Origin of the sequence: Kitasatospora purpeofusca (genome assembly GCF_036010405.1) — a bacterium.
Classification (GTDB): domain Bacteria; phylum Actinomycetota; class Actinomycetes; order Streptomycetales; family Streptomycetaceae; genus Kitasatospora; species Kitasatospora purpeofusca.
Genome location: NZ_CP108561.1, coordinates 9,488,528 through 9,546,198, shown reverse-complemented (window position 1 = coordinate 9,546,198; position 57,671 = coordinate 9,488,528). Strand labels below are relative to the sequence as shown.

Below are 57,671 nucleotides of genomic sequence, written 5' to 3'. Positions count from 1 at the left end.
TCGACCACACCGCACGCCTCGCCGCCCCTACCCCGGAGGGCGGCCGGGACCCGGTCGGCGCCGCCTGGAACTCGCTCGGCCTGGCGGCCCTCTACCTGGGCGTCGCCCGTGCGGCGCAGTCCTGGCTCACCGCCTTCCTGCACGAGCGGACCCCGAGCGCCCTGGGCGCGCCCCTGGCGAGCCTGCCCCGCTTCCAGAGCGAACTCGGCCTGATCGACGTCGAACTCGGCGGCGCCGAGCGGCTGGTGGCCGCCCTGGCCGCAGCCGTCGACGCGGACGAGCCGTCGGCCGTGGACGAGGCGCCCGGGGCGAAGCTGCTCGGCACCCGCGCCGCCGTCGACTCCGTCCAGCGGGCCGTCGCCCTGGTGGGCAACCACGGCCTGACCAGGCACCACCCGCTCCAGCGGCACCTGCGCGACGTGCTGTGCGCCCGGGTGCACACCCCGCAGGACGACACCGTCCTGCTCGCCCGGGGCCGGGCCGCCCTGCACCGCCCGACGGTCGGCTGACCGGCTCCCTCCTCCCCTCCCCTCCCCTCCCCTCCCCTCCCCTCCCCTCCCCTCCCCTCCCCTCCCCTCCCCTCCCCTCCCCTCCCCTCCCCTCCCCTCCTTCCCCGTCCCCTCCCGATCCCCCGTGCCAAGTCCCGCGCCAAGACCCTTGCCAAGAAAGGCAGACCACCATGCCCGTCGAGTTCATCGGCATGATCTCCACCCACGACGTCTCCGAGACCCGCCCCGCCCACGGCCCGGTGGTCGACCCCGACTACACCCGCCGGTTCGCCCGGGCCCACGAGGAGGCCGGCTTCGACCGCATCCTGATCGCCCACTCCTCGGCCAGCCCCGACCCCAACCAGGTCGCCGCGTTCGCCGCCGCGAACACCGAGCGGCTGGGCCTGCTGATCGCGCACCGCCCCGGCTTCATCGCGCCCACCGTCGCCGCCCGCACCTTCGCGACCCTGGACCGGTTCTCCGGCGGCCGGGTCGCCGTCCACATCATCACCGGCGGCCACGACGCCGAGCAGCGCCGCGACGGCGACTACCTCACCAAGGACGAGCGCTACGCCCGCACCGACGACTACCTGACCGTGCTCACCAAGGCCTGGACCGCCGAGGAGCCGTTCGACCACGAGGGCCCGTACTACCGCCTCGCCGACTTCAAGTCCGAGGTGCTGCCGGTCCAGCGACCGCGCATCCCGCTGTTCTTCGGCGGCTCCTCCGAGGCCGCCTACCGCGTCGGCGGAAAGCACGCCGACACCTTCGCGCTGTGGGGCGAGCCACTCGCCGAGACCGCGCAGCAGATCGCCTCCGTCCGCGCCGCCGCCACCGCCGCCGGGCGCACCGACGTCCAGGGCATCAGCGTCTCCTTCCGTCCGATCCTCGGCCGCACCGAGGAGGAGGCGTGGGAGCGCGCCCACCGCATCCTGGCCACCATCAAGGAGCGCAACGACGTCTTCGGCGGGCGTCGCCCGATCCTGCCGACCGGCCCCGGGGCCGCGCCGCAGAACGTCGGCTCCCAGCGCCTGCTGGCCGCCGCCGCCAAGGGCGACCGGCACGACCGCGCGCTGTGGACGGCCCCGGCCGCCGCGACCGGCGCCGCCGGGAACTCGACCGCCCTGGTCGGCACACCGGAGACGGTCGCCCAGGCGCTGCTGGACTACGTCGACCTCGGCGCCACCACGCTGCTGATCCGCGGCTACGACCCGTTGGACGACGCCCTCGACTACGGCAAGGAGCTCATCCCGCTGGTGCGCCAGGAGGTCGCCCACCGCGACGCCCGGGCGGCGCGGGAGGCCGACGCGGCCCGCGCGGTCGAGGCCGAGGCCGCGCGGGCCGAGGCCGCACAGGCCGCCGTCGCGGTGTCCGGTGCCGCCCGATGACCACCACCGCCGCCTCCCCGGTGCCGCTGACCGGCCCGCCCTCCGCCGTCTGGGAGCCCGCCGCCGACGTCACCGTGCGCGGCACCGTCCTGCTACTGCCCGGCCGGGGCGAGCACCCGGGTGTGTACGCCCGCTTCGGCCGGCGGCTGGCCTTCGACGGCTACCGCGTGGTCGTCCCGGCGGTACCCGCCGCAGGCTCCGCCCCGCTGGACCGGGTGGACCTGGCCGGTCCGGTCACCGAGGCCCGCGGGAGCGCCCCGCCAGGCACCCCCGTGGTCCTGGCCGGCTCGGACACCGGCGCCCTGCTCGCGCTGGCCGCCGCCCGGCGGGCCGCCCCAGACGGGCTGCTGCTCGTCGGCCTGCCCACCACGGTCCCCCCGCCCGGCGCCCCGGACACCGCCGACAACTGGACGGACGAGCTCGGCGCCCGGACGTCCTGCCCTGCGCACCGGGGCCTGCTGGCCGCCGACCCGGACTTCCGGCCCGGCGCGCTCGCCGAGGACGTCCCCGCCGACCTCGCCCGGGCGGCCGAGGAGGCGGCCTCCGACGACGTACCGGTCTCCGACATACCGGTCTCCGGGGTGCCGGTCCTGGTGGTGCACGGGTCCGCCGACCCGGTGTCGCCGCCCGCCACCGCGCGGCGGTTCGCCGGACGCCTCGCCGCCGACCTCGTCCTGGTCGCCGACGGCCGGCACGACGCGCTCAACGACGCCGCCCACCGCAGCGTCGCCGCCGCCGTCGTCCAGTGGCTGGAACGCCTGCGGGGCGGCCCGCACCTGCCCGCCCGGATCGTCACCACCGACGCGGGCGGACGCACCCCCGACCCGCGTGCCCTGGAAGGAAACCCGGCATGACCACCCTCGACGAACGACCCGTCCTCACCCAGCCGTCCGCACTCGCCCAGCCGTCCGCGCTCGCCCAGCCGTCCGCGCTCGCCGGAGCCCACGGCGCCGACCTGCTCCGCAGCGCCCTGCGCCGGCACGCGGCCGGCGTCACGGTGATCACCGCGGCCGGACCCGGCGGCCCCGTCGGCTTCACCGCCACCTCCTTCACCTCGGTCAGCCTGGACCCCGCCCTGGTGTCCTTCTACCTGTCGGCCACCGCCTCGTCCGCACCCGCGGTACGGGAGGCCGAGGCCTTCACCGTGCACATCCTGCGCGACGACCAGCGGGAGCTGGCGAACCGCTTCGCCCGCAGCGGGATCGACCGCTTCGCCGGTACCGACTGGCACACCGGCCCGTACGGCACGCCCGTCCTCGCGGGCGCCGCCGCCCGGCTCACGGCCCGCCCGTTCCTGCTCCAGCCGGTCGGCGACCACCTGCTGGTCGTCGGCGAGGTGCTGGCCGTGGACACCACCGACGGCCCGCCGCTGGTCCACCACGACGGCGGCTACGGCGGCTTCGCCCCGGTCCGGGAGGGCTGAGCCGCCATGGCGCTGACCGCCCACTGGTTCCTGCCGACCACCGGGGACAGCCGGCACGTCGTCGGCGGCGGCCACGGCTCGACCCCCGGCACCGCCGGCACCGACCGGCCGCCGAGCATCGCCTACCTCGGCCAGATCGCGCGCAGCGCGGAGCAGCTCGGCTTCACCGGGGCGCTGACGCCGACCGGCGCCTGGTGCGAGGACGCCTGGCTCACCACCGCGATGCTCACCCGGGAGACCGAGCGACTGAAGTACCTGGTGGCCTTCCGGCCCGGTCAGCTCAGCCCGACGCTGGCCGCCCAGATGGCCACCAGCTACCAGAACCAGTCGGGCGGCCGGCTGCTGCTCAACGTCGTCACCGGCGGCGAGTCCGCCGAGCAGCGCGCGTACGGGGACTTCCTCGACAAGGCGGGCCGCTACGCCCGCACCGGCGAGTTCCTGTCCATCACCGGCCGGCTCTGGCGCGGCGAACAGGTCGACCACCGCAGCACCCACCTCCGGGTGGAGGCCGCCCGGCTGACCCGGCTGCCGGAACCGGTGCCCGAGGTGTACTTCGGCGGCTCCTCGCCGGAGGCCGCCGAGGTCGCCGCCCGGCACGCCGACGTCTACCTCACCTGGGGCGAGCCGCCCGCCATGGTCGCCGAGAAGATCCGGCACATCCGCGAACTCGCCGCCCGGCACGGCCGCGCGCCGCGGTTCGGCATCCGGCTGCACGTCATCACCCGCGACACCGCGCGGGCGGCGTGGGCGGAGGCCGACCGACTGCTCGCCGGCATGGACCCGGCGCGGATCGCCGAGACGCAGGCGGCGCTGGCCCGCAGCGAGTCCGAGGGCCAGCGGCGGATGCGCCTGCTGCACGGCGGCTCGACCGACCGGCTGGAGGTCTCGCCCAACCTGTGGGCCGGGATCGGCCTGGTGCGCGGCGGCGCGGGCACCGCCCTCGTCGGCGACCACCGCGAGGTGGCGGACCGGATCGAGGAGTACCACCGGCTGGGCGTGGACGAGTTCATCCTCTCCGGCGCCCCGCACCTGGAGGAGGCGTACTGGGTCGGGGAGAACGTGCTGCCGATCCTGGCCGGGCGGGGGCTCTGGAAGCGCGAGGCCTGACGGGGGCGGCCGGTCGGGCGACGGGGTGCGCCCCCGTCGCCCGACCAGCCCCTCCCCCAGGTCCTCGTCACCCCAGTCGTGCGTCGAACTCCAGCGTCCCGACGAGTTCACCGACGCGGTGCTCCGGCAGGCCCCGGGAGACGAACCAGGCGCCGACGTTGCGCACGTCCCGCTCCAGGAACGCCCGCCCGCGCGGATTCGCTACGACGTCCACGATCTGCGGCACATCGATGATCACCAGCCGCCCCTCGTGGACCAGGATGTTGTACGCCGAGAGGTCCCCGTGCGCGTACCCGTCACCGGCCAGCAGCGACAGGCTGCGGCCGAGCTGGTCCCACAGGTCCTCGACGTCCACCTCCTCCGCCCGCAGCTGCGCGAGCCGGGGCGCGGCGGTGCCGCTCTCGTCGCCGACGAACTCCATCAGGATCTCCGTGCCCAAGATCTGCACCGGGTAGGGGACGGCCACCCCGGCCGACCAGAGCCGGCACAGCGCGGTGAACTCGGCGCCGGCCCACTGCGCGGCGATGGCCTCCTTGCCGAACGCGGTCCGCTTGGCCATCGCCCGGGCGATCCGGGACTCCTTGTGCCGACGCCCCTCCAGGTACCCGGAGTCCCGGTGGAACATCCGGTGCTGGGAGTCGCGGTAGCGCTTGGCCGCCATCAGCGTGCGGCGGTCCGTGCCCGGCACCGCGCGCTCCAGGAGGAAGACGTCCGCCTCCTTGCCGGTCTTCACCAGCCCGAGTTCGGTGTCCACGGCCGCGAGTTCGGTCACCACCCAGGCAGGGCGCGGCTCGGGCCCCTTCTCGGTGGGGGTGGACTGGTCCCAGGTCGACCAGCGGTCGCCCCCGGCCGGGCCGCCGTCGGGGTTGCCGTCGTAGCTGTCGTAGCTGTCAAAACTGTCGTAGCTGTCGTAGCTGTCGTCGTGATTGTCGTGCTCGCCGTCGTGGTGCTCGTGGTCGCCGTGGAAGTCGGCGTACTCGTGACCGTCGACGGCGTAGGCCCCGTGGTCGTCGAACCCGAACACGACCTCGGGCTCGTGATCGTCGAACCGCTCGGACCGGCGGCCACGACGGGGTGCGCCCTTGGCGCGGATACGGGAGAAGGATTCGGTGTCGGTGGTGGAAAAGCGCTCACGCACTGTGGTGGCTCCTGGGGAACAGCCCACCAGTGCGCCAGTTGCGAGGCGTCGTCAGCCGGTGGGCGAAAGACGAGAGGAAGAGGCGTATGGCGCGCACACAAAGGCGCGCCGCGACACGGCGGCGACCATCGAAACGCACCTCCTCTGCTTCTCCACGTCAGTCCCCACGCCACGGCAGCCCTGCGGCGCGAACGAGTCAGAGCTTAGCGACTTCCGGAATCGGCGCAACCGAATTTCCCGCCCGCCCCCGCACCGCCCGCCCCCGCACCACCCGCCCCGGCACGGCCCACCCCGGCACGGCCCGACATGCCACGCCCGGCCCAAGGTCGCCGACCGTTGCGGCGCGGCACGCGACAATGCGGGTCGTCGTACGAGCCCGGAGGGTCGAAGCATGGTCGGTGCCGCGCAGTTCCACGCCTGGAACATCCAGGAGTCCGGTCCCCCCGACGCCCCGCACCGGGTGCTGCTCCTGCCCGGTGGGATGTGCGGCACGACCTTCTTCGCCGACATGACGGCGGCCCCCGCACTCGCCGACGCACCGATCCGCCTGATCGCGGCGACCGTCCCCGGCCACGCCGGCACCATCGCGCCCGTGGACGTGTCGATCGAGAACTATGCGGCGATCACCGGCGCCTTCGCGGCCGAACACGGCTGCACGACCGTGGTCGGCCACAGCATCGGCGCCAACATCGCCCTGGAGATGGTGGCCGGCGGACACTTCTCCGGCCCTGTGGTGCTGCTCTCCCCCACCTTCTCGCGGCCGGACGAGTCCAAGGCGCTCGCGGTCGCCACGGCACTCGGGCGGGTCCCGGGGCTGGGTGCCGTGGTCTGGCCGGTCATGCTGTGGCTGACGCCGAAGGTCCTGGCCGAGGGCTTCCCGGAGCGGCGCCGGGAGGAGCTGGTCGCCGATCTGAAGCGGAACTCCCCGGCGTTCTGCAACCGCGCCATCGCCGAGTACTTCGCCTACCTGGACCGCCACGGCCAACTGGTGCCCCGACTGTGCGAGTCCGGCGCCCGCGCCTGGGTGGTGCGCGGCGACCGGGACGAGGTGGGGCTCACCGACACCGAGCGCGCCGCCCTCGAAGCCTGCCCCTCCGCCACCCTGGTGGAGGTCCCCGACAGCGGGCACATGGTGATGGTGGAGCAGCCCGAGGCGGTGGCCCGCCTGGTCGCCGACGTCGTCCTCGACAGCTGACACCTTTATTTCGGTGCGGACCGAAACCTCGACACCATAGGTTCTCCCGCATGAGCATCTCAGCGGCGGGCGTGGCCCCGAGGGACGGCAAGGCACTGGCGGCGGCCTCGACGACGGTGGTGCTGTGGGCATCCGCGTTCGTGGCCATCCGGAGCGCGAACGAGCACTTCGGGCCCGGTTCCCTGGCCCTCGGCCGCCTGCTGGTGGGCACGGTCGCCCTGCTCGGCCTGCTGGCCCACCGCCGCGAGGGCCTGCCCCCGCGCGCGGCCTGGCCGGGCATCGCCGTCTCGGGCGTGCTCTGGTTCGGCCTCTACATGGTCGCCCTGAACTGGGGCGAGAAGGAGGTCGAGGCAGGCACGGCGGCGATGCTGATCGGCATCGGACCGGTCCTGATCGCCTTGCTGGGCGGCTGGCTGCTGCGCGAGGGCCTCCCGTCCAAGCTGCTCGCCGGGATGGCCGTCTCCCTGACCGGCGTGATCGTGGTGGGCCTCTCCATGTCGGGCAGCGAAGGCAGTTCGGTGACCGGCATCGGCCTGTGCCTGCTCGCGGCCGTGGCCTACGCGACGGGCGTGGTGAGCCAGAAGCCGGCCCTGCGACACGCCACCGCCCTCCAGACGACGACGTTCGGCTGCCTGATCGGCGCGGTCGCCTGCCTGCCCTTCGCCCCGCAGCTGGTGTCCGACCTGGCCGCCGCACCGATGTCCGCGACCCTCAACGTGCTCTACCTCGGCCTCTTCCCCACCGCCCTGGCCTTCACCACCTGGGCCTACGCCCTCTCGCGCACCACCGCCGCCCGCATGGGCGCCACCACCTACTCCGTCCCCGCCCTCGTCGTCGCCATGGCCTGGCTCCTCCTCGGCGAAACCCCCGCCCTGCTGACCCTGGCCGGCGGCGTCCTCTGCCTGGCCGGCGTCGCCGTCACCCGCCGCACCTGACCGGGCGAGGCTTCAGATGGTCGCCCCGGTCTCGACGTCGATCTCGTCCCCCGCCGCGTCGAACGCGCTCATCCGCCCCACGAGACCCGGCGCGTCGGAGCCACTACGCCTCCGGGTCCGGTCTCTTCCTCTTCCTGATCGGGACACTCTCCGCCGTCTGCGCAACGGCAAGGGCATAGCTCACCGTGTCAGCAGTGAACGTCGGCGGCTCGACATCCGTCCAGGACTGGAAAAACGATTCCACGCATCGCCTGAGCAACTCCGGCCGCGGCGGTCCGGCCACCTCGAAGTCGACACCGTCACCCTTCCCGCCCACGACAAAAAGCCGCAAAGGCTTCCCCTCCGCGTCGAACGCTTCCCTGATGTCGCTCAGAAAATCCGGCTCGGAGGCCTGCCGGACCTCATCGCTCCCGGCGCAGGCGATCAACCAGTCGTCATCGTCCAACAGGATGCACGGGTAGATCACCTGCTCGACCTCGGCGCTCCGCTCCGCCATCGACCTACTGATGCACTGCTCCCACAGTGGCACCTCACGGGACAGCGACCGGAACGCCCTCCACTCCTCTCCGTCGATGGTGAACTCCAGCACCTGCTCCCGGAAGATCCACTTCCCAGTGGTACGAACACCGGCCTTCCCCGTCGCGATCAAGAGCACCGCGGATATCGCCGACTCCGCCGGCATCTCCTCGAGCGAGAATCCCCCGCAGAAGAAGCCGTAGTTCGACCAGTCCCCCACAGGTCGCAGGTCGATATCCAGAAGACTCCCGAGACGCACGGTGACCATTGGATCGGCTTCGTCGACATCAATCAGGACCGGCAGGAATCCGGGCATCACCTCGGCGGACGATCCTGCCGCCGCGATCCGCTCGGCCACCTCGTCGATGTCCATGTCAGCCCCTTCCGGAAACACCCGGACCCGTCGACCTTCGAGAATGCCGGTCCGGGATCGGAGCATTGCTCTCCGCGATGAACTCCACCATCGCCCACCACGAGGACGCTACGCCGCGAGCGGGCGCAGCTTGACCTCCCAGGCACGGAACTTCAGCCGCAGCAACGAGGACTGGATCTCGAACACCGGCGGCAGATCGGCGCCGTACTCGTAGTAGGTGATCGAGTCGATCCCGTCCGGATCGGCCTCCGGCTCACCGTACCAACCGTCAGAGCTCACCGCGGTCTGCTGCATGACGAGCTCACCGACATCGTGGAACTCCAGCGCGAACCGTCCACGTTTCGGGTTCCCGAACTCCAGTCGCAGCACCGCCTTCGGGTGGCCGGCCAGTGTGACCCCGAGCAGACCGAAGTCATTGTGGAGATCGAGGAAACCGCCCTCCGGGAGATCGAGGTCGGAGTAGTCGCCCGGAGCCTCCCACGGCCTCACCCCACTGAATCGCGCCTTCATCCCTTGCTCACATCTTCAGGATCCGCGGAACACTCGGCCGCGGATCTCGCTCCCATCGGACGGGGACGGCCGTTGACCAGGCCTGTCGCCCCTCGTCAATATTCTTCCATGCCGGATTCCGGCCCTCGACGAGCCCTGGTCCGCCGGACGCAGAAGGTCCGGGCCCGGGCGCGGGTGTCTCGGCGGTGGGCCGTCCGTGGCCGGCACACCGGTCGCGTGGGCCGGGACCCCCGTACGGTCGGCCGTAGAGGTTCGCCGAGGTCGCGCTCCAGCAGTCGACGTCGATCCCGTCGTGCGACGACGGGAAGAGGTCCGAGGCGACCTTGGCGCTGCTGACGTTGTAGTAGCCGTACACACCGACGCCGTGGGTGGTGCTCAGCCGGATCCCCACCGAGGCGAGGGTGGTCCGCGAGGTGGCGGCGCGCGGAGCCGCTCCCGCCGGGGCGGCGGCCACCGCTCCGCCCGTCGCCATGGCACCGAGCAGCGCCAGGGTCGCGGTCGGCTTCCTGCCGTTGAACACGGTGGTCCCCTCCTGCGGGCCGGGGCGCCGGGCGCCGGACGGTCCCCGGTCTCGCCCACCGTTGTCCCCATCCTCGGCGCCCGCGAACGGGACCTCCATGACGGCAGGTTGACGTTCGCCTGGCGTTCGGCGCGCCGGGTCGGCGGCCGGCCGGCCGGTCGGGCGCGCTGGTAGGTTCGGTGCCCCGACGGAGTGGTCTTGGTGACCTGGTGACGGAGGAGTGCTGATGGCGCTGCAGCCGGTGTTCGTGGTGGGCGGTGCGGACGTTCACTCCCTGGAGGCGGCCGGTTTCGACTCCGAGGACGAGTTCCAGCAGTTGCTGGCACGCCACCCGCGGATCCTGGACTTCGGCTCGCCGGCCGACGGGCGGCCGCTGCGGCTGTCCCTGGTGGCGCGGGAGATGGGCGTGGCCACCGGGGAGGACACCGGGCCGACGTTGTCGCTCGACCATCTGTTCGTGGACGCCGACGCGGTGCCCACGCTGGTGGAGGTGAAGCGGGCGACCGACACCCGGATCCGGCGCGAGGTGGTCGGCCAGATGCTCGACTACGCCGCCAACGGCGCCCGCTACTGGCCCGCCGCCCTGCTGCAGAAGTCGTTCGAGGACACCTGCGCGGTCGACGGCGTCCCGCTGGAGGAGGCGTACGAGGCGCTGTTGGGCGAGCGTACAACTCAGGAGTTCTGGGCGGAGGTCGAGGAGCGGCTGGCCGCCGGCCGCATGCGTCTGCTCTTCGTGGCCGACCGGATCCCGGTCGAGCTGCGGGCCGTCGTGGAGTTCCTCAACCGGCAGCTGCGTCAGACCGACGTCTACGCGGTCGAGCTGGCGCAGTACCGGGGTTCCGGGGCGCTTCGCGTCCTGGTCCCGCGCATCTACGGCGAGACCGCGGCGGTACCCGGGAAGTCCGCCTCGCCCGGCACCCGCCGGGCCGCCTGGGCCCCGAGCGAGATCGAACGGGCCGTCGGTGAGTACCCCGGCGAGCACGAGGCCGTCGCTCGGCGTCTGCTGGAACACGCGGCCGGGCACGGCCGTTGGGAGGGCGGTCGCGGCCAGTACCCCAGCGCCCTGGCCGAGTACACGGCGGGCGGCCGCGGCTTCCGGCTCTGGGCGCTGACCCTGACGCCCCGGAGCGACAAGGCACGGCTCGAATTCAGCCTGGGCACGGTCCGACAGCGCCTCGGCGCGACGGCCGCGGCCGACCTGACCGAGGACCTGCGCAAGCTGGCTCCGCTGGCGGGAAGACTCGCGGACGCGGCGGCCCGCGACTACAACCTGTGGCCCGGTCTGACCATGGACGACCTCACCCGGCCCGGCACGCTCGACACCGTACTGGCGGCCCTGGACCGGCTGCTGGCATCCGCCCGCCAGGACAGGGAGGCCGCGGACCACGCCGGTCCCGCGTGAGACCGCCGACGTCCTCCGCGAGGGACCCGGCCATTGCCCGCCCCGGTCGCGGCGGCACGGCCCTTGTCCCCGGGCGGCCCCACCGCGCACGCTGGATCGGGACCCGCGGGGTGCGAGGGACCGGCGTGCGACGGACGGGGGTGGGAGTGGCGACGGGGGCGGACGGGCGCGGGGTGCCGGCGGTGGGCCGGGCGGTGGTGCGCGGTGCGTCGGCGGTGGGCCTCGGCGCGGTCATGACGGGGGTGGTCGCCGGCCTGGGCTGGCTGTCGATGTGGGTGGTCTACCACTGGGTGTTCCTCCATGTGGTCGAGGTCGTCGTCATGCTCGTGGCTGCCGCGGCGCTGTTTCTCGGGCTGGCCGCCGGCGCGGCCTACCGGCCCGCGTGGTGGAAGGTGTCCGTGGCGTCGTTCGTCGTGTTCGCGGCCGGCTGGCTGGTCTTCGAGGACTACTGCGTGTCGATGGCCGACCAGCAGGCGCTCCACGACCGGGGCACGACCGTCCCCGCGGTGGTCGTCAAGGTGCACAAGGGCGACCAGAACTCCTCCACCACCGTCGAGGTACGCCTCGACGACGGCAGCAGGCACGGGGATGTGGAGCTGGGCGACTGGATGCCGCGGACCGGCGAGCGGACCGGCGTCACCATGGACCCCTCGGGACCGGCCCGGTCCCGCCTCGGCCCGCCTCCCGGGCCGCCCGACGCCACCGCGCGCAACGCCGGACTGGCCGTTGTCGCGGTGGGCTCCCTCGGCCTGGGCGCGCACCTCACCGGCCTGCTCGAAACCGCCCCGCTCCGAAAACCCCGGCCACCCGAGGACGCGACTCCCGCCGGACCTCGCCGACGGCGACGCCCGTGGCAACGCCGGCGGCAAGGGTGACGGCGGGCGCCCGGCGCCGCGAGGCGGAGGCGTCGTTCAGCCGGACGCGGCGAGGCTCTTCTCGAACGCGGCCAGGTAGTTGGGCAGGTGGTGGTCCCTGATGGCGTCCGTCTCGGGAGCCGGCGGGTCGGTGACGAAGCCCTTGGCCCGGTCCTTCAGCCCCGCGACGAGCGGCATGGACTCGTGGAGGCGCCCGTCCACGTCGAAGTAGCGCAGTGCCTCGACGTGGGTGAAGAACGGGCCGGGCGGAAGGTGGGGGACGATGTCGTTGTTGTTGACGAAGCGGTAGCAGCGCTGCCGGAAGGCCGTGTTGTGGGCGGCGGCGAGCAGGCGCTCGCACGTACGGGGCTGCCCGAAGGTGTAGATGCCGTCCGGCAGGAGCTGCGGCTCCTCGAGGTAGAACCTGCTGCCGGCCAGCATCGCGAGCGCGCCGCCGAGGCTGTGCCCGGTGAACCAGATGCTCTGGTTCCCGGTGCGCAACTCCTTCACGGTGTCGCGGATCCCGGGGTAGACGGACTGCAGTGCCTGGTGGAAGCCGTAGTGCACGAAGCCCTTGTTCGCCGGCCCGGGGACCGGCGGGGTGTTCACGTCGGTGAGCCAGTCGTAGATCTTGAGCACCTCGGTGCCGCGGAACCCGACGACGATCATCCGGTCACCGGCCATGACATAGGCCTGGGTGTCCTCGATCGGGAACGGCATGGCGTGCTCGGACTCGAAGTGCCTGACCTCCTGGAAGCCCCACGCCCGCGCCTGTTGGTCGATGGCCCCGCGTTCCAGCGGCGCCAGGCCCGCCGCGCGCGCCATCCAGTAGGCGTGCTGCAGGGAGTAGCGGGTCGTCGAATGGTCCAGCGCGGGAACGGCCATCGGTGTCCTCCGGGAGAGCCTGGGCGGGAGCACCCAGCACCATAGGCCCGTGGGCGAACGATCCGGCCCGGGACGCGCCGGGACGCCCGCCCGGGCTGTCCGGACGAGCCGGACCCCGGCGCCACCACCGGTGAACTGCCCCGCCCGGGACCGGAGCCCGTCGCCGACGGCCTCCACTACTCCGTTCCGGGGGAGGCACCGGGGGGGTCGGAGCGCGTTCCTCCGCCCACGACCCTCCGGTTCGCGCACTGATGGCCACATATCCGAAGGAAAGGACACTCCCGTCCCATGAGAGGAACCAGCTTCGCCGCCACCACCGCGGCCCTCCTCCTGGCCGCCGCCACCGCGACCGCCGTGCCGGCCCAGGCCGCCACCGCCGACTCCTGCGGCGGTTCCGTCAGCGACTACGTCGGGCTGGCCGCCCAACAACGCCACCACATCCCGCGGACCGACAGTCGCCGCAAGACCCGCGAGCACCAGCTCGACCACCCGCCCCGGCCCCTCACCGGCTGGCCCGCCGCGACCTGGCCCCGCCTCCCCGACGTCCTGCACCGGGCCCTCCACCCCGACCCGGCCCTCCGCCACCCCAGCACCGGACACTTCACCACCCACTTGCGCAACGCCCTCGCCCTCACCGGAGCACGCCCATGAGCCTCCCCGCCCGCCGTGCCTTCCTGCTCGCCAGCGCCGCGATCCTGGATCCCCGCGCTCACCGCCACCACCGCGGCGGCAACCACCACCACCGGCACCGGCACGGCTACGGGCACCGGATCCACCCCATCCCAGCACCGAACCAACAGCCACAGCGGCAGCCCCAGCAGCAGCCCCAGGGACAGCCACAGCTAGAGCGCTAGCACCAGCAGGTCCAAGGCGTCCCGAAGCAGCCTCAGCGTGAGCGGAAGCAGCAGTTCCAGCAGGAGCGCGTGAGCGACCAGGGGTGGGCCGCGAGCCACCTCTGCCCGACCCGAGGACGGCCCGCCCCTCCCGGAGGGAGAGATCCGGGAGCGGCCTCCGTCCCGGCCGTGGGCTCCGGCTACTCGCCGCGCTTCTTCGCTTCCTTCATCAGCTTCGTCTGCTTCCTCAGTTCCTTGACGGTCTGCTTGGTGTTCCTGGCGATCCGTTCCTTGTCGCTGCGGAAGTCGACCAGTCCGAGCGTGCCCATCGAGGTGAGCTTGCGGAAGACGCCCATGGCGCTCCTTCGTGTCCGTCGTCAGTGCGTCCGGATGAACCTACCAACCGGGCACGGAACACGGCGGACAGCACGTCGGAGACGCTGGGTCGCGCGGACCGTACGGGCGGGCCGGTCGTTCAGGTGAAGTTCCCGCCCGACGGCCGGGGGCCTCCGGGGGCGGGGGGGAAGCCTCGTGCGTGACGGCCGCTCGTCCCGAGCCGCCGCACCGCGCCGAGGAGAGTCCCCCATGCGTGTACTCCCACGCTCCGCCGCCCTCGCGGCCACCGCCCTGTCCGTGGCCGCCCTGGCCGGCCCCGTTCCCGCTGCCACCGCCACCGCTACCGCTACCACCACCGACGGCGCCACGGCCCCGCCGCCGCCCGCAGGCCGGTACCTGAACCTGCACCAGTGCGTCTACCACGGCCCCTTCCTGCCGACCAGCTTCGACCTGATGACCACCCTGGTCCCCAGCCGGGACGGCCGGTTCAGCGCAGGCACCGACATCTCCGACACCCCCGTCCCCGCAGCCGTCTGCGGCCCTGGCGACGGGACCTACGAGCCCAGCGTCTACACGGCCGCCGAGGGCTACGACCTCACCACCGGGCGCTATCTCAACCTGCACCAGTGCGTCTTCTGGAGCGACTACGACCAGGACCACCTCACCACGGTGGTCGGGACCACCGACGTCAAGTTCGTCGCCGGCACCAACGTCTCCAACACCCGTGACACCGACCCCTTCTGCGGCGGCGGGGGCACGGACCACCCCGTCCCGTTGCTGTCGAGCGCCACACCGCTGGACCTGACCACCGGCCGGTACCTCAACCTGCACCAGTGCATGTACTACTACGAAGGCTTCCGCGACCACTTCACCACGTTCGCCCCGAGCAAGGACGGGCGGTTCAGGGCCGGGACCAATATCTCCAACACCCCCGACACCCAGCCTTCCTGCGGCGCCGGGGACGGCAACTTCCGGCTGATCCCGCTCCTCTCCGGCGTCAAGGCCCTTTCGCTCGGCTGAGCACGACGGCCGCTAATGCTGCTGCTGGTCCGCGGTGGCGGCGCTGGCGACGGCGTCGGCGACGGTGGCCCGGTACAGGCCCAGCTTGGGTGCCCGGACCTTCGCACCGGGGCCGAGCGGGAAGTTCCGCGTCTCGGCGGTCGGCATGTGGTCACCGTCCGCCACCACGTTCAGCTGGTCGACCCCGGCCGAGGCCGCGGTGGATCCGCCGCCGGGGTTGAGGTCGATCACGGCGAACGCCGTGCGCCCGGCGCCGACCGGGTAGGCGGGCGGGCCGCCCAGCCCGCCGGGGACCAGCGGCCTGATGTCCTTGCCGCGGTCGGCGGCGTGCGAGTCGCCCAGGCTGACCAGCGGGAAGTAGCTCAGGCCGCAGGAGTGCGCGCCCTGGTTGCGCACCTCGATCACCCGCTGGCTGGTCGCCTCGGGGCGGGCGGTCACGTGGATCGCGAGGTCCTTGGCGTCACAGGGGTGGGCGTAGGCGTAGGCCTCGTCGACACCTCCGCCGGGCGCGGCCGTCCCACCGGTCGGCGGCGCGGTGGGCGTCGCGGGCGCCGTGGCCTTCGGCGCGGCCGTACCGGGCGCGCCGGTCGCGGCGGTCGCGGCGCCGCTCGGAGCAGCGGCCGGAGTACTCGCCGGAGCGCCCCCCGGTGTTCCGGTCGCGGCCTGCGCCGGTCCCGGGCCACTGGGGTCGTCGGGTCCGCAGCCGCTCACGGCGAGGAGGACGCCGACGAGCGCGGCCGGAACGAGCAGAGTGCGGCAAGCCGACATGGCAGATCCCCCGAGGTCGAAGTACGGACGAGCGGGGCCGCCCGGCACCGCCGTCCGAACCCCGCCGGACAGTACTGCGGCCCGCTCCCCACCCCGGCCCGACGACCCTGCACTCCCGATCCGGCCCGCCGGAGCCGAAGACACCCATACTGACCTGCGAGAACGCTTCCCCTCGACGCCGCCGGACGGGATCTCCCGGAGCCTCCTACCCTCCCTCGCTGCCCCGTCCGCCCCACCGTTCTGCCCCTACCGCGCTCCGGAACTGCCCGTCCGGCACACCGGAGCCACGGACATACGACGCCGCGACGGCCTGCTCCGCTACCGGCACCCGGGCGGAATACCGTTGCCCACAGGCCCGGTGCCCGTGGCACGCTGAGCAGGTGTCGAACACGCTCTACCCCGCAGACCTCACCTGGCACGAGGTCGACCCGGACTGCCACCCCTTCGATCCCGCGTCGGTGGCGCGGGTGGTCCGCTCGCTCGGCCCGGCGCGGAAGGTACCGTCCCGGCCGGACCCCGAGATCGATACGGCCGGGGTCAACTGGGCCCGGGACGTGGCCAAGCCGTGGTCCGATGCCATGACGCACGTACTGGTGGAGCACTACGGCCGGTGGGCGGCGGGGTGGCGCTGGTCGCTCGGCGAAGGGGACCTCGACGGCGGGCCGGTCGGGAGCTGGTGCTGCGCCTCGCACTCGATCACCACCCCGGAGGAGACCGTCGACCGCGTCGTCGCGGCGCTGTGCGAGTGGCGTGGCTGGCTGGAGGACCTCGCGGAGTGGTTCGAGGCCTACCCGCTGGACCCGGAGACCCTGCTCGCGGACCGGATCCGGTGGGAGCGTGCCGCCCGGAACCTGATTCTGCAGGTGGCCGACCGCACGGGCGCCGAAAGCGGCTGGTACGGGCACTGCCTCCAGGTCCTGGGCTGGTTCCTCGGCCGCTGGGGTGTCGCCCCCGAGACGGCCGCGCGGCTGGTGCGGCAGGCGGTCGGCGGCCGGTTCTGCAGCTGGACCGCGCCGGACACCGCCCTGGCGGAGGACATCGCCGAGAAACTTGTCGGCCCGCTGCGCCCGCAGGACACCCGCTGGTCACCGCCGGACCGCGGCCCGCTCCCGGACCACCTGGAGCGCTGGATCGAGGTGCGCGGGAGCGTGCCGTGGCCGGTCGGCGAGGGCAGCGACGACGGTGGACCGGTGACTCCCGCCCGCGACGGGGCGGCGGAGGACTTCCGTTCCTTCGACGCCGCCATCGACCCCGCCCGCGCCGCCGGCCTGCTCACCGCACTGGAGCTGGTGCGGGCGGACGCGGCACGTGGCGCGGTGCTCGACTTCGAGCTTCTGCACCGCTGGCAGCAGCACGTCCTGGGCACTCCCGAACCGCCGCCGCTGCGCACCCGCCCCGCCTTCGCCAAGGGCGGCGACGAGCGCTACGGCATCGGCCCCGACACCCGCGCCCGTCTCGACGCCTGCCTGGCGCAGGCGGACAACGCCCGGCTCTCGCCGGCCGCGAGGGCGGCGAGAGCCCACCTCGATGTCTGCTTCTTCCACCCCTTCGACGACGGCAACGGCCGCGCCGCGCTGCTCACGTTGGTGTTCGTGCTGGCCCGCGCGGGCGTCACGCCCGACTCGGTGGTGCTGATCCGCAGGTTCGGCCGCCGGGCCGACGATCCGCAGGACGCGCTGAACCTGTGCCGTACCGTCGAGTTCTCCATCGGGCAGAGCCGCGCCGCCACCCGGTGACCCGCCGGGCGGCGGGCCCGTCTCAGCGGTCCGGCGTCTGCTGCCTCGCGCGGTAGGCGCGCTTCTTGGCGAGGGCGCCGCAGGTCTTCATCGAGCACCAGCGGCGGGCGCTCGCGCGCGAGGTGTCGACGAAGGGGACCGCGCAGTCGGGGTTTCCGCAGAGGCGGACGTGGGCGCGGTGCTCGGAGGCGCAGAGGGCGATCAGGTCCCGGGCGACCATTGACAGGACCGCCGTGATCCCGTCGCCGTGCCAGCGCACCGTGGTGGCGTCGGGGGCGAGTTCGGGGGTCGACGGCGGTTCGGCGGCGGCGCGGTTGACGAGCGCGATGTCCTCCGGGGCGGGCGGGACGGCGTCCGCCAGGGCCCGGCCGGTCCGGTGGATCGCCTCGCGGAGGTGCCGGGCCCGGTCGAGGTCGGCCCCGGTGCAGGGCGGTGCGACCGCGGTGCAGTCGCTCTCCACCGCCCAGCGGCTCAAGTCCTCGGGCCGGGCCAGCCGTTCGAAGGGCGTTCCGGTGCCCCGGTCGGCCAGCGTGCCGGCGAAGGCGAAGCACAGCCGCGCGTCGTCGAAGCGGAAGTCGGTCTTGGCGCGCTGACGCCCCTCCCGGACGCCGTCCGCGCCATCGGTGCCGTCCGGTGTCGTGTCCTTCAGCTGACCCTTCATGTCCACCACTTTATGCGGTTGACATCGCTCCGAACAAGCGGCTAGCTTCCAGGTCCACCACTTGAACCGGTGGACTTCGCGTGACGGCTCCCCGCTCCACGCGTCTTCACCCCGCAGCACGAGGAGGCCGCGCCATGCGCGCCGCAGTCATCGAGGAACTCCACCGCCCGCTCGTCCTCCAGGACGTGCCCGACCCCGTGTGCCCGCCGGACGGCGCGATCGTGCGGGTCGGGGCGAACGGCATCTGCCGGACCGACTGGGCCCTGTGGGCCGGGCAGTTCTGGACCGGCGGACCTCGGGTCGAGGCCCCGTTCGTGCTCGGCCACGAGTTCGCCGGCACCGTGGTGGAGGTCGGCCGCGACGTCCGGGGGTGGAAGGAGGGGGCCCGCGTCATCTTCCCGATGAATCCCGGAGAGGGCTCCTGCGAGTTCTGCCGCAGCGGCAACCAGCACGTCTGCGAGCACGTGGACTCCCTGGTCCCCGGGGTCTCGTACTGGGGCGCCTTCGCCGAGTACGTCATGGTCCGCTTCGCCGACGTCAACCTGGTGGAGGTGCCCGAGGGCGTCGGCTTCACCGACGTCGCCGCGCTCGCCTGCCGCTACATGACGGCCTTCCACGGGGTCGTCGACCAGGCGCGGGTCCGCGGCGGCGAGTGGGTCGCGGTCTACGGCGCCGGGGGCGGCACGGGGCTCTCGACGGTGGAGATCGCCGCGGCGACGGGCGCCAACGTCATCGCGATCGACATCACCGACGACAAGCTGGACGCCGCCCGCGCGCTCGGCGCGGTCCACACCGTGAACGCCGCCGCGACCGACCCCGTCGAGGCCGTGAAGACCCTGACCGGCGGCGGCGCCCATGTGTCGGTCGACGCCGTGGGCATCGCCGCCGCCTGCCGCAACTCGGTGCTGTCCCTGCGCACCCGCGGCCGCCACCTCCAGCTCGGGCACACCACCGCCGCGGAGCAGGGCGACGTCGCCCTGCCGATCGACGTCATGATGGTCAAGGAGCTGGAATTCGTGAGCGCCTTCGGCATGCAGGGCCAGCGCTTCGGCACCATGCTCAACATGATCGCCGCCGGCCGGCTCAGCCCCGGCCGGATCGTCTCGCGCACCGTCGGCCTCCACGAGGCGAGCGAGGTCCTGGAGTCCCTGGAGACGTACGGGCCCACCGGTGTCGTCGTCATCGACACGTTCAGCGCCTGAACCGTCCTCCCCGCTGATCCCTCCCTCCCGCCCCTCCCCGAAAGCAGGCACCACCATGCCCGAGACCCGCACGCCCGAGATCCGTATTCCTGATTCCCGCAGGCCCGGTACCCGCACGCCCGATTCCCGTCGGCTGATGGACCAGGAGCTGAGCCTGGCCCTCGACGCGGTCCCCATGACCCCCAACGGCGCGTTCGACCTGACCGACCTGGCCACCACGCGCGCGGCCTTCCGCGCCCAGGCCGAATCCGCCGCCGACAGCTCGCCCGCGAACCCGTCGGTCACCGTCGAGGAACACCTCGCGAGGCGAACGGGCCGAGCGGACCGCGCCGACGTCCCGGACGGCCCGGACCGCCTCGACGTCCCGGTGCCGGTCCGCCTGCTGCGTCCCACCACCGCACCGGGACCGCTGCCGGTACTGCTCTGGTTCCACGGCGGCGGCCAGGTGCTCGGCTTCGCCGCCCAGGACGAGCCGTGGCTCAGCGAACTCGCGGCGAGCCTCGGCTGCGCCGTCGCCTCGGTCGACTACCGGCTCGCCCCGGAGACGCCCGCCCCCGGCGCCGCCGAGGACGGCTTCACCGCCTACCAGTGGCTCTGCCGGGAGGCGGAGGCGCTCGGCCTGGACGCCACCCGTATCGGCATCGCCGGCCAGAGCGGCGGCGGCGGGATCGCGGCGGCCACGACCCTCCTGGTCCGCGACCGGGGCGCCGCGGCACCGCTGTTCCAGTCGCTGACGTATCCCATGCTCGACGACCGCAACCGGACCGCGTCGAGCCACGAGATCACCGACATCGGCGTCTGGGACCGCTCGACCAACCTGCTGGCCTGGCAGGCGATCCTGGGCGACCGCGCCGGCACCGAGGACGTCTGCCCGTACGCGGCCCCCGCCCGCGCCGCCGACCTCGCCGAGCTGCCGCCCACGTTCATCACCGTCGGCGACCTCGACTGCTTCCGGGACGAGGACCTCGACTACGCCGCCCGGCTGCGCGCCCAGGGAGTCCCGGTCGAGCTCCACCTCTACCCCGGCGCCTACCACGCGTTCGACCTCATCGCCCCCGGCTCCCGGTTGGCCGCCGCCTTCCACCGGACCTGGTTCGACTACCTCGCCCGCCAGTTCGACGCCGTACCGGTCCCGGCCTGACACCGCGACCGCGCGCCGGGGGCCACCGTGCACGGCCCCCGGCCGGCGGGCCCGGAGAACCGGGTACCGGCGTGGCGATGAGTTTTCCGGTCCCGGCCGGTCTACATCTCGAAGGGACATCCACGCACTCCGGGAGTACAGACATGGGAATCGTCCAGATCGAGCTGTTCGCGACCCTCGACCTCGTCGCGCAGGCACCGGGCGGGCCGGACGAGGACCCGACGGGGTTCCCGTTCGGGGGCTGGCAGGCGCCGCTGCTGAACGAGGTCACCGGGGCGCAGATCATCGCCGCGTACGAGGGCACGGACGCCCTGCTGCTCGGCCGGCGGACGTACGACATCTTCGCCGCGTACTGGCCGCACCAGAAGGACGGCGAGATCGCAGAGCTGTTCAACCGCGTCCCGAAGTACGTGGCCTCCCGGGGCACGCCGGAGCTCCCGTGGGACGGCTCCACGCAGCTCGGCCCGGACCTGGCCGCCGCCGTGCGGGAGATCCGCGAGCGGCACGGGAACGTGAAGGTCGTCGGCAGCCTGGACCTGGTGCAGACCCTGCTGCGGGAGAGGCTCTTCGACCGCCTCGACCTGTGGGTGCACCCGATCGTGCTCGGCGTCGGGAAGAAGGTGTTCGACGGCGGCGCCGTACCCACGAACCTCGCCCTGCTCGAACCGCCGACCGCCGGTCCGGAGGGCACCGTGTACCTGCGCTACGCCCGCACCGACGGCGTCCCCGCGACGGGCGACATGAGCGCGCCCGACCGGGGCCTCGGCCGTGACAGCGACAGCGACGGCCGGTGAGCTGAGATGGCCACCGTCGCCGTCCGCGGCACCGTCCTGGGCATCGAGTCCTTCGGTGACCACGACGCACCGCTCGTCCTGCTCGCCGGCGGGCCCACCATGCTCTCCTGGCCCGACGCGCTCTGCGAGCGCCTCGCCGCCGGCGGGCGCCGGGTGGTGCGCTACGACCTGCGCGACAGCGGGGAGTCGGCGACGGTGGACCCGCAGGCGCCCGCCTACACCCTGCGCGACCTCGCCGCCGACGCCGCCGCCCTCGCCCACGCGCTGGGCGGGGCGCCCGCGCACCTCGCGGGGACCGGCGTCGGCGGGATGGTCGCCCAGGTGGCCGCCCTCGACCACGCCGACGCCTTCTCCGCCCTCACCCTGGCCGGCACCCGCCCGGTCGCCCCCGGCCCGCCCGACGAGGACCTCCCCGACCACGACCGGGCGGTCATGGGCCGATTGTTCGCCCGACCGATGCCCGACTGGAGCGACCGCGAGGCGGTCGCGGAGTTCGCCGCCGACGGCGCGAGCATCCGCGGCGACGACCCCGCCGCCGCGCGCGAACGGGCCGCGCGCATCTGGGACCGCACCCCCGGCACCGCGCCCCCGGTCCAACTGGCCAACCAGCTGGGCACCGTGTTCACCCGGCTCGACTGCGGACCCCGCTGGCGCGAACGCCTGCCCGCGATCGGCCTCCCCGCGCTCGTCGTCCACGGCCGCCACGACCCCCTCTTCCCCCTCGGCAACGGCGAGGCCCTGGCCCGCGAGATCCCCGGCGCACGGCTCCTCGTCCTCGACCACGCCGCCATCGGGATCCCCGACGCCGCGGTGGGCGCGGTCGCGGCGGCGATGCTCGGCCTCGGCACCCCGTCGGACCCCGGACCGGAGGAGCCGCCCACCGATCCGACCTGACGCGCTCCCCCGGGGAAGGACGCGGCGCGGAACCCGCCGGCCGGCCGTGGTGACCGCCGGCACCCCGGAGGCGGAAGAATGGACCGGGTGACCAGCACCCAGCCCCTCCCCCGGGGCCTCACCTCCCTGATCCCCGACGCCCGCACCCGCGCCACCCCCGGCGAGCGCGCCGCCTCCCAGCTCCTCCACCTGCGCGAGGCCACCGTGCCGGTCCCGCTCCTCGCCGCGGCCGCCGAGCTGATCACCCCCCAGCTCACGGACCCCGACCCGGCCACCCAGGAGGCGGCGGCCACCGTTCACGCACTCCTGCTCGCCGCCATCGAGGACGCCTCCCCCGAACGCTAGGACCTGTCCGGCCGATCTGTGACTGCTTGGTGTCCGGGTCGTTGCTGTGGTCATGGGCCGGGGTGATCTGAGTGATGCAGAGTGGGAACGGCTGAGGCCGTTTCTGCCGGTCAGTAATGGGCGTTGTGGCAGGTGGCGGGATCACCGGCAGGTGATCGATGGGATCCTGCACCGGGTGCGGACCGGAGTGCACTGGCGTGATCTGCCCGAGCGGTTCGGGCCGTGGAAGACGGTCTATGAACGGCACCGGCTGTGGTCAGCAGATGGAACCTGGGAGCGTCTGCTCCAGCAGGTCCAGGCTGCGGCCGATGCCGCTGTCGGCAACGGGTGAGATCGACTGGGACATCTCGGTGGACTCCACCATTGTGCGGGCGCATCAGCATGCGGCGGGTGCCCGCGTTGACCCGCCGCCGGAACCTGCCTCAAAAGGGGGACCCTTCAGAAGAACACCAGCACGAGACACGGTGGGAGAGCCTCGTCGCCCGCCTGGTGGAGGTGGCGCTGGGGGTGAGGGCCTGGGCCGCTCGCGCGGTGGGTTCACCACAAAGCTCCACCTGAGTGCGGACGGCCGCTGCCGCCCACTCTCCCTGGTTGTCACGCCGGGGCAGCGGGCGGACTGCACCCAGTTCACGACTGTCCTGGAGAAGATCCGCGTCCCGAAACCCGGGCCGGGCAGGCCCCGCAAGAAGCCCGCCAGCCTCACGGCCGACAAGGCTTACAGCAACGGCCCCTGCCGCCATTACCTGCGACGACGCGGCATCCGGCACACCATCCCGGAGAAAACCGACAGCCACGCCGCCCGCCTGCGCAAAGGCTCACGCGGCGGGCGGCCACCCAGCTTCGACAAAGAGCGGTACAAGAAGCGCAACACCATCGAGCGGGCCATCAATCGGATGAAGCAGCACCGGGCAGTGGCCACCCGCTATGACAAACGCCGCTATGTCTATCTCGGCACCGCCACCGCCGCAGCCCTCATCATCTGGCTCCGCAACTAAGTGACCCGCCGCGCACACCCTGCGGGGGTGAACAGGCGTACAGTGCGCCGGCCGGATTGGTGGCAGCCGACAATCCGAACGGCCTCCTGGACCTCACATCCCACCCGGCGGGCCGTTACGACGGGTCGGGTCAGCCGGAGGAGAGGAGGAACCTGACCGAGCGGAAGTGGAACTTGGCGTCCCGCGTGTCGCCCGGGTGGAGCAGGACCTCCTGACCCTCTTCCCCCGGGTCCTCGCACTTGTCATCGAGGAACATCGCCGCGTCCGCATTGCTGCGGTTCTCGGGCGCGTAGGCATCCACGACGTTTCCGTCCACTTTGGCGACGGTGTAGCACTCATTGAGGTTCGGGAACTGGATCGAATCGGCGGTGGGGTTCTGCGGGTCGCCGTACGTGTAGTCGAGGGATCCGGTAGCCGCCGATGCGGAGTTGGGGAGGGCGACGATGAGTACGGCCGCGCCGATGGCGGCGGTCAGGGCATTGCGAAGACGCATGGTTCAGATCCTTGTGGAACTCGGGAGCCCCGGGATCCTGCCCTTGCCCAGATGCGCAACGACATCGGGGGCCCGGACAAGGATTTCTGACCGCCCCACCGGCGGTCACGCGCACAGAAGACGGACCACTCGATGGGCTGATGGAGAACCGTTCATGCTTAGCCCATCAGGGCAGAGGTCCATCGCCTCCACCCCTGTCGGCAACGGGTGAAACGATTTCAGCCGTTGCCGACACACCCCATGATCCGCCCCAGGAAGCAAGGGCGTCGGCTCATCTCCACTGCACCGAATCCCCCGGCTGGTGGGGCTCACAAGATGCGTGATCGGCCGGACAGGTCCTAGGCGGTCGCCGTCGGCGTCGACGCCCCTCCGGCCCGGACCGTGATCAGCCCGCGTTCGAGGCGTCGGCCCCCTTTGCCGGCTCGGCAGTGACCTGCCTCAGCACAACCGTCGGCGACGGCATGACGGCGTACCAGGTGTTCGCACTCTCGTCGGCGGACGGGGCCCAGGCCGCCACCACGGGAAGTTCGCAGTGGTCGCCGGCCTCCAGCGGAGGCAGCGCCCAGGTCATGCCGTGGTGGCGGCCGAAGTCCACACCCCAGGTGCTGAACGAGCGGTCGTACACCTCGTCCATCAGCGCCGCCCACCGCCCGGGCGCCTCTCCCTTGAGCGCGGCATAGCAGATCGCCTCCTCGTCGTTGCCGCCCACGGTGAGCCGGGTCGTCCCGTCCTCCACCGTGACCGCGGCCAGCGCCTGCCCCCCGTCCCACCCCGCGTCGGCGCCCTCCGGCAGCCGCGCCGGCAGCTCCGCCGAGAACCGCACCCGCCCGATCGGCGCCGTGGCGTCGATCCGCCACACCGCCGCGCGGCAGCCGGACAGCGGCCCCCAGGTATCGGGGTCGAGTTCGGGATCGAACGGGGTCAGCAGCAGCTCGACACTTGCCCCGGGGGTCGTCCAGCGGGCGAGCGTGCGGTCGCCCGGCAGCTGGAACAGCTCATCGGGCAGCGGCGGAAGGACGGTGTTCCCGATCGTCGTGGCGAAGGCCAGCCGGCCGAACGGCGTGTCGACGGACGGTGCAACGGCGGAGCGCAGGCGGACGCGCGGGACGGTGGGGAGCAGCATCGCCCCAGCGTACTGCGGTGCGGCGGGCCCAGATCCGGCAGACAGGACCTGGTCGGCGGCGGTGCCGGTCAGGCCGCGAACCCCAGGCCCAGGGTGACCGCGACGGGGGCGAGGTAGAGGAGCGGGAAGGCCACGGTCTTGTAGGAGCGGGCCCGCAGACAGGTGATCACCGCGCCGAGGAAGTACAGGATCAGGCCGATCGCGGCGGCGACGCCGAGGGCCGGGACCGCCAGGCCGACCAGCAGGCCGGCGGCGCCCGCCAGCTTGGCCAGCGCCAGCGGGCCCCACCACGAGCGCGGCACCCCGTACTCCACCAGCGGCTGGGTCACGAACTCCGCCCGGCGTGCGAGCGAGACACCCGAGAAACCGACCCAGAGCGCACTGACAACGGCGAGAACGACGTAAGCGACAGATATGACGGACACCCCTGATTCGGTCGGGAGGGTGAGGAGGGGCAACGCGGCGGACCGATCCCGGCCCGCCCCGCCGCACCTGCTCGAACACTCCACTGACCCGCCGCCCGCGACAGATGTGACAGCCCCGCAGAAGAATTTTCTCAGGGCCCCTCGCAGTGGCGGCCCGCCGCGGCGAGGGCGCTGCGCCGGATCAGGCCGACTCCCGGGCGGATCAGGAACCAGTACGCCGCGAACCGCCGCCTCGCGCGCGCGTCGGTGCCCTGGATCCGCGTCTCCGTCACCAGCCGTGAGCCGCCGCCGTGTGCGAACACCTCGTGGGAGATCACCGCCTTCGCCCAGCCCGGCTCACCGAACGCCACGAACCCCTCGCCGTCACCCGGTCGCGCCGGCTCGCGCGGCACCGGGTCCCAGAACCGTGCGACCCGGCCCAGCACCAGCAACCGCCCCGGCTCGTCGGCCAGGGTCACCCAGCGGTCGTCCCTGCGGAACAGTTCCGCCAGGGGCACCGACCGGTCCAGGAGGTCGGGGCCCCTGCCGCGCAACCGCGAGGGCAGGGTCCGCAGCGCCAGCAGCAGCCGGGGCAGCGGGAGGTCGGCCAGCGTCACCTTCTGCAGCGCCGCCCAGACCTCCTCCGGCGGCGCCGCCAGAGTGATTCCGTGAACCGTTCGATGCCCGTACTCGGGCAGGAACCGATCCAGCGTCTCGTCCATGGGGAACAGGCCTTTCCGAAGTCCGGAGCCGAGTACGGGGCCCGGCACTCCCGAGCCCGCCGGGCGAGCCGCACACCCGCCGACAGCATGTCGCGCCGCACCCTCAACCACCACTCCCGGCCCGGGAGTTGCCGGAACCGGACACCGGCAGACCCCGCATCCCGGCCCTGCCCACCCGGCCCCGGACACGGCCCCGACCCCGGCGCGGCCGGGTGGGCGGCATGCGAAGGATGGGCGGTTCGGTGTGGTGTGGTGTGGTCGTGCGGGACCCGGGCAGACGCCGGGGGTCCTACCGGCGCGAGGGAAGGGGTTCACCATGGCCGACCCGGCGAAGGGCACGGAGCGAGCGGTACGGCAACCACCACCGGCCGAGGGCCGCCCCGGTGACGGGGTGATCGAGACGGACGTCCCCGCGCGGCTGGACCGGCTGCCGTGGTCCCGCTGGCACTGGCGGATCGTGATCGGACTGGGGACGGTCTGGATCCTCGACGGCCTGGAGGTCACGATCGTCGGCAACATGGCCGCCCGGCTCGCCCAGAGCGGCAGCGGGATCGCCATCTCGACGACCCAGGTCACCACGATCGCGGCCGCCGTGTACGTCGCGGGGGCGTGCAGCGGCGCGTTGTTCTTCGGCTGGCTGACCGACCGGCTGGGCCGCAAGAAGCTCTTCATGGTCACCCTGGCCGTCTACCTGGTGGCCACCGCCGTCACCGCGTTCTCGTGGACCGCCTGGTTCTTCTTCCTCTGCCGCTTCTTCACCGGATTCGGCATCGGCGGCGAGTACGCGGCGATCAACTCCGCGATCGACGAGCTGATCCCGGCCCGGGTGCGCGGCCGGATCGACCTGGTGATCAACGGCAGCTTCTGGATCGGCGCGGCGATCGGTGCCTTCGCCTCCATCGCCCTGCTGAACACCGCCCTGTTCGCGACCGATCTGGGCTGGCGGCTGGCCTTCGGCATCGGCGTGGTCTTCGGCCTGGTCATCCTGCTGGTGCGCCGACACGTCCCGGAGAGTCCGCGCTGGCTGTTCACCCACGGCCGGGCCGAGGAGGCCGAGGAGGTGGTGGCCGAGGCCGAACGGATCGTGCGGGAGGAGTACGGCCGCGAGCTGCCGCCGGTGGAGGGCGAACCGATCCGCATCCGCGAGCGCGGCCCGCTCGGCTTCGGCACCATCGCCCGCACGGTCGTCACCCGCTACCCCCGCCGCACGGTGCTCGGCCTGTCGCTGTTCATCGGGCAGGCCTTCCTCTACAACGCGGTGACCTTCGGCTACGCGGTGATCCTCACCAAGTACTTCGCCGTTCCCGAGGGCGACACCGGCTACTACTTCGCGGTGATCGCGGTCGGCAACTTCCTCGGACCGCTGCTGCTCGGCGGCCTGTTCGACTCCGTCGGGCGAAAGCCGATGATCGCCGGCACCTACATCGGCTCCGGTGTGCTGCTGTTCGGCACCGCGCTGCTCTTCCAGCAGGGCTCGCTGTCCGCCGTCACCATGACCGCCTGCTGGACGGCCGTCCTGTTCCTGGCCTCCGCCGGCGCCAGCTCCGCCTATCTGACGGTCAGCGAGATCTTCCCGCTGGAGACCAGGGCGATGTGCATCGCCTTCTTCTACGCCGTCGGCACCGCCGTCGGCGGCATCAGCGGCCCGCTGCTGTTCAACAGCCTGGTGAGCACCGGGAAGGTCTCCGACACCACCCTGGCGTTCTGCATCGGCGCGACCCTGATGACCCTCGCCGGACTGGTCGAGGCGGCGATCGGCGTCAAGGCGGAACGGCGCAGCCTGGAGTCGCTTGCCGCCCCGCTCGGCGCCGTCGAACCCACCCGGACCACGTAGCGACCCGGTCCACCGGGTGCCGTCGCCGTCCGGGGACGGCTCCGCACGGGTGACGGGCGGTGCGGTGCGGGCCCGATCTCCCGGGCGGCGACTCGGCGCGGTGTCACCATCTGGGGCGTATCCGGCACGATTCGACCGGTTCCCCCTGGAGGATCCCCGTATGAGCCGCCGCACCCACCGCCCCGCCCTCCTCACGGCCCTGGCGCTCGCCGTCGCCCCGCTCGCCGGTTGCGGCGGCGTCGACGCCGGGACCGGCGGGCCCGGCCCGGTGGCCGTCGCGCCCCCGCCGCCCGAGAAGGCCTTCGGCCAGGCCTGCGCGGCGATGCCGGGCGACGGCGCCGGCAGCCTCGACGCGATGGGCCGTCTGCCGGCGCTGGGTGCGATCGACCAGACCAAGGACCTCTCCCAGCTGTCCGCCCTGGTCAAGACGGCCAAGGCGAAGGACATCTTCGACTCGATGGAGAACGTCACCGTCTTCGCCCCGAACGACGCGGCCTTCGCCAAGCTGAGCGAGGACCAGAAGAAGGCCCTCGCCACCCAGCAGGGCGCCGGCGACCTGGTCCGCAAGCTCATCGTCGTCCGCGACCTGCGCAAGGACGACCTCCAGGACAAGCAGTACACCTCGCTCCAGGGCGCCGCGATCAAGGCCACCGGCAGCGGCGAGGACTACCGCGTCGGCGGCGCGCAGGTGCTGTGCGGCAGCATCAGGACGGCCAACGCGAGGCTCGCGATCCTGGACACCGTGCCGGCCTTCGGCTGACGCTCCGCGCGCGGGCACCGGCCCCGGCACGGCGGCCCCGCCCCGTGCCGGGGCCGCTCCGCCCGGGGCCCGTCCACCCTGGGCCGCTCCGCCCGGGCCACTCCACCCGGTTGCGCCGAACGGTGACCGGGATGGGCCGAAAGCGCGGATTCCGGCAGAAAAGACGACTGACACGTCATCAGGTCGTCCCAATGAGCGCTCCTTCTCGGCAATCTCTGATCCCATCTGCGGATATTCGCCTGATTTGTCGTGTTTGTCCGCCCAGCTGTGCCCGTGCGTGCACGGTCGCGAGAGGAGACGCCGGATGGCCCCGGTGAGGTCGTTGCTCGGCGGTCGGTTCCGGACGGCGATGCGCGGTGCGCTCGCGCTCCTGTGCCTGGTCCCCCAGGGCGGACTGGCGCTCGCCGCCGCCCCTCCCGCCTACGGCCCGCAGGGCCTGCCCCGGGAGCAGCGGGCCCTGACCGCCTGCACACCGACCGGCAGCTTCACCAACTGCGCCCGCGTCACCTACAGCGGCGGCGACCAGACCTTCACCGTGCCGGCCGGCGTGACCGCCGTCTACGCCCGGGTGTTCGGCGCCGGCGGCGCGGGCTCCCCGCGCGCCTACTACACCGGCCAGTACGGCGGCGGCGGTGGCGGCTACACCACCGGAACCCTGGCGGTGACGCCCGGTCAGGCACTGACCCTCACCGTCGGCCAGGGCGGCCGGCTGAACAGCACCACCTCCTCGTACGGCGGCGGCGGCGCCGGCGGTCAGGGCTACACGGCCGCCAACGGGTCCAACGCGACCGGTGGCAGCGGCGGCGGCATGAGCGCCGTGTGGAACGGCGCCTCCGGCACCAACCCGCTGGTCGTGGCCGGTGGTGGCGGCGGCTCCTCCCCCGGCGCCGACGCCACCACCCCGGCGGCGGGCGGCGGCGGTGGCAGCAACGGCGGCCAGGACAACCAGCCCGCCGCCTCCGGACGGGGCGGCACCCAGAGCGCCGGCGGCGCCGCCGCCACCCAGACGACGTGCGCGGCCGCCACCGCCGGAGCCCAGTACCAGGGCGGCCGCGGCGCCCCCAGTCCGCAGAACGAGGGCGGCGGCGGCGGTGGCGGCGGCTACTACGGCGGTGGCGGCGGCGCCTGCCAGCGCGGCGGAACACTCGAAGCCAACGGCATGGGCGGCGGCGGCTCCGGTTACAACCGCGGCACCGGCGTCACCAACACGCAGACCGCCAACGGCACCAACAGCAGCGGCAACGGCGTCGGCGGCACCTCGGGCGGCCGCAGCGACGCCCAGTACACCAGCGGCAGCGGAATCGGCGACGGCGGCGGCTACACCGACGGCGGCAACGGCGAGATCGTCCTCGAGTGGGTCACCCAGGTCGGCCTGTCCGTCAAGAAGACCGCCTCCCCCACCACGTACGTCCCGGGGCAGCGGCTCACCTACACCTTCGTGGTGAGCAACGCCGGACCCGCACCGGCCGTCAACGCGGCCGTCCGTGACGCGCTGCCGTCCGCGCTGTCCGGGTTCACCTGGACCTGCGCGTCCGGTGGCACCGGCAGCAGTTGCGGCGCCGCGAGCGGCACCGGCAACCTGGACACGACGGCCAGCATCGCGGCCAACAGCTCCGTGACGTACACCGTGACGGGCATCGTCCCGTCGGCCACCACGGGCACCCTGTCGAACACCGCGACCGTGACCCGCCCGGCCGCCAGCACCGACCCCAACTGCGGGCCGACCTGCTCCAGCACCGTCGACACCCCCGGGCGCGCCACGACCGGCCTGTCGGTGACCAAGACCCCCGACAAGAACCCGTACGTGCCCGGCCAGCCGCTCACCTACACCATCGTGGTCAAGAACGACGGCCCCTCCGACGCCATCGGCACCTCGGTCAAGGACACCCTGCCCACCACGATCCGGAACTTCTCCTGGACCTGCACCGCCGCCGGGGGCGCCAGCTGCGGCAGCCCGGCCTCCGGCACCGGCGACATCAACACCACCGTCGACCTCCCGGCGGGCAGCCAGGTCACCTACCGCCTCACCGGCACCGTCCCGGCCGACGCCACCGGCTCCCTCGACAACCGGGCCACCGTCACCCCGCCGGGCGGCGCCACCGACCCGAACTGCTCCCCCAGCTGCACCAGCACCGCCAACCCCGTCCCGCCCGGCAACCAGGCCAACCTGGTCGTGTCGAAGACCCTGCTGACCAGCCCCGTGGTACCCGGGCAGCAGATCAAGTGGCAGGTCAAGGTCACCAACAACGGCCCGTCCCGGGCCCGCAACGTCGTGGTGACGGACCAGGTCCCGGCCGGCGTGACCGCGGCCAGCATGGCCAACGACCAGGACGCCGCCGCCTGCCCGATCAGCGGCGGCACCGCCACCTGCCCCGCCGTCGAGATCCCGGTGAACGGCACCGCCAGCTGGACCCTCACCGGCACGCTGGACCCCAACGCGACCGCGACGCCGACCAACACGGCACTGGTGACCGGCGGCCCCGACCCGTCGGCCTCCACCCGCACCGCGGTCGCCTCGCCGACCGCGAGCCCCTCGCCGCAGGCCAACCTCACGATCTCGAAGACGCTGCTGACCAACCCGGTCGTGCCCGGCGCGCAGATCCAGTGGCGGGTCACGGTGACCAACAACGGCCCGTCCCGGGCCCGGAACGTGGTCGTGACCGACCAGGTGCCGGCGGGCGTCACCGGCGCGACGATGCGCCAGGGTGTCGACGGGGCCGACTGCCCGATCAGCGGCGGCACCGCCACCTGCCCGGCGGTCGAGATCGCGGCAGCCTCCTCGCAGACCTGGACCCTCACCGGGACCCTGGACCCGAACGCCACCGTGACACCCACCAACACGGCGGTGGTCACCGGTGGCCCCGACCCGGGGGCCACGGCCCGCACCGCGGTCGCCTCGCCGACCGCGAGCCCCTCGCCGCAGTCCAACCTCACCGTCTCCAAGTCGCTGCTCACCAGCCCGGTCGTGCCCGGGCAGCCGGTCCAGTGGCGGGTCACGGTGACCAACAACGGGCCGTCCCGGGCGCGGAACGTGGTCGTGACCGACCAGGTGCCGTCCGGCGTCAGCGGCGCGACGATGACCGCCGACACGGGCGGGGCCAACTGCCCGATCAGCGGCGGGGTCGCGACGTGTCCGGCGGTCGAGATCCCGGCCGGCTCCTCGCTCAGCTGGACCCTCGCCGGGACCCTGGACGCCAACGCGACCACCACGCCGACGAACACGGTCACGGTCACCGGCGGCCCCGACCCGGCGGCGTCCACCCACACGGCTGTGGCATCACCTTCGGGCTCGCCGTCGCCGCAGGCCAACCTCAAGGTCAGCAAGTCCCTGGTGACGAACCCGGTGGTGCCCGGGCAGCGGATCGAGTGGCGGGTCGACGTCCTCAACTCCGGTCCGTCGCGGGCCCGGAACGTGGTCGTCACCGACACCGTCCCGGCCGGGGTGAACAACCCCGTGATGACGGCGCCGGACGGCACCACCTGCCCGATCAGTGGCGGCGTCGCGACCTGCCCGGGAGTCGAGATCCCGGCCGGGCAGGCGCTGAACTGGACCCTCACCGGCACGCTGGACCCGAACGCGACGGCGACTCCGACGAACACGGTGACGGTCACGGGCGGCCCGGACCCGACCGCGTCCACCCACACCGCCGTGGCCTCGTCCTCGGGCTCACCGTCGACGCAGGCCAACCTCACCGTCACCAAGGTCCTGCTCACCGAGCCGGTGGTCCCCGGCCGCCAGATCCAGTGGCGCGTCACCGTCACCAACAACGGACCCTCGCGCGCCCGGAACGTGGTCGTCACCGACACCGTCCCGGCCGGGGTGAACAACCCCGTGATGACAGCCTCGGACGGGACCGGCTGCCCGATCAGCGGCGGCGTCGCGACGTGCCCCGCGACCGAGATCCCGGCCGGCTCCTCGCAGACCTGGACGCTCACCGGCACACTCGCCTCCGACGCGACCTCGACGCCCGTGAACTCGGTGACGGTCACCGGCGGCCCGGACCCGTCGGCCTCCACCCGGACGGCGGTCGCTTCGCCGACCAACTCGCCCTCGCCGCAGGCCAACCTGACGGTCTCCAAGGTGCTGCTGACCAACCCGGTCGTCCCCGGACAGCAGATCCAGTGGCGGGTCACCGTGACCAACAACGGTCCGTCGCGGGCCCGCGACGTGATCGTGCGGGACCAGGTGCCGGCGGGCGTCACCGGCGCGACGATGACCGCCGACACCGGCGGGGCCAACTGCCCGATCAGCAGCGGCGTCGCCACCTGCCCGGCCGTCGAGATCCCGGCCGGCTCCTCGCAGACCTGGACGCTCAGCGGGACCCTCGACCCCAACGCGACCACCACACCGGCGAACACGGTCACGGTCACCGGCGGCCCGGACCCCGCGACGCCGACGCACACGGCCGTGGCATCACCCTCGGGCTCGCCGTCGACGCAGGCCAATCTGACCGCGTCGAAGGTCCTGCTCACCGACCCGGTCGTGCCCGGCCAGCAGATCCAGTGGCGCGTCACCGTGACCAACAACGGTCCGTCGCGGGCCCGCGACGTGATCGTGCGGGACCAGGTGCCGGCGGGCGTCACCGGCGCGACGATGACCGCCGACACCGGCGGGGCCAACTGCCCGATCAGCGCCGGGGTCGCCACCTGCCCGGCAGTCGAGATCCCGGCCGGCTCGTCGCTCAGCTGGACGCTCAGCGGCACGCTGGCCCAGGACGCCACGGTCACACCGACCAACACCGCGACCGTCACCGGCGGCCCCGATCCCGCGACCCCGACGCACACCGCCGTCGCCAGCCCCAGCAACTCGCCCTCGCCGCAGGCAAATCTGACCGTTTCGAAGGTCCTGCTCACCAACCCCGTCGTCCCCGGACAGCAGATCCAGTGGCGCGTCAGCGTCACCAACAACGGACCCTCCCGCGCCCGGAACGTGGTCGTCACCGACCGGGTGCCGGCCGGGGTCGGCAACGCCTCGATGACGGCAGCCGACGGCACTCCCTGCCCCATCAGTAGCGGTACGGCGACCTGTCCGGCGGTCGAGATCCCGGCCGGTCAGACGCTCACCTGGACGCTCACCGGCACGCTCGACGCCAACGCAACCGTCACGCCCACCAACACCGCGACCGTCACCGGCGGCCCCGACCCCGCGACCCCGACGCACACCGCCGTCGCCCCGCCGACCAACACGCCCTCGACACAGGCGAACCTCACCGCATCGAAGGTGCTGCTCACCAACCCCGTTGTGCCGGGCCAGCAGATCCAGTGGCGCGTCAGCGTGACGAACAACGGCCCCTCGCGCGCCCGGGACGTCGTCGTCACCGACGAGGTGCCGGCGGGTGTGACCGGCGCCAGCATGAAGGCGGACGCAGACAACACGCCCTGCCCGATCAACGGCGGAACGGCGACCTGCCCGGCGGTCGAGATCCCGGTCGGACAGACACTGAGCTGGACGCTCACCGGAACCCTGGCCCAGGACGCCACGGTGACGCCGACCAACACCGCGACGGTCACGGGCGGCCCTGACCCCGCCACACCCACGCACACCGCCATCGCATCGCCGACCAACTCTCCGACGTCACAGGCCAATCTGACGGTGTCGAAAGTGCTGCTCACCAACCCCGTCGTGCCGGGCCAGCAGATCCAGTGGCAGGTGAGCGTCACCAACAACGGACCCTCCCGGGCGCGGGACGTCGTGGTCACCGACCAGGTACCGGCCGGGGTCGGCAACGCCTCGATGAAGGCGGACGTCGGCGGAGCCAACTGCCCGATCGCCAACGCTCTCGCGACGTGTCCGGCAGTCGAGATCCCCGTCGGCCAAACGCTGACGTGGACGCTCGCCGGCACACTCGATGCGAACGCGACGGCGACTCCGGCCAACACCGCGACGGTGACCGGCGGACCGGATCCCGCGACCCCGACCCACACCGCCGTCGCCACGCCCACCAACACACCCTCGACGCAGGCCAACCTCACCGCTTCGAAGATCCTGCTGACCAACCCGGTCGTCCCCGGCCAGCAGATCCAATGGCAGGTGAGCGTCACCAACAACGGACCCTCCCGGGCACGGGATGTCGTCGTCACCGACACCGTTCCGGCGGGCGTGACCGGCGCCAGCATGAAGGCGGACGCAGACAACACGCCCTGCCCGATCAACGGCGGAACGGCGACGTGTCCGGCCGTGGAGATCCCGGCCGGCGCCTCGATGACGTGGACGCTCACCGGCACACTCGACGCCAACGCGACCACCACGCCCACCAACACCGCAACCGTCACCGGCGGCCCCGACCCCGCCACACCCACACACACCGCCGTCGCCAGCCCCAGCAACTCGCCCTCGGCGCAGGCCAATCTCACCGCGTCGAAAGTCCTGCTGACCAACCCCGTCGTCCCCGGGCAGCAGATCCAGTGGCAGGTAAGCGTCACCAACAACGGACCCTCCCGCGCCCGCGACGTCGTCGTCACCGACACCGTTCCGGCGGGCGTGACCGGCGCCAGCATGAAGGCGGACGCAGACAACACGCCCTGCCCGATCAACGGCGGAACGGCGACGTGTCCGGCGGTCGAGATCCCGGCCGGCGCCTCGATGACGTGGACGCTCACCGGCACACTCGACGCCAACGCGACCACCACGCCCACCAACACCGCAACCGTCACCGGCGGCCCCGACCCCGCCACACCCACACACACCGCCGTCGCCAGCCCCAGCAACTCGCCCTCGGCGCAGGCCAATCTCACCGCGTCGAAAGTCCTGCTGACCAACCCCGTCGTCCCCGGGCAGCAGATCCAGTGGCAGGTAAGCGTCACCAACAACGGACCCTCCCGCGCCCGCGACGTCGTCGTCACCGACACCGTTCCGGCGGGCGTGACCGGCGCCAGCATGAAGGCGGACGCAGACAACACGCCCTGCCCGATCAACGGCGGAACGGCGACGTGTCCGGCGGTCGAGATCCCGGCCGGCGCCTCGATGACGTGGACGCTCACCGGCACACTCGACGCCAACGCGACCACCACGCCCACCAACACCGCAACCGTCACCGGCGGCCCCGACCCCGCCACACCCACACACACCGCCGTCGCCAGCCCCAGCAACTCGCCCTCGGCGCAGGCCAATCTCACCGCGTCGAAAGTCCTGCTGACCAACCCCGTCGTCCCCGGGCAGCAGATCCAGTGGCAGGTAAGCGTCACCAACAACGGACCCTCCCGCGCCCGCGACGTCGTCGTCACCGACACCGTTCCGGCGGGCGTGACCGGCGCCAGCATGAAGGCGGACGCAGACAACACGCCCTGCCCGATCAACGCTGGAACGGCGACGTGTCCGGCGGTCGAGATCCCGGCCGGCGCCTCGATGACGTGGACGCTCACCGGCACACTCGACGCCAACGCGACCACCACGCCCACCAACACCGCAACCGTCACCGGCGGCCCCGACCCCGCCACACCCACACACACCGCCGTCGCCAGCCCCAGCAACTCGCCCTCGGCGCAGGCCAATCTCACCGCGTCGAAAGTCCTGCTGACCAACCCCGTCGTCCCCGGGCAGCAGATCCAGTGGCAGGTAAGCGTCACCAACAACGGCCCCTCCCGCGCCCGCGACGTCGTCGTCACCGACACCGTTCCAGCCGGAGTCAACAACCCGGCCATGACCGCCGCCGACGGAACCAACTGCCCGATCAACAACGGCACCGCGACCTGCCCCGCCGTCGAGATCCCCGCCGGGCAGACCCTCACCTGGACCCTCACCGGCACACTCGACGCCAACGCAACCGTCACGCCCACCAACACCACAACCGTCACCGGCGGCCCCGACCCCGCCACCCCGACCCACACCGCCGTCGCCAGCCCCACCAACACACCCTCGACACAGGCGAACCTGACCGTGTCGAAGGCGCTGCTGACCAACCCGGTGGTCCCCGGGCAGCAGATCCAGTGGCGGGTCAGCGTCACCAACAACGGACCCTCCCGGGCCCGCGACGTCGTCGTCACCGACACCGTTCCGGCCGGTGTGACCGGCGCCAGCATGAAGGCTGACGCCGACAACACGCCCTGCCCGATCAACGGCCGTACGGCGACCTGCCCGGCGGTCGAGATCCCCGTCGGGCAGACCCTGACCTGGACCCTCACCGGCACGCTGGCGCAAGACGCCACGGTCACACCGACGAACACCGCCACGGTCACCGGCGGTCCCGACCCCGCCACACCCACCCACACCGCAGTGGCCTCCCCCACCAACACGCCTGCACCGCAGGCCAACCTGACCGTCTCCAAGACACTGCTCACCAACCCCGTCGTCCCCGGCCAGCAGATCCAGTGGCGCGTCACCGTCACCAACAACGGCCCCTCCCGCGCCCGCGACGTCGTCGTCACCGACCGGGTGCCGGACGGGGTCGGCGGGCCGAGCATGACGGCCGGCGACGGGAGTGTCTGTGCGATCGCGGACGGGACGGCGGTGTGCCCGGCGGTCGAGCTGGAGGTCGGTCAGACGGTCTCCTATACGCTGAGCGGCACTCTGATGCAGGACGCCACCGTCACACCGACCAACACCGCCACAGTCACCGGCGGCCCCGACCCCGCCACACCCACACACACCGCCGTCGCCTCGCCGACCGCAAGCCCCGAACCGCGGGCGAGCCTGACCGTCGCCAAATCGCTGCTGACCGACCCGGTCGTTCCGGGTGAGGTCGTCCAGTGGCGGGTGACGGTGACCAACAACGGTCCGTCCAAGGCGCGCAACGTCGTGATCACCGATCGGATCCCGAACGGGGTCTCCGACGCAGTCCTCCAGTCGGACGCCGACGCGTCCGCCTGCCCGATCAGCAACGGTCTCGCGACCTGCCCGGCGATCGAGCTGGAGGTCGGACAGACCGCCTCGTACACGCTGACCGCGACGCTCGCCCCGGACGCGACCGTCACGCCGGCCAACACGGTGGTGGTCACCGGCGGGCCCGACCCGGCCACACCCACACACACCGCGGTGGCCTCGCCGACCGCCGTGCCCACACCGCAGGCGAACCTGAGCATCGCCAAGTCGCTGGTGACCAACCCGGTCGTCCCCGGGCAGCAGATCCAATGGCGGGTCACGGTCACCAACCACGGACCCTCGCGGGCCCGGAACGTGGTCGTCACCGACGCCGTCCCGGCGCAGGTCAACGGCGCGGCCATGACCTCGGACGCCGACGGGACCAACTGCCCGATCACCGGCGGGACGGCGACCTGCCCGGCCGTGGAGATCCCGGCCGACGGCAGCGTCTCCTACACCGTCACCGGGACGCTCGACCCGGCGGCGACCAGCACCCCGGTCAACGTGGCCGTCGTCACCGGCGGACCCGATCCGACGGCGACCGCCCACACGGCGACCGCGCAGGCCAGCGAGACGGTCGAGCCCCGGGCGAGTCTCACCGTGTCGAAGGCGCTGCTCACCGACCCGGTCGTGCCCGGCGAGACGATCGCCTGGCGGATCAGCGTGACCAACAACGGGCCGAGCGTAGCCCGCGATGTCATGGTGAGCGACCGGATCCCGGAGGGTGTGGTCGGCGCCTCGCTCTCGCCGGACGCGACACGGGCGGCGTGTCCGGTCACGGGCGGCACGGCCGTCTGCGCGCCGGTCGAGATCCCGGTCGGTGGGACCGTCACCTACACGCTGAGCGGGACGCTGGCGCAGGACGCCACGGTCACGCCGACCAACACGGTGGTGGTCACCGGCGGACCCGACCCGGCCACGCCGACCCACACCGCCGTCGCCTCACCGACCGCAAGCCCCGAACCGCAGGCGAAGCTGACGGTCTCCAAGGTGCTGGTGACCGATCCGGTGGTACCGGGACAGCAGATCCAGTGGCGGGTGACCGTGGTCAACAACGGTCCGTCGCGGGCCCGGAACGTCGTCGTCAGCGACCGGGTCCCGGACGGGGTGTCGGGGGCCTCGATGGCGTCGGACGAGGACGGCACCGCCTGCCCGATCGCGGACGGGACCGCCACGTGCCCGGCGATCGACCTGGAGGTCGGGGAGACGGCCTCGTACTCGCTGAGCGGCACGCTGGCGCAGGACGCCACGGTCACGCCGGCCAACACTGTGGTGGTCGCCGGCGGACCCGACCCGGCCACGCCGACCCACACGGCGGTGGCCTCACCGACCGGTAGTCCCGAGCCGCAGGCCAACCTCGTCGTCGCGAAGGTCCTGGTCACGGACCCGGTGGTGCCGGGGCAGCAGATCCAGTGGCGGGTCACCGTCACCAACGACGGGCCCTCGCGGGCACGGAACGTCGTGGTCACCGACCCGGTGCCCGCAGGGGTCGACGGCGCCTCGATGACGGCGGACGACGGCACCGCCTGCCCGATCACGGACGGCACCGCCACCTGCCCCGCCGTCGAGCTCGCGGCCGGAGAGACGCGGACCTGGACCCTGACCGGCACGCTCCACGCCGGCTCCACCGTCACGCCGACCAACACCGTGACCGTCACCGGCGGGCCCGACCCGGCCACGCCCACGCACACCGCCGTCGCCAGCCCGTCGGGAACACCGGTGCAGGAGGCCCGCCTCTCGGTCTCCAAGGCGCTGCTGACCGATCCGGTCGTGCCCGGGCAGCGGATCCAGTGGCAGGTCTCGGTGACCAACCGGGGCCCGTCCGTGGCCCGTGACGTGGTGGTCGCGGACCGGGTGCCCGCAGGGGTGAACGGCGCCTCGATGGCGGCGGACGACGGCACCGCCTGCCCGATCACCGGCGGGACGGCGACCTGCCCGGCCGTCGGGATCCCGGTCGGGGAAACCCGGACCTGGACCCTGACCGGCACACTGGACGCCGCGGCCACCGTCACGCCGACCAACACCGTCACCGTCACCGGCGGGCCCGACCCGGCCACGCCCACACACACCGCCGTCGCCAGCCCGTCCGTCCAGCCGGTGCTCCAGGCGCACCTGACCGTCGCCAAGGTGCTGGTGACCAACCCGGTCGTGCCGGGTGCCCCGGTCGAGTGGCGGGTGACCGTGACGAACGACGGGCCCTCCCTGGCCCGGGGTGTCGTCATCACGGACCGGATCCCGGCCGGGGTGCTGGACGCCTCGGTGACGGCGCAGGACGGCACCGTCTGCCCGATCGCGGACGGGACCGCCACCTGCCCGGCCGTCGAGATCCCGGTCGGCCGGACGCTCGCCTGGACGGTGAAGGGGACGCTCGACCCGGGCGCGACCGTCACACCGACCAACACGGCGGCCGTCACGGGCGGCCCCGACCCGGCCACGCCGACGCACACGGCCGTCGCCTCGCCCTCGGAGTCGCCCTCGGCGCAGGCGCGGCTGAGCGTCGCCAAGGTCCTGCTGACGGACCCGGTCGTCGCCGGGCAGCGGATCCAGTGGCGGGTGACGGTGACCAACCACGGGCCTTCGCGGGCGCGGAACGTCGTGGTCACGGACCGGGTGCCCGCAGGGGTGAACGGCGCCTCGATGACGGGCGACGACGGTACCGCCTGCCCGATCGCGGACGGGACCGCCATCTGCCCGGCCGTGGAGATCCCGGTCGGCGGAACGGCGGGCTGGACGCTCACCGGCACGCTGGACGCGGATGCCACGGCCGTCCCGCTCAACACGGTGGTGGTGACCGGCGGGCCGGACCCGGACGCGACCGAGCACACGACGGTGGCCAGCCCGACCGTGCCGATCACCGTGCGGCACGACCTGCTGCTCACCAAGCACGCGACGCCGGCGGACCCGAAGGCCGGTGACCGGGTCACGTACACCGTCACCGCCACCAATCGGGCCAGTGGCACGTACTTCGGCGCCGTCGTCACCGACGACCTCTCCGGGGTCCTGGACGGAGCGGTCTACGGTCTCGACGCCCGCGCCGACACCGGGCGGACGTCCTACGCGGCGCCCCGGCTGACGTGGACGCTGGACCTCCGGCCCGGAGCGACGGCGACGCTCAGCTACACCGTCACCGTGAAGCCCGGGGCGGGTGGCACGACGCTCGTCAACCGGCTCTCCGCCGACGGGTCCAACTGCACCGGTAGCGGGACCGTCAATGGCGGCGAGGTCGGGGCGCGGCGGGCGGCGGCGGTGAGCCCGAGCGGCAACTGCTCGACCACCACCACGGTCCGCAAGCTGCCGAGCCCAAGTCCCAGCCCGACCACCCGGCCTCCGCTGCCGCCCACCGGCAGCGGCAGCCCGAAGCCGGCGCTGCTGCTCACCGTGCTGTTCCTCGCCCTCGGCGGCCTGCTGGTGGCGGCGCGGCGCTCCCGCCGCTGACGTCCGCCGAACATCGCCGGGCGGTCGGCTCTGCCGGCCGCCCGGCGGTCGTTCGCGGCGGCGCGACCCGGCGGTCGGGCGCGACGCCGCCGCGCGCCGGGCCCTCAGCCCGGGTCGACGGCCCGGGCCGTGGCGAAGATCCGGGCGCAGCGTGCCGCCATGGCCCCGGGGGTCTGGTCGGGGTGCTCGATCCACCAGCGGACGAGCGTGGTGCACAGGCCGCGCCAGGCGTACTTGAGGGCGTCCGCGTCGAGGGGGTCGTCGGATCCGGTGCTGCGCAGGAGGTCGGCGGTGCCGCTGGCGGCGAGTTCGTCGATGGCGTCGCGGTAGTGGGCGGCGCGGTGGGCGGCCTCGCTGCCGGGCGGCAGCGAGGGGTCGTAGAGGACGAACCAGGCCTCGCGCTGTCCGTCGAGGGCGTCGAAGAGGGCGCGCAGTACGCGCAGGGGGGTCGGGGGCGCGCCGTTGTCGTGGTCGGCCATGGCGGTCCGGACGGCCTTCAGCAGGCGGTCGCCGACGGGTTCGAGGCAGCCGAGGAAGAGGTCCTGCTTGCTGCCGAAGTACTGGTGCAGCAGGGGCTTGGTGACGCCCACCCGGGCGGCGACGGTGGCCATGGTGGTGGCCTCGTAGCCGCGTCGGCCGAACTCCTCCGTGGCCGCGGCGAGAACCTGTCGTTCGCGCTCGGCCCTGGGCATGCCCTTGGTGCCGGCCCTGGTGGGAAGCATTGTCATAGAACTGATCTTACCTTAGGGTAATTTACTAACTGGTAAGTTCATCGGACCCCCGGAGCTGCCTCATGACGCCTGCCGCCGAGAACGCCTCCCGCCTCCGGTCCTGGTGGGGCTGGGGCTATCAGGACACCCAGCCCGACGACGCCGAGTGCCTCGCACTGGGCGCCCTGCTGCCGGGGACCCTGGCCCGCCCGCTGCCTGTCCCCCGGGTCGCCGACCTCGCCGTCGGCCGGCCCGCCGTGACACCCCCGCCCTCCCTGGCCCGCCTCGTCAGCGACGATCCCGGCGACCGCGCCGCCCACGCCATGGGCAAGGCCTACCGCGACATCGCCCGCGCCCTGCGCGGCCGCCCGGGCCGGATCCCGGACCTGGTCGCCCGCCCGACCGGCGACCGGGAGGTGGCCGACCTGCTCGACTGGGCCGGTGCGCGCGGGGTGGCCGTCGTTCCGTTCGGCGGCGGGTCCTCGGTGGTCGGCGGGGTGGAGTACCGGGGCGACGCCCACCGCGCCGTGCTGTCGCTCGACCTGACCTCGATGGACCGCGTCCTGGAGGTCGACCCCGTCGGCCGCTCCGCCCTCGTCCAGGCCGGGGCCCTCGGTCCGGTACTGGAGGACCAGTTGCGGCCCCACGGCCTGACCCTACGCCACTTCCCGCAGAGCTTCGAGTTCTCCACCCTCGGCGGCTGGCTGGCCACCCGCGCCGGCGGCCACTACGCCACCGGGCGCACCCGCATCGACGACTTCGCACAGTCGCTGCGCGTGGTCACCCCCGCCGGGACCAGCGCCTCCTGGCGACTGCCGGCATCCGGGGCCGGACCCTCGCCCGACCGGCTCTTCCTCGGCTCCGAGGGCGCCCTCGGCGTCATCACCGAGGCCTGGATGCGGGTGCAGGAACGCCCCCGTCACAAGGCCTCCGCCGCACTGGCCTTCACCGACTTCCGGCGCGCGCTGGACGCCGTGCGCGCCGTCGCGCAGAGCGACCTCGCCCCGGCCAACTGCCGGCTGCTCGACCCCGGCGAGGCCCTGTTCTCCGGCGCCTCGAAGGACGGAACGAGCATCCTGGTCCTGGGTTTCGAGTCCGCGACCGGGCCCGTCGACGGCCGGCTCGCCACCGCCGTCGAACTGGCCCGCGACGGCGGTGGAAGGACCGGGGCGGACACCTCGGGCGGCGGCGCCGTCGGTGCCTGGCGTTCGGCGTTCCTGCGGATGCCCCACCTCCGCGACGGGCTGGCCCGGATGGGCGCCGTCGTGGAGACCTTCGAGACCGCCGCCACCTGGGACCGGGTCCCCGCCCTGATCGAAGCCGTCCGCACCGAGGTCGGCGCCGCCGCCCGCGCGGCCACCGGGCAGCCGGCCACCGTCAACTGCCGCCTCACCCACGTCTACCCGGACGGCGCCGCGCCCTACTTCACCGTCGCGGTGGCAGGGCGACCCGGCGACGAGGTCGCCGTCTGGGACGAGATCAAGGCCGCGGCCACCGACGTCCTGCACCGCCACCGCGCGACGATCACCCACCACCACGCCGTCGGCCGCGACCACCGCCCCGGCTACGACCGCCAGCGTCCGGAGCCGTTCGCCCTGGCCCTCCGCGCCGCCAAGGGCGCCCTCGACCCGCACGGCATCCTCAATCCCGGTGTACTGCTCGACTGACCGGGACCGCCGGGCGGTCGACGTGCGGACGTTCCGGAGCTCCGCGCGGTTACGGTCGGGAGGAACACGAGAACCGGACCGTCCGTGACCGCACCAGGTTCGGGGTTTCCGCCAGTTCGCCGGCCCGGCGGGCGGAAGGGAGACTTCCCGCCAGGGGCGGTGGCCCGGTCAGGAGGCCGCCGCCACGGACGGGACAGAGGGGGACCGACACGATGAGCGGTCAGCTGTACGACGGGATCGGCGAGGCGTTCGAGGGCTTCAAGACCCTTCCGCTCGCCCGCTACGGGGAGGTGCCGGGCTTCCTCGGCCTGGTCGGCGACGTCGAGGGCAGGTCGGTCCTCGACCTCGCCTCCGGAACCGGCTTCTACAGCCGGGAGTTCAAGCGCCGGGGCGCCTCCCGCGTCCTCGGCGTCGACATCTCCTCCGCGATGGTCGGGGCGGCCCGGGCGCGCGAGGACGCCGACCCGCTGGGCGTGCGCTACGAGCTCGGCGACGTCGCCGAACTGCGCTCCTTCGAGGAGCCCTTCGACATCGCGGTCGCCGTCCAGCTGTTCAACTACGCCGAGGACGTCACCACCGTCGAGCGGATGTGCCGCAACATCCACCGGAGCATGGCGGCCGGGGCCGAGTTCTTCGCCTTCGGGCAGCACCCGGACTACCGCTTCGACGGGCCGTCGCTGGCCAAGTACGGCTTCCTCTGCGAATCGCTCGGCGAGGACACCGCGCTCGGACCCCGGGTGAGGATCACCGCGCTGCTCGATCCGCCGATCTCCTTCGTCGCGAACCCGCCCGGCCGCGAGGTCTGGGAGCGGAGCCTGCGGGCGGCCGGGTTCACCGGGATCACCTGGGTCCCGCTGGAGATCTCGGCGGCCGGTGTGCGGGAGTACGGCGAGGAGTTCTGGGACGACTACGCCGCCAATCCCCCGCTGACGATGCTGCGCTGCCGCGCCTGACCCCGGCGCGAGCCGCGTCCCGTTCCGGTCCTTCCTCGGCCGCCAGGTGTCCGAGGAAGGACCGGGGCCCGCGCCCGACCGGCAGAGATGCGGCCCGGGCCCGTTGCGGCGATGCTGAAAGTATCGGTATTTCCTCGACATTCGGCATTTTCTCGACCTCACGAGAGGACGCAGCCGTGTCCGACGAACTCGACCTGAGGACGGACAAGTCCTGCAGCGGTTCCCGTGCGCTGCCGATCAGCGAGTCGTTCACCGCCACCACGACGGCGACCCTGTTCTCGCCCCCGTTCCACGCTTCCGCAGGCACCACGATCAACGTTCAACTGCTGGCCGAACTGGACGACCCGAACGGAATCCCCGGCAACGGGACGGTGGGCGTTACCGTGCGCCAGTGCTGCGACCTGTCGGACTCCGACATCACGCAGCAGACGGTCGGCAGGATCGGACCGGCCGGATCACCCGAAGCCACCCCGTTGACCGCGACGCTCTCCGACGCCTGCACTCTGTCCACCCATCCCGACGGCAACGACAGCGAGTTCGTCTACTACCTCCGGCTGAGGATCAGTGACAGCTTCGACCGGGTCAAGCTGTCCTACTCGATCACCTGAGCGACGTGAGCGCCGGGCTCAGAGCCCGAGTTCGGTCAGCCCCGGGTGGCCGTCGGGGCGGCGGCCGAGCGGCCAGTGGAAGAGGCGCTCCGCCTCGGTGATGGGCAGATCGTTGATCGACGCGTGCCGGTGCGCCATCAGGCCGTCCTGGTCGAACGCCCAGTTCTCGTTGCCGTAGGAGCGGTACCACTGGCCGGAGTCGTCGTGCCACTCGTAGGCGAAGCGGACCGCGATGCGGTCGGCGCTGTGCGCCCAGAGCTCCTTGATCAGCCGGTACTCGTGCTCGCGCTGCCACTTGCGGGTGAGGAAGGCGGCGATCTCCTCGCGCCCGGTGACGAACTCGGCGCGGTTCCGCCAGCGGCTGTCCGGGGTGTAGGCGAGGGAGACCCGCTGCGGGTCGCGGGTGTTCCAGCCGTCCTCGGCGGCCCGGACCTTCACACGGGCGGTCTCCTCGGTGAACGGGGGCAGGGGCGGGCGCTGCTCGGACATGCCGGTCTCCTTCTCGGGACGGTGCCGGAGTCGAGTGAGAACGGTCATTCTCACTACGTCCGCTACCCTATGAGAACCATGGTTCTCATGTAAAGGACACGGCTGATGGACACCGACGCCGCACGTACCCGGATCCTCGACGCGGCCGAGGAGCTGTTCTACGCCCAGGGCGTCCAGGCGGTCGGCATGGACGCCGTCCGCACCACCGCCGGCGTCACCCTGCGCCGCCTCTACCAGCTCTTCCCGTCCAAGGACGACCTGGTCGAGGCGTATCTGGAGCGCCGCGACCGGCGGTGGCTCGCCGAGCTCGCCGACCACGTGGACGCGGTCGCCGGCACTCCGGCCGAGCGGGTGCTCGCCGTGTTCGACTGGCTCGGCGACTGGTTCGCCCGGCCCGGCTTCCGGGGCTGCGCCTTCGTCAACTCCTACGGCGAACTCGGCGCCACCGCGCCCGGGGTCACCGCCGTCGCGCGCCGGCACAAGGAGGCGCTGCGCGACTACCTCGGCGGGCTCGCCGAGGACGCCGGCGCCCTGCCCGGCACCGGGGTCCACCTGGCCCTGCTCGCCGAGGGGGCGATCACCCTCGCCACCCTCACCGGGACCCCGGACCCCGCCGCCGAGGCCCGGGAAGCCGCCCGGCTGCTGCTCACCGGCGCCGGCGCGAGAACCTGAGGACGCGCCCGGCCCAGGCAGGACACACCCGGTCGACGGCGTCGTCGCCACGACGGATCCCACTCCGCGACCGGCCGCCGAGTGGGTTTCGAGCCTTTTCCGCAACCACCCTGACGTGTCGTCAGAATATGGGTACGCTCCGTCACCACGGCGCCCGTGCTGGGCGCGGGAGGGGTGTTTCGGATGATTCGTACAGAGATCGGCAAACGGCTCCGGAGAAGGTCGCTCGCGGCCCCGACGGCGCTTCTGGCGGGTGCGCTGCTGCTCGCGGGGTGCAGTTCGAACGGCTCCCCGCAGAGCGGCGCGACTCCGACAGCAGCCGTCACCACGGCGAGCAGCGCGCCGAGCCCGACCGGCGCCCCGGCACCGACCGAGCCCTCGACCGCTCCACCGGTGACGACGGTGCCGCCCCCCTTGCCGTCGGCACCGCCCCCGGCACCGCCCGCACCCACGGTGTCCACGACCACCGAGCTGACGGACGACTACCTCGCCGCCGGACAGTGCGTCTCCGTCGTGTCCGAGGCGGTCTCGGACATCCACCCGGCCACCTACGGCCCCGTCCCGTGCGAGAGCCTCACGGCGGTCGCCCAGGTCGTCTCGCGCACCCGCACCGCCCTCCCCCGCTCGTCCGTACCCGCCGTGAAGCGGCCCGCCTGCAAGGACGACACCGACTTCGTGCTCGACCTCGGCCCGAACCTGGCGCGGGCGAACGGCCGCACTGCCCAGCTCTACGAGAAGGAGGCGTACGCCTGCCTGCGCAACCTGAAGGCCCCCCACCCCGGCGACCCCGGGCAGGGCGGCGGCCCGATGATCGGCGTCGGCGACTGCATCGTGGGGGCACCCGCCGCCAACGGCGATCCCTCCGGCCGTGAGATCAGGTGCGACGCCACGGGCCCCTCCAAGCCGCAGTACAAGATCGTCAAGAAGCTCCGCTCACCACTCCTCACCCCCCGGGGATCCACCCCCGACACGTGCGCGCCCGGCACCGCCTACAAGTTCTCCGACGGCGGGCAGCAGTTCTGCGCCGCCTGGGTCCCGGGGGCATCGAACGGGGCCGGTGCCCCCGGCCTCACAGGGTGAGCCGGCGGGCGGAGGCCCGGATCGGGTCCGGGAGTTCGGTACTGCCGCGCAGGTAGCGGTCCACGGCGGCGGCGGCCGAGCGGCCCTCGGCGATCGCCCACACGATCAGCGACTGGCCGCGGCCCGCGTCGCCCGCGACGAAAACGCCGGCCGCCCCGGCGGCGAAGCCGTCGTCGCGGGCGAAGGCGCCGTCCGGGCCGACCGTGAGCCCGAGCCCGGCACTCAGCCAGGGCTCCGGCTCGGGGCCGGTGAAGCCCAGCGCGAGCAGGGCCAGTTCGGCCGGGACGCTGCGTTCGGTGCCCGCCCGGGGCCCTCGGTCGGGCGATTCGGCGTCCGCGTCGGCGAAGCGGACCGCGGCGAGACGGCCGTCCGGGCCGGACTCGAAGGCGACCGTGCTGGCGGCGAACACCCGGACCCCGCCCCCGGTGGCGCCGGCCTCCTCGTGCGAGGTGGTCTCCCGGTGGACCTTGGGGTGGACCGGCCAGGGCTGCCCGGGGGCCCGGCGCGCGGGCGGGCGCGGGTTGATGTCGAGCTGGGTGACGGCCGCCGCCCGCTGCCGCAGCGCGGTGCCGAGGCAGTCCGCCGCGGTGTCGCCACCGCCGACGATCACCACCTGGAGGCCCTCGGCGGACACCGGCGCGGCCGGGAGTCCGCCCTCGTCGACCCGGTTCGCGCCGGTCAGGTAGGCCATCGCCTGGTGGACGCCGGGGAGCCGGCAGCCGGGCACCGGCAGTTCGCGGCGCAGGCCCGCGCCGACGGCCACCACCAGCGCGTCGCACCCGGCCCGCAGCTCGTCGGCCGCGAGGTCCCGGCCGACGCACAGGCCGGTGCGGAACTCGGTGCCCTCGGCCCGCATCTGGTCGATCCGCCGGTCCAGCCGGTGCTTCTCCAGCCGGAACGGCGGGATGCCGTAGCGCAGCAGCCCGCCGGGGCGGTCGGCCCGCTCGTACACCGTGGTGGTGTGGCCGGCCCGGGTGAGCTGCTGGGCGGCGGCGAGGCCCGCCGGGCCCGAGCCGACCACGGCCACCCGCCGTCCGGTGGTGCCGGCGGGCGGCTGCGGGAGGTCCCAGCCCTCCGCCCAGGCGCGGTCGGCGAGGGCGAGCTCGATGTTCTTGATCGTGACGGCCGCCCCGCCGTCGACGGCCAGCACGCAGGCGCTCTCGCAGGGGGCCGGGCAGAGCCGCCCGGTGAACTCGGGAAAGTTGTTGGTCGCCAGCAGGCGCACCGCCGCGGCCCGCCAGCCGTCCAGGGCGACCAGCCGGTTCCAGTCCGGGACGAGGTTGCCGAGCGGGCAGGCGCTGTGGCAGAACGGCAGCCCGCAGTCCATGCAGCGGGCGGCCTGCCCGCCGACGATCGGCAGCAGGGACCCGGGGCGGTACACCTCCCGCCAGTCCTCGACCCGCTCCCGCGCGTCCCGTCGCACGCGCTCCGCGCGCGGGGTGGTGAGGAAGGCCATCCGGTCTGCTGCCATCGCGGCCTCCGGCAGGGCGTGCCGACACGGGCCGGCGGCACCCCGGCGGACGCGCCACCGTGTGGCCACGGTACGCCCACGAACGGCTTGCGGGAAGCGGCCCCGGGGAGCCGGCCTCCCCGGACACGGGAGCGCGGCGCGGGGCGGCGCCCGGGTTTGACCGGTTCTGCACTCCCGGGCCCATGATCGGCCGTGCCAGGCTCGGCCGGTACCGGCCGGGTTCGGCCGGGTTCGGCCGGAGCGGTGCCTCCGCCGCGTCCTGCGCGCCCGTCGCGCCGGACGCGGCGGGACTCGCCGCGCCACCGACCGAGGACGAGGTGAGTTGCTTGGCCACCCTGAGGACGACACTGCGCGGCACGCTCGCGGCCGCCGCCGCGGCCGCGACCCTGGCCACCGTCGGGACGGGCGCCGCCCACGCCGCCGGCTGGCCTCCGCTGCACGACGGCGGGTACCTGTACTCCGGCACCACCGGCACCGGGGCGGTCACCGCGGTGGACCTGTCCGACCTCGGCACCTGCCACACCCTGGCGACGCCCGCCCGGTCGGTCCAGGTCGTCTCCGGCTCGGCGTCCGTCCTGCTCTACCCCGGCGCCGACTGCACCGGTGCCCACCCGTGGGCCACCGGGTCCCTGGCCCAGTCCGACCTGCCGACCGCGGCGCGGAGCTACCGGGTGGTCCCGGCCTGACGGTCCCGGCGGGGTCCGTCCGGGGCGACGCGGCCCGGACGGACCCCGCCGGGACCGTCCCCCGTCAGACTGGAGCGCGGTCGCACCGCACGCGCGGCGGTCGTACGGAGGGAGCGGCGCATGGTCGGGCCGGGAACAGCGGGCCGAAGCCCCGCGCAGGAGGCGGTGGCGGCGGCCCTGGAACGCGCCGCCGCCGTGGCGCACCTCAATGCCTTCATCACCCTCGACGCCGAGGGGGCCGGGGCGGAGGCGGCCCGCCACGACCGGCGCGGCAACGGTGCCCGCCGCTGGTGCCTCGCCGTCAAGGACAACATCCATGTCGCGGGCCTGCCCAATACGGCGGGCACCCCCGGGCTCGCCGGGTTCGTCCCCGCCACCGACGCTCCCGTGGTCGCGGCGCTGCGCGCGGCCGGCGCGATCGTCCTGGGCAAGACGAACATGCACGAACTGGCGCTGGGGGTCACCTCCGGCAACCCCACCTTCGGCGCGGTCGGCAACGGCGCCGACCCGGCACTGTTCGCGGGCGGCAGCAGCGGCGGTACGGCCGCCGCGGTGGCCTCGGGCGTCGTGGACGCCGGGCTCGGCACCGACACCGGCGGGTCCGTCGGCATCCCGGCCGCGCTCAACGGGATCTACGGGCTGCGCCCGAGTGCCGGGCGCTACCCCTCGGCCGGTGTCACACCCCTGTCGGTCACCCGGGACGCCCCCGGGCCGATGGCGCGCACCCTGGTCCGGCTCGCCGCGCTGGACGCCTTCGTCACCGGCCGTACCGGGGCGGCGCTGCCCCCGGACCGCACGCTCCGGCTCGGTCTGCCGAGGCACGTGTTCACCAAGGACCTGGAGGCCCAGGTCCTGGCGGCCTGGGAGGCGGCCGTGGACCGGCTCGGCAGGGCGCGGACCGTCCTGGTCCCGGTGGACACCGGGCACCTGGTCGAGCACGACGCCCGGGCCGGGATGCACCTCGTGCTCGGGGAGTTCGCCGCCGCCCTCGACCGCTACCTCGCCCGGCACCGCGTCGGGCGCGGCACCGCCGAGGTGGTCGACGCGGCCGCCGACCCGGCCGTCGCGGAGCTGCTCAGGACCGCCGCGCTGCCCGCCGGCCCGGCGTACGCGGGACCGGCCGCGCTGCGCGGGGCGGTCGCGGAGCGCCGCGCCATGCAGGCCGCCTACGCCGACCTCTTCGCGGTGAGCGGCGTGGACGCGATCCTGAGCCCCACCGTGCCGGTGTGCGCCCGGCCGCTGCACCGGCACGAGGAGTCGCTCCCCCTGAACGGCCGGGAGGTGCCGACGTTCGCCACGCTGATCCGCAACACCTCCCCCTCGGCCACCGCCGGGCTGCCCTCGGTCACGGTGCCGCTCCCGGTCGACGGCTCACCGCCCGTCGGCCTCCAGTTGGTCGGTCCGCGCGGCGGTGACCGGGCACTGCTGGCCGTGGCGGCCCGGGTAGACGCCCTGCTGCGGCGGGGGGACGGCGGGGGCGGGGGTGACGGGGTGCCGGTCAGCTCACGGCGATGACGACCTTGCCCAGCGGCTGGGCCCGCTCGTAGTAGTCGTAGGCCGCCGCAGCCTCCTCGAACGGGAAGACCCGGTCGACGGCGGGGCGCAGGGCGTGCTCGGCGAGGAAGTCGTTCATGGCCGCGAACTGGGCGTGGCTGCCGACCGCGACCGCGCGGACGGTCGCGGCGGCGCCGAAGAGCAGGCGCGGGTCGAGCGGCGGCCAGGCGCCGGAGACGGAGCCGACCAGGGCGAGGTGGCCGTCGACGGCGAGCGACTTCAGTGACTGCTCCAGCGACCCGGCGGTGTCGACCACCCGGTCGACGCCGCGTCCGCCGGTCAGCTCCCGGACGGCGGTGTGCCAGTCGGGCCGGGTGCGGTAGTTCACCACCTCGTCGGCGCCCAGTTCCCGCAGTCGCCGCTCCTTCGCCGGGCTCCCGGTGGTGGCGATCACCCGCGCGCCGAGGGCGTGGGCGTACTGGAGGACGAACAGGGACACGCCCCCGGAGCCGGTGGTCAGGACGGTCTCCCCGGGGCGCACGCCGCGGCCGTCGCCGGTCAGCGCGTTCCAGGCGGTGAGGCCGACGCAGGGCAGGGTGGCCGCCTCCTGGTAGGAGAGGTGCGCGGGGACCGGCAGCAGGGCCTGCTCGGGGAGCACGGCCAGCTCGGTCAGCATCCCGTCCAGCGAACCGCCGAGCTGCGGCAGCAGGTCCGCGGCCAGCCGGCCGTCCCGCCAGTGCGGGAACAGGGTGGCGGTCACGCGGTCCCCCGGGCGTGCCCACCGGACGCCCGGTCCGACGGCGACGACCTCGCCGGCGCCGTCCGAGACCGGGACGAGGTCCGGCTTGACGGGGAGCACGTACTGCCGGCGCAGCACCAGCAGCTCCCGGAAGCTCAGCGAGACCGCGCGGACGGCGACCGCCACCTCCCCCGGCCCCGGGGTCCTCGGCCGGGCCGTGCGCAGCGACAGCCGGTCGAGGCCGCTGCCCGCGCCGAGGTGGTAGCTGCGCACCGTCGTCGGGAACGCGGCGGCGGGCGCGGTCGGGACGGCGGCGGTGGCGGTGGCGGTCGGGACGGCGGCGGGCGCGGTGCTGGTCATGGTCGGTCCCCCGGTGGTGAGGCGTTCGGTGTGTGCCTCCACCGTGCCGCCGACCCCGGTCACCGCTCAATTCCCGGCCGGGAATGGCGACCGGCCCCCGCCCCTCCCCGGGCGCGCCGCTCGTTCGGGTGACAATGCGCGGCCGACGCCCCGCTACCCGGCAGACTGCCCGGTAGCCGTCGCGACCGACGGGACGGTCGCACCCCATTGGATCGTCTACGTACCGCTGCCCCGCACGCCTGCTGATGTTCCGTCGGCCCGGCGGCCGGGGCCGTCCAGCGAAGGGCCGCCGATGTTCGACTCCAGTTTCGCGTTCCCCCGGGCCCTGCTGAACCCGGTGGCCGGCCCCGGCGGCCGCGTGGTCGTGGTCGGCGCCGGCATCGCCGGACTGGTGTGCGCGTACGAGCTGCAGCGGCGCGGCTTCGACGTCGTGGTCTACGAACGCGGCAACCACCCGGGCGGGCGGGTACGCACGCACCGGTTCTGGGACGGTACCCACGCCGACCTGGGCGCGATGCGCATCCCCTCGAACCACCACTGCGTGCTCCACTACGTGAACCGCTTCCGGCTCCCGACCCGCCCGTTCGTCAACTGCAACCCGAGGGCCTACTACCATCTGCGCGGCCGGCGGGTCCGGGTGGAGGACGTCGCGTCCCTGTTCCCCGCCTTCGCCCTGCGGCCGGAGGAGCGCCACCAGCCGTCCGCCCTGCTGGACCGGATCCTCGGCCCGGTCTGGCAGGCCTTCACCACCGAGCAGCAGCGCCTCGCCCTGGACGGCCACTGGGACGACCCCGCGCTGGAGCGCGCGGCCTCGGTGTCCCTCTGGCAGTTCGTCCACGACCACCTCTCCCAGGACGCCTGGGACCTCTACGGCCACGCCAGCGGCCTCGCCCACTACGAGCAGTCCTCGCTGCTGGAGGTCCTGGTCGACTACTTCGGCCTCTTCCACCGCGGCCAGGTCGAACTCACCGACGGCCTCGACGCCCTGGTCCACGCCTTCGTCCGCGCACTGCGCCCCGGCACCCTGCGGCTGTCCACCCGGATCGACGAGCTCGCGCCCACCGCGGACGGCGTACGGGTGCGGGGCCGCCGGATCGGGGGCCGGCTCGACGACAGCGCGGACTTCGTGGTCTGCTGCGTCCCGGCCCCCGCGCTCGACCAGATCACCGTCACCCCCGGCCTGCCGCACGCCCAGCGCCACGCCGTGCGCGGCATCAGCTACGCCAGCAGCGCCAAGACCGTGCTGCACGTGACCCGCCGCCGCTGGGAGAGCGAGGACGGCATCCACGGCGGCGGCAGCTTCACCGATCTGCCGATCCAGCAGGTCTGGTACCCCTCCGACAACGCGGTGCGCACCGACGGCGGCGTCAACGGCTTCGGCACTCCCCGCTGGGACGCCCGCGACCCGCTGCGCTCGGCGCAGCCCGCCGCGCTGCTCGGCGCCTACCTGTGGGGGGCCAACGCCCGCCGGTTCGCCGCGCTGGACCAGTCCGACCGGGAGACCCTGGTGCTGGAGTGCCTGGAGAAGCTCCACCCCGGGATCACCTCGGACGTCGACGACATCGTCCACTGCAACTGGGACGTGCAGACCGGCATGGGCGGCGGCGCGTTCGCCCATCTGACACCCGGCGAGCACACCCGCTACCTGTCGGTGCTCGGCGCCCCGCACCCGGCCGGGCGGCCCCGGATCTTCTTCGCGGGCGAGCACCTGTCCGGCGCCCACGCCTGGTGCCAGGGGGCGGCGCAGTCGGCGCTCGGCGCGGTCGGCGCCCTGCTGGAGCACGCCCGGCACCCGCGCGGCACGGCCGCGGCGCCCGTCCGGTGAGCCCGCGCGAAGCACTCGGCCGCGCCGAACTGCGATCGCTGGTCGACGCGTCCCCGGACAGCACCGAGCAGGTCGGGGTGGAGGTCGAGTGCGGGCTGCTCGACCCGGTCACCGGTGTCGGCGCCCGCTACCACGGCCCGCGCGGCGTCCGCGCCGTGCTGACGGCGGTGCTGCGGCAGTGGGGCGGCGAACCCGAATTCGACACCGGCCGGCTGACCGGCGTCCGGCTGCCCGACGGAAGCAGCGTCACCCTGGAGCACGGCGGCCAGATCGAGTACTCCTCGACACCGGCCCCGGGTGTCGGCAAGGCCATGGACGAAGTCCGGGCGGCGCTGGAGCGGCTCGCCGACCTGGCCGCCGGGTTCGGCCTGGCGCTCGTCCCGGGCGGCAACCTGCCCTTCGGCCGGCTCGCCGACGTCGAATGGGTGCCGATGACCCGCGGCGCCGTCATGCGCCGCTACTTCGAGGACCTCGGCCCGGCCGGGGCCCGGGCGCCGTACGTGATGGCGCTGTCCTTGTCGACCCAGGTCACCCTGGACTTCCTCGACCCCGGGGACTTCGGCCGGAAGCTGCGGATGCAGACGGCCGCCGCCCCCGTCGTCTCCGCCCTGCTCGTCAACTCACCGCTCCACGAAGGGCGTCCGTGCGGCCTGCTGTCGCACCGCTCGTGGTCCTGGCTGCGGATGGACCCGCGCCGCCACGGCCTGCTGCCACCCGCGCTGCGGCCCGATGTGGGCGCCGACGACATCGTCGACTGGGCGCTCGGCGTCCCGCTGATCCACTACCGGACCGCCGACGGCCGCTACCACCGCGCACCGGACGGCACCTTCGCCGACCTGATCCGCGACGGCCTGGCGGACGGAAGCGCGCCCACCCTCGACCACTGGGCCGCCCACCTCTCCCAGCTGTGGACCGACACCCGGGTCCGGCACACCCTGGAGCTCCGCGGCGCCGACGGGCCACCCCGGGCCCACCTCTCCGCCCTGCCCGCCCTGTGGACCGGCCTCACCTACCACCCGGAGTCCTGCCTCGCCGCCTGGGAGCTCCTCCGGCACCACACCGCCGGGGAGCACCGGGCCGCCCGCGACCTCCTGCCCGCCCACGGCCTCGACACCCGTCTCGGCGACACCCCCGTGCGCCCGCTGGCCGTCGAGCTGCTCCGGCTCGCCCGGGCGGGCCTCCACGCCCGGGTCGCGGCCGGTCTGGAGCCGCCGCACGTGCCCGCCCTCCTCGACCCGCTGGACGAGATCGCCGCCACCGGCCGCACCTTCGCCGCCCAGTGCCTGGACCGCTGGCACGGCGACCTCCGCGCCGACCCGGCGCGCTACGTCGCCGCGCACCGCGTCTGACCCGCCGGGGCCGGCGGCGGGGTGGGGTGCGCGGTGGGCTGGGGTGCGGCCCGCTACCGGGCGGTGGGGGTGCCCTCGCCGCCGCTCCGGACGGCGGAGCCGAACCGCCATGCCTCGATGTCGCGGTAGCGGATCGGCCCGGGGCCCCGACCGATGTTGCTGCCGACGAGGTGCAGGCGATCGGTCGGCCACGGCCGGCCCTCGAAGCCGGTGAGCCCGGCCGCGGCCAGCGGGACGCTGGTGGCGTCGTCGCGGCGGGAGCGGGCCAGGGTCAGATGGGGGTGCAGCGGGCGGTCCCTGAAGGTGATGCCGCAGGAGCCGACGACCTCGCGGACGTCGGCGGCGAGGGTGTGCAGTCCTTCCAGGTCGCCGTCGATCCCGCTCCACAGGAGTCGCTCGTCGAAGTGGCCGCCGCCGCGCAGGCGCAGGTCCAGGGCGGGGCGCGAGGCCGCCGGGGCGGCCAGGGCCGCGCGCAGCGGGGGGACCGCCGTGGAGGGCAGTTCACCGAGGAAGGCCAGGGTGATGTGCCAGTCCTCGATCCGGTTCCACCGCAGTCCCGGGAAGGTCTCGTAGGCGGGGCGCAGGGCCCGGGCCAGTTCGTCCTTGGCGTCGTCGGGCGGGGCGAGGGCCACGAAGACGCGCAGGGTCGAGGGCTCGGGGTGATCGTTCACGAAGGGGAGGTTAGCCCAGGCCGGAGCGGCCCTGCCCACCGGTGCCCGGGGCGGGGCCGCCGGAGCGGCGGGGCGCGGTGGACCGCTGCCTGGGTGGGGCGCTGCCGGGGCAGCTGTCGTCCGCGCATCGAACGGCGGGCGATCGCACCTGGCCGGGAGGGCGCGGTCGGCACCTGTGTCGGCCCGGATCCGACCGGGTCGCGACCGGATCCGACCGGGGGATCCCGCACGGTCCGGAACGGCCGGAACCCGCTCACCAGGGAGGTACGGTTCTGCTCAACGGCCTTTTCCCGTAATGGGGTTGCCCCACCCAGTGGTAGGACACCGAGTGGGGCGCACGGGCCGATCACAGAAGATGAGGCACACCTGTGCATGACCGACCCTTCCGGGGACGGGCGGACCTGCCCCCGGTGATCTCCCACGCTAGCAGGGGCGGCAGCGCGCCCACGGGATTTCGCAGCCTGCGCGCCACCCCGGACGGGCCCAACTCGACCGGCCGCTGGTCCTGTTCGCGGCCGACCGGGCGGCGTACGCCGACGGCGCGGGCGGGCGGGGACGCCTCGCGGTGATCCCGGGCCTGCTGGGAGCGGGTCGCTCCGCCCGGACCGGGCCGCGTCCGGCCCGCCGGACCCGCCACCGCTGAGCGGACCGCGCCCGGCCCCCTCCTGGTGGAGGCCGGTCCACGCGCGCCCCCGGCCCGGAACTCCGGCCCCGGCGCGCGCCCCGCGCACCACGCGCACCTTCCGAGCCGCTCGACCGCCCCCGCACACCTGCGACCCGTCCCCGATCGGAGGCGTGGTGCCCAGTCCGCACAGGCCCGCGACCGGCCCGGTCGGCTACGCGGCCTTCGTCCAGCTCCACCGCCACGGCTACGAGCGCTACGCCCGCGCCCGCCTGGGCGACCGTTCGCTGGCGACGACGGTCGTCGCGCAGGTCCTGCGCCGGGCCGAACTGAACTGGAGCGCGGCGCTCCGCGGGGATCCCGCCGCCCTCACCTGGGACGTACTGCGGGAGAGCGTCACCACGGCACGCGGCGAGGCCGCCGACGCCCCGGCGGACGACCTGCACCGCACGCTGCCCGACCGGCCGGCCGACGCGGCGCTCCTGCACGAGCGCCTGGGCATGACCCCCAAGGCCGCCGCGGCCCTGATGGGCCTGGGCGAACCCGAGTTGCAGGTCCAGCTCCGGGCCGCCCGCCGGATCCTGGCCGAACTCGACCCCGGCGGCCGGAACGGGGGCGCCTGACACCCGGGTCCGCCCGGACACGCCGGTCCCACCGTGACGCACCCGACCGCTCCCCCGCGGACGCCGGTGCGCCACGGATTCGCCATGCCCCGCCACAGTTCACCCACCCGGGTTGTTTCAACGGCGATCGGGCCGACCTAGGATGACGTCTCGTCACAATGGCTTGTCGACGAAGGACTTCGGCGCACACAAGGGAGCACCGTGAACGACGCGAGGGCCGGATCGCAGGATCATTATGTTGACGCGGACACGCCCAGTGCGGCGCGGATGTACGACTACCTCCTGGGCGGGCACTACAACTACCCGTGCGACCGCGAGGCCTGCGACCAGCTGCTGGTGACCGCCCCCAGCACCCGGGAACTTGCGCTCAACAACCGGGCCTTCCTGGAACGGGTGGTGCGGCACATCGCCCGGCGCTACGGGATCAGGCAGTTCCTCGACCACGGCTCGGGCCTGCCCACCCAGAACAATGTGCACCAGGTCGCCCAGAGCGTGGATCCGGACAGCAAGGTCGTCTACATCGACAACGACCCGCTGGTCCTCGGCTACGGACGCGCGTTCCTGGAGGAGAACCGGAACGTGCACATCCTGCCCTCGGACATGCGGGACACCTCGGCCATCGCGG

48 protein-coding genes and 1 pseudogene (2 of these 49 running past the window's edge) are annotated in these 57,671 nt (G+C 73.7%); 32 read left to right on the top strand and 17 right to left on the bottom strand.

Annotated elements, in window-relative coordinates:
* The 5 genes from OG715_RS41265 to OG715_RS41245 form a co-directional block, all read left to right on the top strand.
* Nucleotides 1–509, top strand: the final stretch of a protein-coding gene (locus tag OG715_RS41265) for an acyl-CoA dehydrogenase family protein (RefSeq protein ID WP_266272044.1). It extends 709 nt beyond the left edge of the window; only the last 509 of its 1,218 coding nucleotides appear in the window; its start codon lies off the left edge, out of view; it ends in the stop codon at nucleotides 507–509.
* 170 nt (nucleotides 510–679) lie between these two features.
* Nucleotides 680–1,876 (top strand): LLM class flavin-dependent oxidoreductase, encoded by a 1,197-nt coding sequence (locus tag OG715_RS41260; protein ID WP_266272045.1) that lies wholly within the window; start codon nucleotides 680–682, stop codon nucleotides 1,874–1,876.
* Entirely contained in the window at nucleotides 1,873–2,730 is an 858-nt protein-coding gene (locus tag OG715_RS41255) for an alpha/beta hydrolase (RefSeq protein WP_266272046.1), read from the top strand. Before OG715_RS41260 ends, OG715_RS41255 begins: the two co-directional genes overlap by 4 nt.
* Nucleotides 2,727–3,299 carry a flavin reductase family protein gene (locus tag OG715_RS41250; protein ID WP_266272047.1) on the top strand — a complete coding sequence of 191 codons (573 nt, stop codon included), beginning with the start codon at nucleotides 2,727–2,729 and terminating at the stop codon, nucleotides 3,297–3,299. The genes OG715_RS41255 and OG715_RS41250 overlap by 4 nt, the downstream gene beginning before the upstream one ends.
* Nucleotides 3,300–3,305: 6 nt before the next feature.
* Nucleotides 3,306–4,406 carry an LLM class flavin-dependent oxidoreductase gene (locus OG715_RS41245; RefSeq protein ID WP_266272048.1) on the top strand — a complete coding sequence of 367 codons (1,101 nt, stop codon included), beginning with the start codon at nucleotides 3,306–3,308 and terminating at the stop codon, nucleotides 4,404–4,406.
* Between the two features lie 67 nt (nucleotides 4,407–4,473).
* Here OG715_RS41245 and OG715_RS41240 read toward each other — a convergent pair whose 3' ends face one another.
* Nucleotides 4,474–5,544 (bottom strand): serine protein kinase RIO, encoded by a 1,071-nt coding sequence (locus tag OG715_RS41240; protein WP_266272049.1) that lies wholly within the window; start codon nucleotides 5,542–5,544, stop codon nucleotides 4,474–4,476.
* 391 nt (nucleotides 5,545–5,935) lie between these two features.
* On the opposite strand from OG715_RS41240, the gene OG715_RS41235 reads away from it, so the two are divergent.
* Both OG715_RS41235 and OG715_RS41230 read left to right on the top strand, forming a co-directional pair.
* Nucleotides 5,936–6,739 (top strand): alpha/beta fold hydrolase, encoded by an 804-nt coding sequence (locus tag OG715_RS41235; protein ID WP_266272050.1) that lies wholly within the window; start codon nucleotides 5,936–5,938, stop codon nucleotides 6,737–6,739.
* A gap of 50 nt (nucleotides 6,740–6,789) precedes the next feature.
* Nucleotides 6,790–7,674, top strand: coding sequence for a DMT family transporter (locus OG715_RS41230; RefSeq protein ID WP_266272051.1), 885 nt, complete (start codon nucleotides 6,790–6,792; stop codon nucleotides 7,672–7,674).
* Between the two features lie 103 nt (nucleotides 7,675–7,777).
* Here the strand turns inward: OG715_RS41230 and OG715_RS41225 are convergent, their stop codons facing one another.
* The 3 genes from OG715_RS41225 to OG715_RS41215 form a co-directional block, all read right to left on the bottom strand.
* Complete coding sequence (locus tag OG715_RS41225; protein ID WP_266272052.1) at nucleotides 7,778–8,563, bottom strand: hypothetical protein; 786 nt, start codon at nucleotides 8,561–8,563, stop codon at nucleotides 7,778–7,780.
* A gap of 108 nt (nucleotides 8,564–8,671) precedes the next feature.
* Nucleotides 8,672–9,052: a hypothetical protein gene (locus OG715_RS41220; RefSeq protein WP_266272053.1), complete on the bottom strand. Its 381-nt coding sequence runs from the start codon at nucleotides 9,050–9,052 to the stop codon at nucleotides 8,672–8,674.
* Nucleotides 9,053–9,080: 28 nt separating this feature from the next.
* A complete protein-coding gene (locus OG715_RS41215; protein WP_266272054.1) occupies nucleotides 9,081–9,593 on the bottom strand; it encodes a hypothetical protein in 513 nt (170 codons plus the stop codon).
* A 226-nt stretch (nucleotides 9,594–9,819) separates the two neighbouring features.
* Between OG715_RS41215 and OG715_RS41210 the strand changes: the two genes are divergently transcribed.
* Entirely contained in the window at nucleotides 9,820–10,995 is a 1,176-nt protein-coding gene (locus OG715_RS41210; RefSeq protein ID WP_266272055.1) for a PDDEXK family nuclease, read from the top strand.
* A gap of 146 nt (nucleotides 10,996–11,141) precedes the next feature.
* A complete protein-coding gene (locus tag OG715_RS41205; protein ID WP_266272056.1) occupies nucleotides 11,142–11,870 on the top strand; it encodes a hypothetical protein in 729 nt (242 codons plus the stop codon).
* Nucleotides 11,871–11,906: 36 nt separating this feature from the next.
* Here the strand turns inward: OG715_RS41205 and OG715_RS41200 are convergent, their stop codons facing one another.
* Nucleotides 11,907–12,734: a lipase family protein gene (locus OG715_RS41200; protein WP_266272057.1), complete on the bottom strand. Its 828-nt coding sequence runs from the start codon at nucleotides 12,732–12,734 to the stop codon at nucleotides 11,907–11,909.
* Nucleotides 12,735–13,022: 288 nt separating this feature from the next.
* Here OG715_RS41200 and OG715_RS41195 point away from each other — a divergent pair, with 288 nt between their 5' ends.
* On the top strand, nucleotides 13,023–13,385 hold the full coding sequence (locus OG715_RS41195; protein ID WP_266272058.1) for a protein kinase family protein: 363 nt from the start codon (nucleotides 13,023–13,025) through the stop codon (nucleotides 13,383–13,385).
* Between the two features lie 382 nt (nucleotides 13,386–13,767).
* Here OG715_RS41195 and OG715_RS41190 read toward each other — a convergent pair whose 3' ends face one another.
* Nucleotides 13,768–13,923 (bottom strand): hypothetical protein, encoded by a 156-nt coding sequence (locus tag OG715_RS41190; RefSeq protein ID WP_266272059.1) that lies wholly within the window; start codon nucleotides 13,921–13,923, stop codon nucleotides 13,768–13,770.
* A gap of 229 nt (nucleotides 13,924–14,152) precedes the next feature.
* On the opposite strand from OG715_RS41190, the gene OG715_RS41185 reads away from it, so the two are divergent.
* Entirely contained in the window at nucleotides 14,153–14,923 is a 771-nt protein-coding gene (locus tag OG715_RS41185) for a hypothetical protein (RefSeq protein ID WP_266272060.1), read from the top strand.
* Between the two features lie 12 nt (nucleotides 14,924–14,935).
* Here OG715_RS41185 and OG715_RS41180 read toward each other — a convergent pair whose 3' ends face one another.
* Nucleotides 14,936–15,691 (bottom strand): DUF4232 domain-containing protein, encoded by a 756-nt coding sequence (locus OG715_RS41180; protein ID WP_266272061.1) that lies wholly within the window; start codon nucleotides 15,689–15,691, stop codon nucleotides 14,936–14,938.
* Nucleotides 15,692–16,071: 380 nt separating this feature from the next.
* Here OG715_RS41180 and OG715_RS41175 point away from each other — a divergent pair, with 380 nt between their 5' ends.
* Nucleotides 16,072–17,427, top strand: coding sequence for a Fic family protein (locus OG715_RS41175; protein ID WP_266272062.1), 1,356 nt, complete (start codon nucleotides 16,072–16,074; stop codon nucleotides 17,425–17,427).
* A gap of 22 nt (nucleotides 17,428–17,449) precedes the next feature.
* On the opposite strand, the gene OG715_RS41170 is transcribed toward OG715_RS41175, so the two are convergent.
* Complete coding sequence (locus tag OG715_RS41170) at nucleotides 17,450–18,088, bottom strand: CGNR zinc finger domain-containing protein (RefSeq protein ID WP_266272063.1); 639 nt, start codon at nucleotides 18,086–18,088, stop codon at nucleotides 17,450–17,452.
* A 134-nt stretch (nucleotides 18,089–18,222) separates the two neighbouring features.
* On the opposite strand from OG715_RS41170, the gene OG715_RS41165 reads away from it, so the two are divergent.
* The 6 genes and pseudogenes from OG715_RS41165 (at nucleotide 18,223) to OG715_RS41140 (ending at nucleotide 23,459) form a co-directional block, all read left to right on the top strand.
* On the top strand, nucleotides 18,223–19,290 hold the full coding sequence (locus tag OG715_RS41165; protein WP_266272065.1) for an alcohol dehydrogenase catalytic domain-containing protein: 1,068 nt from the start codon (nucleotides 18,223–18,225) through the stop codon (nucleotides 19,288–19,290).
* 136 nt (nucleotides 19,291–19,426) lie between these two features.
* Nucleotides 19,427–20,431: an alpha/beta hydrolase gene (locus OG715_RS41160; RefSeq protein ID WP_266272066.1), complete on the top strand. Its 1,005-nt coding sequence runs from the start codon at nucleotides 19,427–19,429 to the stop codon at nucleotides 20,429–20,431.
* A 143-nt stretch (nucleotides 20,432–20,574) separates the two neighbouring features.
* Complete coding sequence (locus OG715_RS41155; RefSeq protein ID WP_266272068.1) at nucleotides 20,575–21,225, top strand: dihydrofolate reductase family protein; 651 nt, start codon at nucleotides 20,575–20,577, stop codon at nucleotides 21,223–21,225.
* Between the two features lie 6 nt (nucleotides 21,226–21,231).
* Nucleotides 21,232–22,119 (top strand): alpha/beta fold hydrolase, encoded by an 888-nt coding sequence (locus tag OG715_RS41150; protein WP_266272070.1) that lies wholly within the window; start codon nucleotides 21,232–21,234, stop codon nucleotides 22,117–22,119.
* Between the two features lie 87 nt (nucleotides 22,120–22,206).
* Nucleotides 22,207–22,464 carry a hypothetical protein gene (locus OG715_RS41145; protein WP_266272071.1) on the top strand — a complete coding sequence of 86 codons (258 nt, stop codon included), beginning with the start codon at nucleotides 22,207–22,209 and terminating at the stop codon, nucleotides 22,462–22,464.
* Between the two features lie 52 nt (nucleotides 22,465–22,516).
* A pseudogene (locus tag OG715_RS41140) lies at nucleotides 22,517–23,459 on the top strand (IS5 family transposase).
* Between the two features lie 130 nt (nucleotides 23,460–23,589).
* Here the strand turns inward: OG715_RS41140 and OG715_RS41135 are convergent.
* From OG715_RS41135 to OG715_RS41120, 4 genes are all read right to left on the bottom strand, one after another.
* Nucleotides 23,590–23,952, bottom strand: coding sequence for a hypothetical protein (locus OG715_RS41135; RefSeq protein ID WP_266272072.1), 363 nt, complete (start codon nucleotides 23,950–23,952; stop codon nucleotides 23,590–23,592).
* Between the two features lie 385 nt (nucleotides 23,953–24,337).
* A complete protein-coding gene (locus tag OG715_RS41130) occupies nucleotides 24,338–25,075 on the bottom strand; it encodes a hypothetical protein (protein ID WP_266272073.1) in 738 nt (245 codons plus the stop codon).
* Nucleotides 25,076–25,143: 68 nt separating this feature from the next.
* Entirely contained in the window at nucleotides 25,144–25,500 is a 357-nt protein-coding gene (locus OG715_RS41125; protein ID WP_323182185.1) for a DoxX family protein, read from the bottom strand.
* A 131-nt stretch (nucleotides 25,501–25,631) separates the two neighbouring features.
* Nucleotides 25,632–26,201, bottom strand: coding sequence for a hypothetical protein (locus OG715_RS41120; RefSeq protein ID WP_266272074.1), 570 nt, complete (start codon nucleotides 26,199–26,201; stop codon nucleotides 25,632–25,634).
* Nucleotides 26,202–26,517: 316 nt separating this feature from the next.
* On the opposite strand from OG715_RS41120, the gene OG715_RS41115 reads away from it, so the two are divergent.
* The 3 genes from OG715_RS41115 to OG715_RS41105 all read left to right on the top strand — a co-directional run bounded on the left by OG715_RS41115 (nucleotide 26,518) and on the right by OG715_RS41105 (nucleotide 41,027).
* Complete coding sequence (locus tag OG715_RS41115; protein WP_266272075.1) at nucleotides 26,518–28,035, top strand: MFS transporter; 1,518 nt, start codon at nucleotides 26,518–26,520, stop codon at nucleotides 28,033–28,035.
* Between the two features lie 160 nt (nucleotides 28,036–28,195).
* A complete protein-coding gene (locus OG715_RS41110; RefSeq protein WP_266272076.1) occupies nucleotides 28,196–28,795 on the top strand; it encodes a fasciclin domain-containing protein in 600 nt (199 codons plus the stop codon).
* A gap of 304 nt (nucleotides 28,796–29,099) precedes the next feature.
* Nucleotides 29,100–41,027 carry a DUF7927 domain-containing protein gene (locus OG715_RS41105; protein ID WP_327064188.1) on the top strand — a complete coding sequence of 3,976 codons (11,928 nt, stop codon included), beginning with the start codon at nucleotides 29,100–29,102 and terminating at the stop codon, nucleotides 41,025–41,027.
* Between the two features lie 104 nt (nucleotides 41,028–41,131).
* Here the strand turns inward: OG715_RS41105 and OG715_RS41100 are convergent, their stop codons facing one another.
* The gene (locus OG715_RS41100; protein ID WP_266272079.1) at nucleotides 41,132–41,755 is read right to left on the bottom strand and encodes a TetR/AcrR family transcriptional regulator; all 624 of its coding nucleotides are present in this window, start codon (nucleotides 41,753–41,755) and stop codon (nucleotides 41,132–41,134) included.
* A gap of 65 nt (nucleotides 41,756–41,820) precedes the next feature.
* Between OG715_RS41100 and OG715_RS41095 the strand changes: the two genes are divergently transcribed.
* From OG715_RS41095 to OG715_RS41085, 3 genes are all read left to right on the top strand, one after another.
* On the top strand, nucleotides 41,821–43,404 hold the full coding sequence (locus OG715_RS41095; RefSeq protein ID WP_266272080.1) for an FAD-binding oxidoreductase: 1,584 nt from the start codon (nucleotides 41,821–41,823) through the stop codon (nucleotides 43,402–43,404).
* A gap of 212 nt (nucleotides 43,405–43,616) precedes the next feature.
* A complete protein-coding gene (locus OG715_RS41090; RefSeq protein ID WP_266272081.1) occupies nucleotides 43,617–44,357 on the top strand; it encodes a class I SAM-dependent methyltransferase in 741 nt (246 codons plus the stop codon).
* 176 nt (nucleotides 44,358–44,533) lie between these two features.
* The gene (locus OG715_RS41085; RefSeq protein ID WP_030397228.1) at nucleotides 44,534–44,965 is read left to right on the top strand and encodes a hypothetical protein; all 432 of its coding nucleotides are present in this window, start codon (nucleotides 44,534–44,536) and stop codon (nucleotides 44,963–44,965) included.
* An 18-nt stretch (nucleotides 44,966–44,983) separates the two neighbouring features.
* Here the strand turns inward: OG715_RS41085 and OG715_RS41080 are convergent, their stop codons facing one another.
* Nucleotides 44,984–45,454, bottom strand: a complete 471-nt coding sequence (locus OG715_RS41080; protein WP_266272082.1) for a nuclear transport factor 2 family protein — start codon at nucleotides 45,452–45,454, stop codon at nucleotides 44,984–44,986.
* 105 nt (nucleotides 45,455–45,559) lie between these two features.
* On the opposite strand from OG715_RS41080, the gene OG715_RS41075 reads away from it, so the two are divergent.
* A complete protein-coding gene (locus OG715_RS41075; RefSeq protein ID WP_266272084.1) occupies nucleotides 45,560–46,126 on the top strand; it encodes a TetR/AcrR family transcriptional regulator in 567 nt (188 codons plus the stop codon).
* Between the two features lie 453 nt (nucleotides 46,127–46,579).
* A complete protein-coding gene (locus OG715_RS41070; RefSeq protein ID WP_266272085.1) occupies nucleotides 46,580–47,206 on the top strand; it encodes a hypothetical protein in 627 nt (208 codons plus the stop codon).
* Here the strand turns inward: OG715_RS41070 and OG715_RS41065 are convergent.
* Nucleotides 47,196–48,677 carry a glutamate synthase subunit beta gene (locus tag OG715_RS41065; protein ID WP_266272086.1) on the bottom strand — a complete coding sequence of 494 codons (1,482 nt, stop codon included), beginning with the start codon at nucleotides 48,675–48,677 and terminating at the stop codon, nucleotides 47,196–47,198. The two genes, OG715_RS41070 and OG715_RS41065, sit on opposite strands and share 11 nt — an antisense overlap.
* A gap of 182 nt (nucleotides 48,678–48,859) precedes the next feature.
* Between OG715_RS41065 and OG715_RS41060 the strand changes: the two genes are divergently transcribed.
* Together OG715_RS41060 and OG715_RS41055 are read left to right on the top strand one after the other, a co-directional pair.
* A complete protein-coding gene (locus tag OG715_RS41060) occupies nucleotides 48,860–49,363 on the top strand; it encodes a hypothetical protein (RefSeq protein ID WP_266272087.1) in 504 nt (167 codons plus the stop codon).
* Between the two features lie 120 nt (nucleotides 49,364–49,483).
* The gene (locus OG715_RS41055; protein WP_266272088.1) at nucleotides 49,484–50,878 is read left to right on the top strand and encodes an amidase family protein; all 1,395 of its coding nucleotides are present in this window, start codon (nucleotides 49,484–49,486) and stop codon (nucleotides 50,876–50,878) included.
* On the opposite strand, the gene OG715_RS41050 is transcribed toward OG715_RS41055, so the two are convergent.
* Complete coding sequence (locus tag OG715_RS41050) at nucleotides 50,862–52,019, bottom strand: zinc-dependent alcohol dehydrogenase family protein (protein WP_266272089.1); 1,158 nt, start codon at nucleotides 52,017–52,019, stop codon at nucleotides 50,862–50,864. The genes OG715_RS41055 and OG715_RS41050 overlap by 17 nt on opposite strands.
* A gap of 229 nt (nucleotides 52,020–52,248) precedes the next feature.
* Between OG715_RS41050 and OG715_RS41045 the strand changes: the two genes are divergently transcribed.
* Nucleotides 52,249–53,781 (top strand): flavin monoamine oxidase family protein, encoded by a 1,533-nt coding sequence (locus tag OG715_RS41045; protein ID WP_266272090.1) that lies wholly within the window; start codon nucleotides 52,249–52,251, stop codon nucleotides 53,779–53,781.
* Nucleotides 53,778–55,130, top strand: a complete 1,353-nt coding sequence (locus tag OG715_RS41040) for a glutamate-cysteine ligase family protein (protein WP_266272091.1) — start codon at nucleotides 53,778–53,780, stop codon at nucleotides 55,128–55,130. The genes OG715_RS41045 and OG715_RS41040 overlap by 4 nt, the downstream gene beginning before the upstream one ends.
* 53 nt (nucleotides 55,131–55,183) lie before the next feature.
* Here the strand turns inward: OG715_RS41040 and thpR are convergent, their stop codons facing one another.
* The gene (gene thpR / locus OG715_RS41035; RefSeq protein WP_266272092.1) at nucleotides 55,184–55,801 is read right to left on the bottom strand and encodes an RNA 2',3'-cyclic phosphodiesterase; all 618 of its coding nucleotides are present in this window, start codon (nucleotides 55,799–55,801) and stop codon (nucleotides 55,184–55,186) included.
* A 798-nt stretch (nucleotides 55,802–56,599) separates the two neighbouring features.
* On the opposite strand from thpR, the gene OG715_RS41030 reads away from it, so the two are divergent.
* Nucleotides 56,600–57,046 (top strand): RNA polymerase sigma factor, encoded by a 447-nt coding sequence (locus OG715_RS41030; RefSeq protein WP_266272093.1) that lies wholly within the window; start codon nucleotides 56,600–56,602, stop codon nucleotides 57,044–57,046.
* Between the two features lie 201 nt (nucleotides 57,047–57,247).
* Nucleotides 57,248–57,671, top strand: the 5' portion of a protein-coding gene (locus OG715_RS41025; protein WP_266272094.1) for an SAM-dependent methyltransferase. The gene runs 404 nt beyond the window's last position; 424 of the gene's 828 nt are visible here — the first part of the coding sequence; the start codon lies at nucleotides 57,248–57,250; its stop codon lies off the right edge, out of view.

Bases quoted from the DNA above. Each gene is read 5' to 3' on its own strand.
- OG715_RS41170 (WP_266272063.1), bottom strand. From the start codon at position 18,088: ATGAAGGGTCAGCTGAAGGACACGACACCGGACGGCACCGATGGCGCG.
- OG715_RS41080 (WP_266272082.1), bottom strand. From the start codon at position 45,454: ATGTCCGAGCAGCGCCCGCCCCTGCCCCCGTTCACCGAGGAGACCGCC.
- OG715_RS41095 (WP_266272080.1), top strand. From the start codon at position 41,821: ATGACGCCTGCCGCCGAGAACGCCTCCCGCCTCCGGTCCTGGTGGGGC.
- OG715_RS41200 (WP_266272057.1), bottom strand. From the start codon at position 12,734: ATGGCCGTTCCCGCGCTGGACCATTCGACGACCCGCTACTCCCTGCAG.
- OG715_RS41195 (WP_266272058.1), top strand. From the start codon at position 13,023: ATGAGAGGAACCAGCTTCGCCGCCACCACCGCGGCCCTCCTCCTGGCC.
- OG715_RS41165 (WP_266272065.1), top strand. From the start codon at position 18,223: ATGCGCGCCGCAGTCATCGAGGAACTCCACCGCCCGCTCGTCCTCCAG.
- OG715_RS41150 (WP_266272070.1), top strand. From the start codon at position 21,232: ATGGCCACCGTCGCCGTCCGCGGCACCGTCCTGGGCATCGAGTCCTTC.
- OG715_RS41090 (WP_266272081.1), top strand. From the start codon at position 43,617: ATGAGCGGTCAGCTGTACGACGGGATCGGCGAGGCGTTCGAGGGCTTC.
- OG715_RS41065 (WP_266272086.1), bottom strand. From the start codon at position 48,677: ATGGCAGCAGACCGGATGGCCTTCCTCACCACCCCGCGCGCGGAGCGC.
- OG715_RS41155 (WP_266272068.1), top strand. From the start codon at position 20,575: ATGGGAATCGTCCAGATCGAGCTGTTCGCGACCCTCGACCTCGTCGCG.
- OG715_RS41130 (WP_266272073.1), bottom strand. From the start codon at position 25,075: ATGCTGCTCCCCACCGTCCCGCGCGTCCGCCTGCGCTCCGCCGTTGCA.
- OG715_RS41260 (WP_266272045.1), top strand. From the start codon at position 680: ATGCCCGTCGAGTTCATCGGCATGATCTCCACCCACGACGTCTCCGAG.
- OG715_RS41235 (WP_266272050.1), top strand. From the start codon at position 5,936: ATGGTCGGTGCCGCGCAGTTCCACGCCTGGAACATCCAGGAGTCCGGT.
- OG715_RS41250 (WP_266272047.1), top strand. From the start codon at position 2,727: ATGACCACCCTCGACGAACGACCCGTCCTCACCCAGCCGTCCGCACTC.
- OG715_RS41190 (WP_266272059.1), bottom strand. From the start codon at position 13,923: ATGGGCGTCTTCCGCAAGCTCACCTCGATGGGCACGCTCGGACTGGTC.
- OG715_RS41160 (WP_266272066.1), top strand. From the start codon at position 19,427: ATGGACCAGGAGCTGAGCCTGGCCCTCGACGCGGTCCCCATGACCCCC.
- OG715_RS41060 (WP_266272087.1), top strand. From the start codon at position 48,860: ATGATCGGCCGTGCCAGGCTCGGCCGGTACCGGCCGGGTTCGGCCGGG.
- OG715_RS41115 (WP_266272075.1), top strand. From the start codon at position 26,518: ATGGCCGACCCGGCGAAGGGCACGGAGCGAGCGGTACGGCAACCACCA.
- OG715_RS41255 (WP_266272046.1), top strand. From the start codon at position 1,873: ATGACCACCACCGCCGCCTCCCCGGTGCCGCTGACCGGCCCGCCCTCC.
- OG715_RS41245 (WP_266272048.1), top strand. From the start codon at position 3,306: ATGGCGCTGACCGCCCACTGGTTCCTGCCGACCACCGGGGACAGCCGG.
- OG715_RS41055 (WP_266272088.1), top strand. From the start codon at position 49,484: ATGGTCGGGCCGGGAACAGCGGGCCGAAGCCCCGCGCAGGAGGCGGTG.
- OG715_RS41100 (WP_266272079.1), bottom strand. From the start codon at position 41,755: ATGACAATGCTTCCCACCAGGGCCGGCACCAAGGGCATGCCCAGGGCC.
- OG715_RS41120 (WP_266272074.1), bottom strand. From the start codon at position 26,201: ATGGACGAGACGCTGGATCGGTTCCTGCCCGAGTACGGGCATCGAACG.
- OG715_RS41210 (WP_266272055.1), top strand. From the start codon at position 9,820: ATGGCGCTGCAGCCGGTGTTCGTGGTGGGCGGTGCGGACGTTCACTCC.
- OG715_RS41110 (WP_266272076.1), top strand. From the start codon at position 28,196: ATGAGCCGCCGCACCCACCGCCCCGCCCTCCTCACGGCCCTGGCGCTC.
- OG715_RS41225 (WP_266272052.1), bottom strand. From the start codon at position 8,563: ATGGACATCGACGAGGTGGCCGAGCGGATCGCGGCGGCAGGATCGTCC.
- OG715_RS41135 (WP_266272072.1), bottom strand. From the start codon at position 23,952: ATGCGTCTTCGCAATGCCCTGACCGCCGCCATCGGCGCGGCCGTACTC.
- OG715_RS41185 (WP_266272060.1), top strand. From the start codon at position 14,153: ATGCGTGTACTCCCACGCTCCGCCGCCCTCGCGGCCACCGCCCTGTCC.
- OG715_RS41045 (WP_266272090.1), top strand. From the start codon at position 52,249: ATGTTCGACTCCAGTTTCGCGTTCCCCCGGGCCCTGCTGAACCCGGTG.
- OG715_RS41105 (WP_327064188.1), top strand. From the start codon at position 29,100: ATGGCCCCGGTGAGGTCGTTGCTCGGCGGTCGGTTCCGGACGGCGATG.
- OG715_RS41075 (WP_266272084.1), top strand. From the start codon at position 45,560: ATGGACACCGACGCCGCACGTACCCGGATCCTCGACGCGGCCGAGGAG.
- OG715_RS41230 (WP_266272051.1), top strand. From the start codon at position 6,790: ATGAGCATCTCAGCGGCGGGCGTGGCCCCGAGGGACGGCAAGGCACTG.
- OG715_RS41180 (WP_266272061.1), bottom strand. From the start codon at position 15,691: ATGTCGGCTTGCCGCACTCTGCTCGTTCCGGCCGCGCTCGTCGGCGTC.